The sequence below is a fragment of the Xanthomarina sp. F1114 genome (assembly GCF_026410255.1).
GTDB lineage: Bacteria > Bacteroidota > Bacteroidia > Flavobacteriales > Flavobacteriaceae > Xanthomarina.
On record NZ_JAPMLL010000015.1, the window covers coordinates 1 to 57,671 of the forward strand.

Below are 57,671 nucleotides of genomic sequence, written 5' to 3' on the forward strand. Positions count from 1 at the left end.
CTGAAACTTCTCTGAAAGCCTAAACTTAATAATTAAAGGTTTTTTTATTTTAAATTTTGGACAATATAGAATAAGATAACTACAGTGGTTCGAAAAGATAAATTAACACCTCTCCGAAAATTTAAGTATAACATCAGCTACCAGGATTCTCCGATAACTTTAATTGAAGCCACACTAGAAAAAGAATTACTACTATTTTATTTTAGTATAAACATTTTGTTAACCTTATCTATGTTTTTGCATTAAAAGCTAAAATATATAACTATGAAAATTTTTAAATTTATTTTATTCAGTTTTCTAATTATTGCTAATGTATCGTGCTCTTCGGACGATGATAATATTGAGTTAGAGTCCAATAATCTAATTGGTACATGGACCTTAACTGAAGGCCACATTCCGGCAGGTTCTGCAGATATTAATTTAGGTGGAATGACTGTACCTATAGAATATGAAGGCAGTTTTGTGAACATTGAAGAAAGTAATAGACTTAATTTTATGCAAGACAATACCTTTACTTCTGTTACCGGAAATATTTCTTTAGAAATGCAAATGACGGTTATGGGCACACCTCAAAATCAAAGTTTTGAAGGAAGTGATTTATTTGGACAAGGCACTTGGGAAGTAAACGGGAATGAGTTACTAATACATAACGAAAATGGAACAACTATTAAGTATTATATTGACCAAATAGATGGTAATGTACTAAAGCTAAGTGCCAATTTAAAAGATATGAATACGGGTACACCAAACCCGATGTTAGAAAGTATGGACATCATTATTAAAATGACATTAGAAAGAGTTTAAAATATTACTAATAAATCACATTAAAACATCCAAAGTTGTTTTAAATAAAATGAACCTTTTAAACTAAAATTATAAAAGGTTCATTTTATTTAAAGTTCTCATTTTTAATTATTCCTATTAATTGGATTTATTTGTTCCAATTTATCCTTAATTCTCTCCTTTTCTTTCGGAAAAAAGCCTTGTACCAATAATAAAATACCAAATCCTAGAATGACTAAAGAAACAATTTTTTTTGTTTTAAAAATACGTCTTGGGGTTAGTTTACTTTTAAGAGTTTTTGCTGCAACTATTTTTAATAAATCTACTAAAAAATAGACTATTAAAATAGTTCCTAAAAACACATAAAGTTCTTGTTCTGAATTTGTTAAAGAACTTCCAATAACTATAAAGCCTAACCATCCTAAAAGCACACCTACGTTTATAAAATTTAGGAGAAATCCTTTAATAAAAAGCATTCCGAAATTCTTTTTAATTTCTACTGTATGATATTCTCTAACTATGTCTCGAAAAGATTTAGAGGTTTTTATAAATGAAATAAACCCATAGACAGCAAGAAGAATTCCTCCAAAAATAAGGAAATTGGGATCGTCTTTTATTTTATGTAAAAGTTTACTTGTACTATAAAACGCAACTATAATAAATAAAATATCTGCAAGAATAACTCCTAAATCAAATATCAAAGCACTTTTAAACCCTTTTGTTGCGCTAGTTTCTAGAAGCACAAAAAATACAGGCCCAATAGTGAAGGACAAAAGAATACCAAAAGGAATTGCTGTAAGAATAGCATCTTGCATACAAAAAAGGTGTTTTCTACAAAACTACATATTTTTTTTAGCGATTTAAAGATAAAGTTGTTTGTAGGTGAATTCAACGCTTAAAAAAGCGATAAAAATACACTTACTAAGTTAGTTAAACTTTACTAATCTTTACGAATTAGTTTTCCTCCAAAAAGAATGTCTTCTTTTACTGTTTCTGGAGTTCCATAAATATAAGCTGTTCCTCCTGCTTTTACCTTAACATCTACTTCCTTTGTAGCTTTAACATGTGCTTCGCCAGCAGCTCTAATATTAATTTTTGCTGTTTCAGTTATTAGCTCTTTTCCTAAAAAAGAACCTCCAGTTGTTAAATCTATGTTTTGGCTTTTTGCCTGTCCCGAAATACGAATTACACCTCCGGTAATAGCTTTAGCTTCAACAAAAGTGACATCTTCAACCATAAGCTTTATACTTCCACCTTCTTGAGCTCGAGTATCTATTTCAAATTGCTTAATAACATCGTTAGAACTAACAAAAGCCCCTTCGTTTACATCAATTACATCAATAGTTTTGTAATATAATTGTACGGTAGTATTATCTCCATCGAAGCTTTTTTTAAGAGACATTTTAATTTTTAAACTTCCATTTTTATTAACTAAAACTACATCTGCCGTATTACTTCCTTTAATAACTACTTTATTTTCTTCAGCTTTTATAAGCTCTACTTCAATTCTATCGTATACTTTAAGCTCTTTAAAATCTCCTAAGTTTTTTTCTACTTGTGCGTTTATAGCAGTTGCTGCAAACAGTAAGCTTGCAAAAATAATCTGTTTTATCATGTTTTTTTATTTTAATTTAATAGGACCTACAAAAACTATTCCTCATGTTTTCCTATTAAGGTAAAATCTAAGTGTTTTTTAACTAAATCGGTATCTTTCACCTTTACAACAACTTCATCTCCAAGTTGGTACATGATTTTATTCTTTTTTCCAACTAAAGCATAATAATCTTCGTCAAAAACATAATGGTCGTCTCTCATATCGCGAACACTTACCATACCTTCGCATTTATTGGCTATAATTTCTACGTAAATTCCCCAATCTGTAACTCCAGAAATAACACCCACAAACTCCTCGTCTTTATGATCTTGCATAAATTTAATTTGCATGTATTTTATAGAATCTCTTTCTGCTTTTGTCGACAGGTTTTCCATATTACTAGAGTGGTTACATTTATCTTCGTAAACCTGTTCGTTTACAGATTTTCCACCGTCCAAATAATGTTGTAATAACCTATGTGCCATAATATCTGGATATCTTCTAATAGGCGAAGTAAAATGACTGTAATAATTAAAAGCTAAGCCGTAATGCCCAATATTATGTGTAGAATATTCGGCTTTACTCATAGTTCTAATGGTTAAAGTATCTACTAAATTTTGTTCTTTTTTTCCTTCAACACTTTTTAATAAGTTATTTAAAGATGAAGAAATACTTTTAGTATCCTTGAAATCTAGTTTATAACCAAAACGACTTACTACATTTTGTAAGGCATCTAATTTACTTTCGTCTGGCTCGTCATGAATTCTATAAATAAAAGTCTTTTTAGGAGATTGTTTTCCAATAAATTCAGCTACTTTTCTGTTGGCTAATAACATGAATTCTTCAATCAATTTATTAGCATCTTTACTTGTTTTAAAGAAAACGCCAATAGGATTTGAATTTTCATCCAGATTAAATTTTACTTCTACTTTATCGAACGAAATTGCTCCGGAACGCATGCGTTTAGAACGCATAATTTTTGAAAGTTCGTTTAATTTTAGCGTAGCAAATGCTATTTCTGGAGTTGTTTTATATGCTTTTCCAGAAATGGAAACTTCTGCTGGAATATGAATATCAATTTTGTTTAACTGAGAAATATCTGGGGAAGTTAAATTTGGATTATTTTCAATAATTGCTTGTGCTTCTTCGTAAGCAAATCTGGCATCGCTATACGTGACAGTTCTACCAAACCATTCGTTTTTCACTTCACCTTTATCATTCATTTGAAACACTGCAGAAAATGTGTATTTCTCTTCGTTTGGCCTTAAAGAACAAGCATTATTTGATAACACTTCCGGTAACATTGGTACCACCCGATCTACTAAATAAACTGAAGTTGCACGTTCGTAAGCTTCGTCGTCTAAAATGGTATCTGGTTGCACATAATGAGAAACATCTGCAATATGAATTCCTACTTCAAATAAACCATTATCCAAGACTCTAAATGACAAGGCATCGTCAAAGTCTTTAGCGTCTTTGGGATCTATAGTATAAGTTAAAACATCGCGCATATCGCGACGTTTAGCAATTTCTTCTTTGGTAATTGAAGTATCTAATGTGTTTGCATATTCTTCTACTTCATACGGAAAATCGTAAGGCAAACCATATTCTGCTAAAATGGCGTGTATTTCTGTATTATGCTCTCCAGGTTTTCCTAAAACTTTAATAATTTTACCATTAGGCGAATCGGCTTTTTCTGGCCAATCTTCTAAAGAAACAAGGACTTTATCTCCATCTTCAGCGTTGTTTATTTTGTTGATAGGAACAAAAATATCTGTGTACATTTTATTACCATCTACCACTACAAAAGCATAATTTTTATGAAGTTGAATTACCCCAACATATTCACTTTTAGCACGTTTTATAATATTGGTAATTTCGCCCTCCCGTTTGCCTCGCTTTAAGCGTTTGTAGGCATAAAATTCTACTTCATCTCCATGAAGCGCTTTGTTTATATTATTTGAAGCAATAAAAATATCGTCTTCAAAATCGTCGCTAATAATATATCCAGAACCTTTGGATGCCATATCTACTATACCAGTGTGATACTCGGTATTTACAATGGCTTTGTATTTACCACGGTCAACTTCTTCTATTTCTTGTTTAGCCTGAAGTTGCTTTAATTTTTTTATTATTTGATTTCTACTACTAGCGTCGTTAACACCAATTTTAGAAGCTATTTGTTTATAATTAAAGGAATTGTTTCTATCTTTTTTTAAAATACTTAGAATGGTATTTGTAAGGTTGGAAATCTTATTATTAGAAGGTTTCCTGTGTTTCTTTTTTGTCATGTATTAAATGTAATCATTTTATTCCTATTTATCCCAATAGCTATCGGGAAGGAATCTTATTGTTATTTACCTTAATTCTTAGAGCGAAGAGTTACATGTATTCACTTCTAATAAACTAAGTGAACGCAATAACAAGATATTAAGTTTATACAAAGCTACGGTTTTAATATTAAATAAATATTTCTTTAATATTAAGTTAACGTAAAAAGGCTTACAAATTAATGTAAGCCTTCTATTTTGTAATAAAATTTAGTTAATTATTTTATAACAAGTTGTTTTGTTGCTTTTCCTTGATTGGTTTCTATTTCTACTAAATACAAACCGGAGGCTAGTTGTGAAGTATTTATAATAGTTTTTTTAGAAGTTAATACCTGTTGACCCAAGATATTGAAAATAGAAACCTTCTTTAATTCTGATGCGTTTTCTAATTGAATTGTAAATTGATTTATTGTTGGGTTTGGATAAAGCTTGAAGTTTGACACATCATGTTCTTCAACTGAAAGTATAGCGGATAAATCGAAAACTCTTACATGGCCTGAATTACTTCCATTTCCATCATTTAAATGAGCCCCAATAGCCACAACACTTCCGTCTGCAGAAAGACTTACGGCCACTCCAAAATGATCGCCAGCAGCTTCACTAAGAATATCATTTCCTACTTGAGTCCAATTTCCAGATATATATTTATATATTTTTACTCTTCCAGAATAATCGTCTGTATTCGAATAAGTAGCAGATCCAATAGCCATAATAGTTCCTGTTTCTGACATACTAAAACTACTGCTAAAGCTTTCAGCTTCACTATCGCCAATTAAATCATTTCCTATTTGAGTCCAAATATTGGACTGATTTTCATAGACTCTTACCATCCCTAAATTAAACGAATCATTATTTGGTGTAAATCTAACCGCTACAATATTACCATCTCCAGATAAATTTATAATTGAACCAGCTCCATCATAAGCCTGACCATTTATTTCATTTCCTAATTGATTCCATATCCCATTTTGATTTTCGAAAACACGAACTTGCCCAGAACTAATACCATTAACAGGGTTTCTACTGGCACCAATAGCCACTAAATTTCCATCTGAAGACAAACTAACCGAAACGCCAAAATATCCGCCAGCAAATTCGCCTTCCAGATCAGAACCAATTTGAACCCAATTATCAGATTGATTTTCAAAAATTTTAACACGCCCTGAAGCCGTTCCATTAGTTTCATTAAAATAAGCACCAATAGCAATAATATTTCCATTGGCCGAAATGCTTATTGAATTACCAAAATTATCATAAGTTTCACCATAAATACCATTGCCAATCTGTACCCAACTATCATTTTCATTTCTAAATATACGTACTTTACCTGCACCAGATCCATTGGTACTATTTGTAGGCGAACTAATAGCCACGATGCTGCCATCTGCAGATAAAGCTACAGGAGATCCCGAACGATCAAATTCAAATTCGCCATCAATATCATTACCTATTTGAATCCAGGCATTAGATTCAAATCTAAAAACTCGTACATGTCCTGCATGTGATGCTACATCAGAATTTCTTGGCGAACCGATAGCAACAATAGTTCCATCTGCAGATAGACTAATGGAACGTCCAGAGCCATCAAATTCGTTTTCTCCATCAATATCTTCACCCAATTGAACTTGACTATAACCTAAAAATCCAATACATAAACCTAAAAAAAGTAGAATGTGTTTCATAACTAAAGTATTTTGTATCTATATCGAGATTATAATTAAATGTGAGCATACTTATCCCTTTAGAATAAAAATCTTATTGTCATTAAACGTAATTTCTAGAGCTGTTTACTTAACTATAAATTTTTTAGATATTTTTCCATTGGTTGTTTCTATTTGTGCAATATAAATACCTTTAGAATAATTCGAAACATCAATTTTAGTTGTTTTCTCTTCAGACACTAATTGCCCTAAACTATTATAGATTAATGTTGTTTTTAAATCTGACACATGGTCTAATTTAATAATTAAAAAATTTGAAGTTGGATTTGGATGTAACCTAATGGTTTTAGCTACTTCAAAATCTGTTATAGTTAGAATAAACGAACCAAAATCTTGCCAAACAGCTGCTGCTTGATAATCTGGAATGGTTCCCACTGGTACGGTTAAGGGAATGGTATTTATTGGAACACTAGCAAAAACTGTTGCATCAATTGCTAGTGGAGTATTCCAGTTTACGGTAACATTGGTAAGATTATCACATAATTGAAAAGCGCCCTCATCTATAGTTGTAACACTCTCGGGAATATGAATTTCATTAAGATTTGTATTAAAAAATGATTGTTCACCGATACTGGTTAAAGTATTTGGAAAATTTATAGTGGTTAAACTAGTGCACCCAAAAAAAGCTCTATCCCAAATTACATCTAAATTAGCTGGTAAATTAACAGATATTAAACTTGTACAACCATAAAATACGAAAGACGAAATACTGGTAATACTATCAGGAATTGAAACATTTATTAGACTGGAACAACCATAAAATACAGCAGTATTAATATTTGTCATGCTATTAGATAAAGACACATCTGTTAAACTAGTACATCCTTTGAATGCCTCGAAACCAACAAAATTTACACTGTTAGGTAAATTAACATTTGTTAAACTCGTACAATCTTCAAACGCTCTTCGTTTTAAACTTGTTAAACCCACAGGAAAGGTAACATTTGTTAAACTGCTACAACCAGAAAAACCTTGATTTTCTATACTGATAAGATTAGCAGGCATATTAATACTTGTTAAACCTGAAGAATTTCTAAATGCAGCAGTATTAATTATGCTTATACTATCGGGTAACGAAACATTAGTTAAATTAGGACATGCATTAAATGCAAATTCGGCTATTTCTATTACAGTATATACAATACTATTATCAGTAACGGTTTCTGGAATAACTAAACTGCCTGTAGGACAAATATTATTATAACTTGTTACCGATACGTAATTATTTGTCACATCGGTTACGGTATACTCTAAAGTGCCATCGTTAAAGGTTTGACTCTGTATAAAATTGATACTAAATAAAAATAAAAGTAAATATTGTTTCATAATTTAATATTTAAAGATTAGACATCTTTTTATGTCTAAAATGGTCTTAGGTTAACACTTTCTCTAATTATTATTTTTAATGGGATTGGATTGGTATTTATAAAAAAGAGATTAAAAAATCAGTTATCAACATATATATACATAATCAACTTTTTCTTTTAAAATTTAAAAAAATATTAATGATGATTATAGGGTGTTAATAGCAGGTATAACTTTATTAAGTTTTATTTTGAAATGTGCTTATTGACGTTCTATTAATATGTAATTAACAATAGATTTACATTTAAAAGCTTCATTTATAGGTTAATTTTGAAAGCTGTTAACAACTGTTGATAACTGTTTTTGTATCTTAACTGGTTATAAGTATTCCAAAAATATGTGTTTATAAAGCTAAATTTATAGCTGAAAAGTTGTCCAAAAATAGCTGAGTTATATTTAGGTTATTTCAAGTGGGTTTTTGATTGGAAAATTTTTTGGATAAACCATGTTTTAGTTTTAAATAATTATAAACAGTTATTAACAGGTTGTTAGTTTTATTTAATGAAGCTATTAACAATCTATCCCTTTATTAACAAGGCTTCATAGAAATACAACTAATAGCTATGATTATGAATTACTTAGCTTATTATAGTTATTTATAAAGACTATTTATTCTAAGAATTAATTTTTGAATGTATCTTAATTCTAAAATTTTATATAAAAATAGCTCTTCAAATTGAATAAATAATTTAAAAAGAATCTGTTTATAGATATACTGAATAAATAAATGTCATTTTAAAATTTAGTAACTTTATAGTCTTAAAAGAAATAATTTTTCCGAGCTGTCGGGAATAAATTAAAAAATAAGTTTATGAAAATTTCTATTGGTAACGATCATGCTGGAACAGAATACAAATTTGCAGTAATTAAACATTTAGAAGCTAAAGGTTTTACAGTTACAAATTATGGAACAGATTCTAATGAGAGTGTGGATTATCCAGATTATGTACATCCAGTTGCTCAAGATGTAGAAACTAAAAAAGCCGATTTAGGTATCATTATCTGTGGGAGTGGAAATGGGGCAAATATGACTGCTAATAAACACCAAGGCGTACGTTCTGCTTTATGCTGGACCAAAGAAATTGGGGCACTTGCAAGACAGCACAATAATGCCAATATATTAAGTATTCCTGCGCGTTTTACTGCTTTGCAACAGGTTCTTGAAATGGTGGATACTTTTTTAGAAACTGAATTTGAAGGAGGACGACATGAAAATCGGGTTAATAAAATTCCTGTGTCCTGTTAAATGAGTCAGACACATCAACATCATGTACAGTCTTATAAAGATGTGAAGGATAGAAAGCTATTGTTAGCTATTTTCTTAAACATTTTAATTACTGCTGTTCAAATTGTTGGTGGAATTGTCTCTGGAAGTTTAGCACTACTAAGTGATGCTTTACATAATTTTAGCGATGTTATTTCTTTAGTTGTTAGTTTTATAGCTTCTAAATTATCTAAACAAAAAGCGTCTATAAATAGAACTTTTGGTTATAAACGTGCCGAAATTTTAGCCGCTTTTGTAAATGCTGCTACTTTAATAATTATAGCTATTTTACTAATTATTGAAGCTATAAAACGTTTTCAAAATCCGTACGAGATTGAATCTAACCTTGTTATATGGCTAGCTTTAATAGCAATTTTTGCTAATGGAATTAGCGTGCTATTATTAAAAAAAGAATCTAAAAATAATATTAATATTCGTTCTGCATATCTCCATTTATTTACAGATATGTTAGCTAGTGTAGCTGTTCTTATAGGAGGTTTACTCATGAAATATTACCAAATATTCTGGGTAGATAGTTTATTAACTTTTTTAATAGCTTTATACTTAATTTATGTTGGTTTAGATTTATTAAAAACTTCCACAAAAATGCTCATGTTGTTTACGCCAGATCATATAAATATTAAAGATGTGGTTAGGCTTGTTAATAAGTTACCAAAAGTTAAAAAACTACATCATATACATATTTGGAACTTAAGTGATGACGAGCTGCATCTAGAAGCACATTTAGATTTAGAAGAAAATATTAGCACTAAAGAGTTTAATATATTGTTACATAAAATAGAACAAGTCTTGCATGACGAATTTAACATCAATCATGTAACCATTCAACCAGAATATAAGAAAGAAGACCCAAAAGAGGTTATTGTTCAAGATTAATATTTAATTATGAAGTTTAAAGGATTCTTATTTTTAGCCGTATTATTAACTATTTCTTGTTCTGAGTTAACTAATAATATCATAGAAAATAACATTCCAGAGTCAAAAAAACTAGAAGTAGGAATTAAAAACAATACCAATTACAGATTTATTAGAACTGAAATAATTGCTGATAATACCACCTTTGTATATCAAGTTTTAGAGCCTGGCGAGTTTTCTGAATTTTTAGAAATGCTTCATATTTATTCTGAAGCCGAGATTAGAATTGAAACAGCAGATGCTTATTTTTCTTTTTCACCTTCTTTTTTTAATGAAGATACCAAAGTAACAAATGGCTTGTATTATTTTGAAGTAAATATTTCTAATAACCAAACGGTTTCTATAACCAGAAAAACTTTTTAAAATGCTTGATATTACAACTAAAACTTTTGAAGAATTAAGCAAAGAAGAGGTTTACCAGATGCTTCAATTACGAGCAGAAGTGTTTGTAGTTGAACAGGAATGTGCTTATCAAGATGTAGATGGAAAGGATGATAAAGCGCTTCATGTTCTTGGTTATAAAGACCATAATTTAGTGGCTTATACACGTATTTTTAAACCTGGATTTTATTTTAAGGAAGCCAGTATTGGAAGAGTAGTTGTGGCAAAAAATGAAAGGGAAAATAAATATGGTTATGATATTATGGAAGCATCTATAGCTGCTATTAAAGATATTTTTAATGAAAATACAATTAAAATATCAGCCCAATGTTACTTAAAAAGCTTTTATAATAATTTAGGTTTTATTGAAACCGGAGAGGAATATCTGGAAGATGGAATTCCGCATATGGCCATGATAAAAAACTAGTTTTTCTGATTAGATTGGCCCACATAAGTAATTAAAATTTCTACTCGTCTGTCATATTTTGCTTCGCCACCTAGAGGAAATTTTCTACGCATTCCAACGTATTTCATTCGTCTTTTATCCACGCCTTTTTTTGCTAAATAATCATAAATATATTTTGCTCGGGCTAAAGATAGGTTTCGCTGTTTGGTCTTTCTATCAATGGCATCTCTACTGTATTGCGTGCAACATACATGTCCTTGAATAGTAAAGTAAATATCTTCTCTTTCAACTAACACATCGGCCATTTCTTCCAATGTTTTTTTAGATTCTGGAAGTAAGACGCTATATCCTGTTTTAAACAAAATATTTTCTAATCGAATTTTATCACCAGCTTTTAAATCTTCGTTTAATAAAGATTCGGTAATATCCTTTTTTTCTGGTTGTTTAATTTCTCTTGGAGGATTATAAGGCTGAACAATAATTTCAACTTTTCGGTTTAAACCTCTAATTTTATTAAGATCTTCTTCTTTAATAAGTTTAACTAAAATCTTTCCCTTTCCGTCCACATTTGTAATAATGCTTTCATCAAACTCATTGTTTGAGAAAATGGTTTTGATAGCGTTTGCTCTATCTTGCGAAAGAACTAAATTATAAGAATCACTTCCTCTATCGTCTGTAAAACCGTAAATGGATATTTTTTCTATATCTAAAGCTTCAATTTTAGAAAGGAAAATAAGTAGCCTGTTATGTTCTGTTGGAGGTACTTCAAATTCATCAGTTTCAAAATAGACCTCATGTGTTAACTCTGTTTGGGCAGATACACTAAAACCAATAAAGAATAATATTAATATTAAAAATGTTTTCATAAGAGGCACATGAAATTTGTAAGTAAATATAAGTATTTACATTTAATATTTCAATCTATGCCAAATTACCTAAGGTAATCTTTGTATTTTATAGGGTTTGAAAGAATATTTGTTGCTTTTTTAATTTCCGGATTATGAGTTTTATAATAGTCGTATAATCCTTCACGGTAAACATAACGTTTTACTATTTCGTCTGTTAATAAAGATAAAATTTGCTCTTTATTTTCGTTAATAGCCAGCTCTTTAGAATTTTTTAAATTCTTTAATAAGGCGTTATAATCTGATTTAATATTATCGTCTAAATCTTCTTTTTTAGCATTTTCAAAAACAACATTTAAAGATTTTTCTGTTTCCGTTATAAAGGAGAAATTATTGGTGTTTAAATAGTTTTTAAAGTTTTTAAAATCGGAATCTTTTAGCTCGAAATTACTCATATCACTTAAGTCTGTATGCTTATAATAGTAATCTGTAGCATAATCGAATAGTAAAAAATCGTTTATTATAGCATCGGTAATTGCTGTATTATTTGAAATTTCTAGAGTTTCATCTGGAAGCACTCCTCCTCCATCAAATACCGGACGACCGTTTTTGGTTTTAAATTCGTGATATTCTTTACTATCTATTCTTACAGCATTTCCTTTGGCGTCTCTATTGGCATAGTCTAAAGCTTGAATACAACGGCCAGAAGGCGTATAATATCTAGAAATAGTTATTTTTATTTGTGTTCCATATGTCAATGGTTTAGGACGTTGAACCAAACCTTTTCCAAAACTTCTAGAGCCTAAAATTACAGCTCGATCTAAATCTTGTAAAGAACCTGAAACAATTTCGCTGGCAGAAGCACTACTTCCATTAATTAAGACCACTAAAGGAATTTCGGTATCAATGGCATCTTTTTGTGTGTAATATGTTCTGTTATATTTCTTTACTTTAGATTTTGTAGTTACTACCAATTGCCCTTTTGGCACAAATAAATTTACCACATTTACAGCCTCGTGAAGTAAGCCACCTGGATTATTACGCAAATCTAAAATTATACGCTCTGCACCTTGAGCTTTTAAATCTTTTAGTGCATAACCAGTTTGAGAAGAGGCTTTATTATTAAAAGTACTTAACACAATATAGCCTGTTTTATCGTCTATCATAGAAAAGTGAGGCACAGCATCAATTTCTATTTCAGATCGCTTTATAGTAGCTTTATGTTCTTTTCCTTGACGTAAATAGGTTACCTCCACTTCAGAGTTTGGTGTGCCTTTTAATAAATCGCCCGCATCATCTTTATAACTAGAAATAACAATCTCTCCTATTTTAATAATTTCGTCTCCAGCTTTTAATCCTGCCTTATCTGCCGGATATTCTTTATAAGGTTCTACAATAACCAACCTATCTTTTAGGGTTCTTACTTTAGCTCCAATACCGGTATAATCTCCTGTACGTCTAATACGCTCTGCTTCTACATCTTGTTCGTTATAAAAATTAGTGTATGGATCCAAATCTTTTAGCATGCTTTTAATGGCTGTATCCATTAAATCTGCCGGATTGGTTTCGTCCACATAATTCATATTTATTTCTTTGAATAAAGTGGTGAAAATTTCAATTTGTTTAGCTATTTCAAAAAAATCGTTTTGAAAAGCAGATCCTGTAAAAAATATGGTTAGGGCCAAAACAGGAACTATAATCAGTCTCTTTAATTTATTTTTCACGTGTTTATTTTTTTATTTGTTAGCTGAAACATCCATATTATTACCTTCTAATTCACCAAAAAATTAGAGTTGCTGCTACATTAGAAATTTATTCTTTAATACTTTTATCTACAAATTTCTGAAGCAATTTTTTCATTTTAGTATCAACTTCTACAAAAGTCGGTTTTTCTTTCCCAATGTACAAAATCATAAACGCATATGGTGTTGTTAAGTTGTTAAAAAAAGTTGCTTTATTTATTCTGTAAGCTTCACGTAACAAACGTTTTATCCGAATTCTATCTACTGCTCTTTTAAAATTTCGTTTAGAAACTGAAACGCCAGCTTTTACTAATGTATCCTCGTCGAAGGTAGTTTTTAGATAGACCATTCTTAAAGGATAAGCCGAAACCGATTTACCTTCTAGGAATAGTTTAGCAATTAACTTTTCGCTTTTAAGCTTTTCTTTTTTTGGATAAGATGCGTTCATAAATATTAACAAGGTAACAAATGTAATAAATACGAATAAGCTTTAAGCCTCCTTTTTATATATGATATTGGTCATGTTTTATTTTATTGATTTCCTGTAACTTATAGTCTTATAACAAAAACTAATTATCAATGGGAAATTTACATGTAACAAAACTTGAAAACAAAAAGGAACACGCCAATTATATACACCATTTAATGAACGATCTTGAAGCTTTAGATTTAATGCTGAAAGAAGATTTAATTGAAAAAGAACCCATAAGAATTGGCGCAGAGCAAGAGTTTTTTATTGTTGATAAAGCATTTTTTCCTAGTGGTAATGCACTTAAAATTTTGGAAGACATTAACGACGATCATTTTACTACCGAAATAGGAAATTTTAATTTGGAGATAAATTTAGATCCTTTAGAACTAAAAACAGATTGTTTTTCAAAGTTAGAACATCAATTAACTACTTTATTAGAAAAAGCTAAAGAAGTTGCTAAAAAGCACCATTCTAAAATTGTTCTTACAGGTATTTTACCAACCTTATCTCTAAAACATATTACTATTGAAAACATGACACCTATTAAGCGTTATTTTGTTTTAAATGAAGCTGTAAAGGAATCGAGAAATCAAGATTTTCACATTCATATTAAAGGAGTGGATGAGCTGAGTTTAATCCATGATTCGGTAATGCTAGAAGGCTGTAATAATAGTTTTCAAATGCATTTACAGATTCATCCAGATCAATTTATAGAAAATTATAATTGGGCACAGGCTATATCGGGACCTGTTTTGAGTATTTGTACCAATTCGCCTATGCTTTTTGGAAAAGAACTTTGGGCAGAAACTAGAATTGCTCTATTTACGCAAAGTGTGGACACCAGAGCCAATTCTTTTTTATTAAATGAAAACCAATCACGAGTTAGTTTTGGAAATAATTGGGAAACAGGCACAGTTACAGATATTTTTAGAGACAATATTTCTAGGTTTAGAAGCATGGTAACATCAGAATACATTACAGATAGTGTAGACATGATTGAACGTGGAGAAATACCAAAACTAAAAGCTTTAAACCTTCATAATGGCACAGTTTATAGATGGAATAGGGTCTGTTATGGTGTTGGTGAAGGAAAACCTCATTTAAGAATTGAGAATAGATATATTCCATCTGGACCTACAACTACAGATGAAATTGCGAATATGATGTTTTGGGTTGGACTTATGCTTGGAAAACCTTCAGAATACAATGATATTCATGAAAAATGGGATTTTAAAGATGTAAAATCAAACTTTTTTAGTGCTGCCAGATATGGCATGGGAACCCAAATGTTTTGGGATGGAGAATATATATCAACCCATCAGTTAATCTTAGATAAATTATTGCCAATGGCTTATAGAGGTTTGTATAAGGCAGATGTTAATCCAAAGGATGTTGAAAAATACTTAACAATTATTGAAAATCGTGTAAAATCTTATAATGGATCGCAATGGCTTATAAAAAACTTTAGACAGCAATCTAAAACTAAAACTAAATACGCAGCTGCTCAAATTTTAACATCTCAGTTATACGAAAAACAAGAACTTAATTATCCTGTTGGCTCCTGGAACCTTATTAAAGAAAATGAGGTTGAGGTAGATACAAGCACTTATTTTGTAAAACATGCTATGAGTACAGATATTTTTTCTGTTCATAAAGACGATAGTCTAAAGCTTGTAAAGAAAATGATGACATGGAAAAATATAAGACATATGCCAGTTATAGACGAAGGCAAAAAGCTTATCGGACTTATTACCAATACTGATATTAAAGGCTTTTCAAAATTATCTATTGATAAAGGGGTTTCGGTAGAAGAAGTTATGATTAAAGATTTACTTACAATTTCTCAATACGAAAGTCTAGAAACTGCCAAAGAATTGATGTTAAACAATATGATAAATTGTCTTCCAGTTGTGGAAGATGGAAAATTGATTGGTTTGATAACTTCAAAAGATTTTTTTAATTAATGATTATTACTAGAAGTAAAGCTTTAGAAAAAGAAGTAGAGCTAGAAAGATTAATTGCTAAAATATCTGGTTCGCAAAACGGACCAACTCTTGTTTTTTTTGCAGGGATTCATGGTAATGAAACAGCAGGAATTTATGCTTTAACCCATGCTTTAAAAAATTTTTCAAAAACAGATTTAAAAGGAACAATTTATGCCATTGCTGGGAATTTAAATGCTCTTTCTAAAAATAAGCGATACATAGAACAGGATTTAAATAGAATGTGGACCCAAGAAGAATTGGATACTTTAATTTCTAAAGAAAAATTAAATTCTGAAGAAAAAGAACAACTTGAAATTTATAAGCTATTACAAGATATAAAAGACACACATTCTGGACCTATTTATTTTATAGATTTCCATACTACATCAAGTAAAACATTGCCTTTTATTACAATTAACGATGCTCTAATTAATAGAAAGTTTTCTCAGCTCTTTCCAGTTCCTGTGGTTTTAGGAATAGAAGAATTTTTAAAAGGTCCTTTACTTAGTTATATCAATCAATTAGGTTATGTTTCTCTAGGATTTGAATCTGGCCAGCACGACGAATTAGATGCTGTTTTAAATTGCGAATCTTTTATTTATTTGAGTTTGGTTTATACCCAAGCTATGGATAAAGAAAAGCTTTTAGATTTTGACATGCATTATAACCAACTTAGAAAACAGTCTGATATTATTTCTGATATTTTTGAAGTGTCTTATTTATATAGAATTAAACCCGACGAAAATTTTAAAATGAAACCAGGATTTAAAAGTTTTCAGATTATTTCTAAAGGAACTCTTCTTGCTGAAAGTAATTCGCAAGCTGTTTTATCTGCTTATAATGCTAGAATATTTATGCCTTTATATCAAAAACAAGGCTCTGATGGCTTTTTTATTATAAAGAGTATTCCTCCTATTTTCTTAAAAATTTCTGAATTATTACGTAAATATAATCTAGATAACTTATTAGTCTTCCTTCCAGGAATATCTTGGTTTAATAAAGACCAAGGCATCTTGTCTGTTAATTTAAAAGTGACCAGATTTTTGGCAAAGCAAATTTTTCATCTTTTTGGTTTTCGAAGTCAGCAATTAGATAAATCAAAGATATTATTATACAATAGAGAACGTGTTTCTAAGTTTGATTTATATAAGAGAGAAGCTTGGTTTAAAAAGTGATAACTATATGTAATTGTTTAATTTATACTAGCTTGATAATTTATAAAATAAAAAAACCTGCAAGACTTTTATAGCTTGCAGGTTTTTGTATAAATATTAAGATCTTAATAATTTACTTTTCTAACTTGTTATTTACTTTATTAATATCTGCCATTTTTTCTTTAGGATCTATTTGAACCGATTTTACGGGTTTAGATGCCAAGAAACTATAGGTTGGGTAGGCCCAAGCCCAATCAGATAAAGGTGTAGCAGTAGTTGGTTTTCTACCTTGCATCATTCTAAGGGGAATATAATAATCTTCGGTTGTACCATCTGTATAAGTAATAGTTATATCTAATGGCATAGGCATAATTCCAATACGCTCTAATATAACCGTATTTCCAGATATAGCTTGTACTCCATAATCGATAACGTTTGTAGTTTGAGTAAAATCTGTTAAGTACCAGCCTAATTCTAAATTAGAAACTTTTTCGGCAGTACGAATAAAATCATTTGGTGTTGGATGTGTAAATTTAAAATCGTTATAGTACTTTTTAAGTGTTTCTTTTAAATTATCTTCTCCAATAACATAAGCTAATTGCTCTAAAAACACAGCTCCTTTGCTGTAGGCAGAAATACCATAAGCTTGATTGTATTCAAATCTATCAGCATGAGTGGATAAAGGTTGTTCTTTTCCAGAAGTAGCTAAATAGATATAATTTTTGTAAGAGCGATCAACTGGATTTCCTTCGTTATTTCCCATTACAGCATCCATTGCATAATCGCTAATATAACTTGTAAAACCTTCGTCCATCCAATAGTATTTAAGCTCGTTAGTAGCTAATAAGAACTGGAACCATGTATGAGCTAATTCGTGAGCTGTAACTCCAACTAAACTACCTAATTTACGTTCTCCTGTAATTAAAGTACACATAGCATATTCCATTCCTCCATCTCCACCTTGCAATATAGTGTATTGCTCGTATGGGTACTCTCCAATATGTTCGGTAAAAAACTCCATTAACTCAACGGTTTTTGGTTGTAGTTTTTTCCAATTTTCTAAATAATTATCTGCTAATGTCTTTTTATAAAAGAAGTGAAGCATTGGTCCGTCTGGTATTTGCAAGGTATCGTGAACAAAGTCTGGATCTGCAGCCCAAGAAAAATCATGAACTTTAGGGGCTTTAAAATGCCAAGAAAGCATATTTCCAATAGGAGCACTTACCTCTTCGGTTTCGTAACCATGTCCAATTTCATTAGGATTTTGTAAATATCCAGTTCCACCAATTACGTAGTTTTTATCTATGTTGATAGTTACGTCAAAATCTCCCCAAACTCCATGAAACTCTCTTCCAATGTATGGGTCTGCATGCCAACCTTCAAAATCGTATTCAGCTAATTTTGGATACCATTGTGTCATGGAAAGTGCTACACCTTCCGAGCTATCTCTTCCAGAACGACGAATTTGTAAAGGAACTTGTCCGTTAAAAATCATATCGAAAGTTACCTTTTCCCCTGGTTGAATAGGTTTGTGTAACTGTACTTTTAAAACGGTTCCTACTACATCATAATTTAAAATAATGCCATCTTGTTTTAAAGAACTTACGTTTATATAACCAATTTCGTCTGGTTGTAATTTTCCAATTCTATCTCCAACACGGCTATCTGGATCTGCAATAGTTTGAGATCTAATATCCATTTCACTTCCTGGTTGAAAGGCATTAAAATACAAATGATAATATACTTTATTTAATACATCTGGAGAGTTATTGGTATAAACCAATTGTTGGGTTCCTGTGTATTGAAAAGAATTGACATCCATAGTAATATCCATCTTATAATCGACGTGTTGTTGCCAATATCCTGGATTGTTAGATTCAAATTCTAGTGGTTTGCTTGGAGTATTGGCTGTTGTTAACAGCATACTTAAACAAAAAAGTAGTACAAAGGATTTTTTCATTTTTAATAAATTAAAAAGCCTCATCTTTAACGGGTGAGGCTTTAGGTTTGTTAATTGTTTATTTAGAAAGCTGATCTGCCATAATTAGTGCGTTATACGCATTCATTATTTTTCCAGATTTAGATAACTCTCCAATAGGTTTAATATTATCAGTATCTCCAGCAACAACTACTTTAGTTGTTAAAGCTAAACCAGAATCCATAAGGATTTGTTTTACTTGAGCTCCTGATAATTTTGGATAATAAGAACGAATTAATGCAGCAACACCCGCTACTGCTGGAGCAGCCATAGATGTTCCACCCATTGTTTTATATTCATTTTCTGGAGTTGTAGAGTATATTTTAGCACCTGGTGCAAAAACGTCTACATTTATTTTTCCGTAGTTAGAAAAACCAGCAACCATATTAGCTCCGTATTTAGGCTCTAAAGCTCCAACAGTAATAAAAGTATCTGATACTTCAGGACCATTATCTACTTGATCGTTTGGATAACAAGCTATTTGATCTAAATCGTCTCCATCGTTTCCAGCTGCGTTTACAAAAATAACATCGTGTTTACCAGCATAAGTAATAGCATCTCTTACCCATTGACTGTGTGGTGAGTAATATTTACCAAAACTACCGTTAATTATTTGTGCACCATTATCTACTGCATATCTAATGGCTAAAGCAATATCTTTATCGTATTCATCGCCATTTGGAACAGCTCTTAAGCTCATAATTTGAACGTTGTTTGCAACCCCATCAACTCCTTTTCCATTACCACGTTGTGCAGCAATAATACCAGATACGTGTGTTCCATGACTTTCACTTTTAACCGAAGGCATAACATTTCCATTACCGTAACCAACATCTGTAATGTCATTTGGATTGTCGCCAGTAGTTCTTCCGTTAAAATCTTTATTTAAGTTGTAGTTTAATTTATCATTAAAATAATCAACTCCTTCTTTAATAGAAGTTAAAGCTTTTTGAGAATCATCAAATCCATTTCCATACATAAAGCTTAACATGCTTGCTGCTTTTGTTAAACTTTCGTCTTCAGTTTCTAATGCTTCTACTTCTTCGCTTGTATAATCTTCTTTTCCAAAATGTTTAGAAACAGCTTCATGTGCGTCTTTTAGTTGTTGGTAAATTTGATCGTATTGAGCTTTTCTTTCTTGAGTTTCTTTGTATTCTTTTTCGTATTCTGCTTCTGCTCTTTCCCAATCAGGACTAGATGTGTCTCCACTTGCAAGAATTCTTACAAATTCTAATTGCTCGTTATAAGCATCACCTAAGAAGTTCCATCCATAAACATCGTCAACAAAACCATTGTTATCGTCGTCGATACCATTTCCAGGAATTTCACCTTTATTAGTCCATAAAACGCCATTTAGGTCTTCGTGTTCGATATCAATTCCAGAATCGATTACTGCCACAATTACCACTTCTCCCTTTTTGTTTTTAATAAGCTCTGTATAAGCTTTTTCAACACTCATTCCAGGAATGGTATCTGCAACAAGGTCTAAATGTCCCCAAGTGTGTTTCTCTAATTCTGTTAATTCCGATACCTTTAAAGGCACTGAATCAATATTTTCAACAGGAGTTGATACAATTTCTGCACCTCCACCACAACTAGATAGAGTGACTGCTAGTAGTCCTGAAAATAAAAAGGGTTTCAATAATTTCATTTTAATATTAAGTATTAGTTAAAAATTTCATTACTAGTATAAACATTATTTAGTCGCACGCCTTTATCAGTATGTTTTACCGTAATAATTTCGTTATGTGCATCGTGCTCCAAAAATAAGTAATAATTATTATCTGCTGCTAAATTCAAGAATTTTTCTTTTTCATCTAAAGTTAGCAAAGGTCTTGTGTCGTAACCCATTACAAAGGGTAGAGGCAAATGCCCAGCTGTAGGTAATAAGTCTGCAACAAAACAAATGGTTTTTCCTTTGTAATTTATCATTGGAATCATTTGCTTATCTGTATGTCCGTTAGCGAAGAATATATCGAAACCTAAGGCACTATTTTTTAGAATATCTGTTTCTGGAAGCGATGTAAACTTTAATTGACCACTTTCTTCCATTGGTAAAATGTTTTCCTTTAAAAAAGAGGCCTTCTCTCTGTTATTTGGCTGTGTAGCCCATTGCCAATGATCTTTATTACTCCAGAAATGTGCATTTTTAAAAGCAGGTTCATATCCTGTTCTATCTTTATTCCATTGAATAGATCCTCCACAATGATCAAAATGAAGATGGGTCATAAACACATCCGTAATATCATCTCTATGAAAACCAAATTGTTTTAAAGACTTATCAATGCTATTGTCGCCCCAAAGAAAGTAATAACCAAAAAATTTATCGCTTTGTTTATTACCCATGCCTGTATCGACCAAGATTAGCTTGTTGCCGTCTTCTATAAGCATGCAACGAGCAGAAATATCAATCATGTTGTTATTATCTGCTGGATTGGTTCTTTGCCATAAAGATTTTGGAACAACCCCAAACATGGCACCACCATCCAATTTAAAATTTCCGGATTCTATAGGATATAAATTCATATGGACTGCAAATTACTAAAAGACTTAGTATAAGTGAAAATTATGTGATGATATTAGTTGTTTTTTAACATTTATAAAAGGAATACTAGTCTAGATTTAATTTGTTGCTATGGAAATTAATTATAATTTTATAAAAAACATAGAATGAAAAATTTAACTCCGAGTCCACTTAAGATTAGAAAAATGAAATTACTTCGTTTTGGTCGTGATTTTAAACCAGACGATGAGGTTATTTTAAGAGATTATTTGGCAATAGAACGCACGCGTTTAGCCAATGAGCGAACGTTGTTATCTTATATCAGATCGTCTTTGTATCTATTGCTTGGAGGAATTGCTTTTTTTCAACTTAAGGATTTTCCAAATTTTAAATTCTTGGGTTTACTTTCCTTAATTTTTTCAGTCCTTTTTTTTGTCATTGGCGTGTACAGGTTTATCTTACTTAAAAAGAGCTTAAAACGGTTGTATTATACATCTGAAGCTAAAAATGAAGACTAAATCTAGTTGATTTTATATTTTCATTCTTTTTAACGTATTAATAGCATTAAATATATAGCTGTAAAATAAAAAAACATTATTTTGCCATTGTTTTTTTATTAAAATAACCATCTCTACTTAGATTATTTTAAAAAACTTAAGCTGTTATTCCAATAGGATTATTTTAGTTTTTAAATCTAAGAGATGATACTTTAGAACATATATATGGTTGAATTAGCGGGCATTATTATACTTGGAATCTTAGCACAATGGGTAGCGTGGAAATTAAAAATTCCAGCTATTTTACCTTTAATTCTTATTGGTTTATTGGTTGGGCCTATTGCAGCAGAGTTTTTAAGTGATGATGGAACAAAGTGGATAGAACCTAGATGGAATGGAGAAGAAGGACTTTTTCCTGGGGGGAGTTTATTTTACTTTGTGTCTTTAGCTATTAGTATTATTTTATTTGAAGGTGGTTTAACCCTGAGAAAAGGGGAAATAAAAAATGTAGGACCTGTTATTACAAAACTAATTACAATTGGCTCTATAGTAACCTTTTTTGGAGCTGCTGTAGCGGCTCATTATATCTTCTATTTAAGTTGGGAAATTTCTTTTCTATTCTCCGCTTTGATTATTGTTACTGGACCCACAGTAATTACACCTATTTTACGAAACATTCCTCTTAAAAAAGATGTTTCTGCCGTTTTAAAGTGGGAGGGAATCTTAATAGATCCAATTGGTGCTTTGGTTGCCGTATTGGTATTCGAATTTATTAGTGTAGACGCTGGAGGAGAGTTTACCAAAACAGCCTTTGTGGAATTTGGGAAAATTGTCCTGTTTGGAACAACCTTCGGATTTACCTTTGCCCACGGACTTAATTTAATAATTAACAAACAATGGGTGCCACATTATTTAATGAATGTCTTCTCTTTAGCAGCCGTATTAGGAGTGTTTATTTTGGCCGATGAGTTTGCACACGAATCTGGATTATTGGCTGTAGTTGTTATGGGAATGGTGTTAGGTAACTCTAAATCGCCTTATTTAAAGGAACTTTTATATTTTAAAGAATCTTTAAGTGTTTTATTAATATCCATTCTGTTTATTCTTTTGGCAGCAGATATTAATTTTGAAGATTTAATGTTAATTTACAATTGGAACACAGTTATCTTATTTGCTGTAGTAGTATTTGTTTTAAGACCAATAGGTGTATTTTTAAGTACGGAAGGTTCTAATTTGGAGCTTAAAGAGAAGCTATTTATTAGTTGGGTAGGACCAAGAGGAATTGTTGCTGCCGGTATTGCATCTTTATTTGGATTAAAACTAGCTGAAGATGGTGTTCCAGGAGCCGAATATATTACACCTTTAGTATTTATGATTGTGTTGGGAACTGTAATTCTTAATGCCACTACCGCCAGAATGTTTGCAAAAATAGTTGGTGTGTTTTTAACAAAATCTGAAGGAATTTTAATTGTTGGAGCCTCTAAACTTCCACGATTATTAGCTCATTACTTAGAGAAAAATGGACGACATGTTGTATTGATAGATAGCAACCAAAACAATATTGCCAAAGCTAACGAGCTAGGCTTAGAAGCCATGAGTACCAATATTTATTCCGATAAATTGTTAGACAATATAGAACTTAACGATATGGGCTTTTTAATGGCCTTAACTGGAAACACCGATATTAATAAATATGCCATTAACCAGTTTGGTGAAAAATTTGGTGAAAATGGATCTTACAGACTATTAACATCTACCGAAATGCTTGAGAATAAAGACCTTCCAACAGAAGGTATTTTTTCTTATTCAGACGATTTTAACTCCTTAACTAATGTTATTAATAAATATCCGTCCATTCAAGAAATTGAATTGAAAGATAAAGAACATTATTACGATTTAATAGACATTACAACAAAAGACAACAATATTATTCCTTTGTTTATTAAAGATCATGAAAACGATTTGTTTGTTGTAAAAGCAGATAAAGAAGAAACACTTGAGAATTTAGAACCTGGTTGGAAATTAGTTTATATTGGAAAACCTTTTGATGTAGAGGTTGTTAAGAAAGAAACCAATGGTGTGAAAAAACGAGAAAATAAGTAGAGAGTTCTATTAAAAAAAGAGAAGCATTAAAATTATAATACAATTAATATTGTTTAGTAATTTTAATGCTTCTTTATTTAAAGTGCCAGCCATAAAAGATTGCTGCACTAATATAGTTTTGTTTTAATCGATTTTGATAACCTGGGTTAAAAGTATAATCTAGTCATTCAATTTTAAAACAGCCATAAATGCCTCTTGTGGAATTTCCACATTCCCAACCTGACGCATACGCTTTTTACCTTTCTTTTGCTTTTCAAGAAGTTTACGTTTTCTTGAAATATCTCCACCATAACATTTTGCTGTTACGTCTTTACGAAGTGCTTTTGTTGTTTCACGAGCAATAATTTTTGCTCCAATAGCAGCCTGAATAGGAATATCGAACTGTTGACGTGGGATTAATTCTTTAAGCTTTTCACACATCTTTTTTCCAATATTGTGTGCGTTATCAGCATGAATTAGAGCAGAAAGCGCATCTACTGGTTGTGCGTTTAATAAAATATCTACACGCACTAATTTAGATGTTCTCATTCCAATTGGATGATAATCGAAAGAAGCATATCCTTTAGAAACTGTTTTCAATCTATCATAGAAATCAAATACAATTTCCGCCAAAGGCATATCGAAATTAAGTTCTACACGTTCTGGAGTTAAGTAGGTTTGATGGGTAATCATGCCTCGTTTTTCTATACATAAAGACATCACGTTTCCTACAAAATCTGACTTGGTAATTATAGTCGCTTTTATAAACGGTTCTTCTACTCGGTCTAATCCAGAAGGATCTGGTAAATCGGTAGGGTTATTAACAATTATAGGTTCGTCTGGATGCTTTCTAGTATATGCAAAATAGCTTACGTTTGGTACAGTTGTAATAACTGTCATATCAAATTCACGTTCCAAACGTTCTTGGATAATTTCCATATGAAGCATTCCTAAGAATCCACAACGAAAACCAAAACCTAAAGCAGCCGAACTTTCTGGTAAAAACACCAAAGAAGCATCGTTTAACTGCAATTTTTCCATAGAAGCTCTAAGCTCTTCGTAATCCTCGGTATCTACAGGGTAAATACCAGCAAAAACCATAGGTTTTACATCTTCAAAACCAGCAATAGCATTAGTTGTTGGGTTTTTGGCATCGGTAATAGTATCTCCAACTTTTACCTCTTTAGCTTCTTTTATTCCAGTAATTACATAACCAACATCTCCTGCTTTAATTTCTTGTTTTGGATATTGTTTTAATTTAAGAGTTCCAATTTCGTCTGCAAAGTAGTTTTTATCGGTAGCAATAAATTTTATGTTCTGTCCTTTTTTAATACTACCATTTATAACTCTAAAATATGTTTCTACGCCTCTAAAAGGATTGTATACAGAGTCAAAAATTAAGGCTTGAAGAGGCTCGTCCACATTTCCTACTGGTGGTGGAATTCTATCAATAATAGCATCTAAAATATCTTCAACACCAAAACCAGTTTTTCCACTAGCATGTATTATATCTTCAGGTTTACAGCCCAATAACTCTACAATATCATCAGTTACTTCCTCAGGATTTGCACTAGGTAAATCTACTTTATTAAGAACAGGTATAATTTCCAAGTCGTTTTCTAAAGCAAGATAAAGGTTAGAAATGGTTTGAGCTTGAATACTTTGTGCGGCATCAACAATTAGTAAAGCACCTTCGCAAGCAGCAATAGATCGAGATACTTCGTAGCTAAAATCTACGTGACCAGGAGTATCAATTAAATTAAGAATATAATCTTCTCCATTGTGCTTATACTCCATTTGTACGGCGTGAGATTTGATAGTAATACCACGTTCACGCTCTAAGTCCATACTGTCTAGCAGTTGTTCTTTTTTCTCTCGTACTGTAACAGTACCAGTATAGTCCAACAATCTATCTGCCAAAGTACTTTTACCGTGGTCAATATGTGCTATAATACAGAAGTTTCTAATTTTTTTCATAAAATGTATTCTCTCCAAAGAACTAATCTGCAAATATAATTGTTTTCATGTTGCTTTAATTATTAATGAGTAACTAATTAGAAAATATTTATTTACGGGAAACCCGTAAAATTTATTGGAAAACAATTTTTATATTGTGGTCCCAAGTAAGCTTATGGATTATTTAAAATATTTTACGTACTTTTTTCTAACTGTATTTTTACCTTTTTCTTCCTTTTCTCAAGATATAACTATCTCAGGAGTAGTTAAAGATGCAGATAAGAACCCTATTTATTTTGCAAATGCTGTGCTATTATCAGCCTCAGATTCTACTGCTGTAAAAGGAACCTCTACCGATGGAGATGGTTATTTTGAACTAAATAACATAAAAGAAAACCAATATTTATTAAAAATTAGTTTTATTGGCTATAAAGAGGTTATAAAACCTGTTGAGGTTTCGTTGGCAGATATTAAACTTGATGATATTATTTTATCGGAAAACAGTGAGGCTTTAGATGAAGTGAGCATAATAGTAAATAAACCGACCATTAAGAAGGAAGCCGATAAATTAGTTTTTGAAGTTGAAAATACAGCACTTTCTGAAGGAAGTTTACTTCAAGTAGTAAGAAGTACACCTGGAGTTTTAGTTTTAGATGGTCAAATTAGTGTAAAAGGCTCAGAACCAACCGTGTATATTAATAATAGGAAAGTGCAATTATCCTCTGACGAATTACTACAACTTTTAGAAGGTTCTCCTGCAAATGCCATAAAATCTATTGAGGTTATTACTAATCCTTCCGCTAGTTATGATGCCGAAAGCGGGGTAGTTTTAAATATTATTATGAGTAAAAATTTGGTAACAGGATACAGAGGAAGTGTTTTTGCCAATTATACTCAAGGTGTTTTTCCTAGATATAATTTAGGAATAAGCAATTTTTTTAAAACTGATAAAATTAATTTATCCGCTAATTACAGCTATACAGACGATAAAATTAATAGAGATAATAACGATGGAGTTTACTATTACGATACAAACAAGCAAATAGATAATATTTGGAAATCTTCAATTAATAGAAATACTTGGTCTAAGTCTCATAATTTTAACTTTAATATCGATTTTCTTTTAGACGAAAAAAATACCATTACGATATCTTCTAACATGTTATGGACACCTTATTTTAAATACAAAATTAATAACCATACTAATGTTTACGATGCTAATAATGTGTTTGAATCTAGATTTGAATCAGATAACCTATCTAAAGACGATAAGTATAATTTAGGGTTTGATGTGGATTATGTACATCAATTTGCAACAAGTAGTTTAGCTTTTAATACGCATTATACCATTTACGATTATAATAGATTCCAGGAAACTTCAAGTAAGTATTTTGATCAAAACAATATCTTTATTGAGCCAACAGCATATAATACAGATGCCAATCAGAAAACCCAAATTTTCACGGCTCAATTAGATTATAAGCTTCCAATTAACGAAAGTTCAAATTTTGATACGGGTACTAAGTTTTCTAGTATTACTACTAATAGTGATGTTGTACGTTATGATTACGATTTTGATACCAATCAAGAAATTTTAAATACGGCAAACTCTAGTGCTTTCGATTATACAGAAAATGTTTTTGCAGTATATGCAAATTACAATAAAGAATGGGAAAAATGGAGTTTAAATGCAGGCTTACGTTTAGAACAAACAGATGTAAAAGGCCATTCTATAACCACTAATCAAACAGATAAACAAAGTTATTTAGATTGGTTTCCAACGGCAAGTATTAAATATCAAGCTGGAGATATACTTAACTTTTACACCAATTATAAAAGAAGTATAGAAAGACCAAGCTACAAAGATTTAAATCCGTTTACATTTTTCTTAAACGATAATACGTTAGTAGTTGGAAACCCAAAACTAACTCCAACTTATAACGATCATTATGTTATAGGTTCGTCTCTTACTTCCTTTTTAACTTTTGAAGCATATTATATTAACAAAAAGGACAATATTGTAGAGCTTGCACTTCAGGATAATTCAACCAACCAAATAATTTATGCTCCAGTTAATATGGATAAAACTGTGGAGTATGGTTTCGATTTCATCTCTTATTTTAGTGTTTCAGATGCTTGGTTTATGTATGTAGTTACTTCATTTTATAATATACAAGAGGAAACTAATACTCAAAATGGATTTATTAAAAAAGATAAATGGTCTAATTATAGTATTTTAAGTAACGACTTTACTTTTTTGGAAGATCGTAGTTTAACGGCTAATCTTACGTTAATATATATGTCGGCTAACTTACATGCTTTAATGGATGTAGGAGGGAGGCTAGAGTCGGAATTATCTATTTCAAAAACTATTTTAAATAAAAAAGCTGTCATTACTTTGAGTGCAGCCGATTTGTTTAATTTGGGAGATTTCGATACTACCACAGAATATTTAAATCAGCGTAATTACTACAATACAAATCTAGATAACAGATATATAAAACTTGGTTTTAGATATAAATTTGGTAATACCATCTTAAAAACAAACGAACGCCAATTAGATATCAAAGAGCGTGACCGTATTAAAGAGCGAAATTAGTCCTGCCATTCGGCAATAAACAGATTTGTATCATGTCCGCCACCATTGTTTCTATTGGAGGAGAAAATAAGTTTCTTTCCATCGTTAGAAAATACAGGAAAGGCATCGAAAGTATCGCTGTGTGTAATACGTTTTAGGTTTTTTCCATCTAAATCAATCATATATAAATTAAAAGGGAAACCTCTTTCAGACTCAAAATTAGAAGAGAATAAGATTTTTTCTCCAGAAGGATGGAAAAATGGACTCCAATTAGCATTTCCTAAGTTTGTTAACTGACGTAAATCGCTTCCATCCGCGTTACATATATACAATTCCATTTCGGTAGGTTGTACCAAACCTTCAGCTAATAAATCTTTGTATTCTTTAATTTCTTCTTCAGTTTTAGGTCTGGATGAACGGAAAACAATTTTTGTCCCATCTGGCGAAAAGAATGCGCCACCATCATAACCTAATTCGAAGGTTATTTGTTTTACATCGCTTCCATCTAAATTCATGGTATATAACTCAATATCTCCACTTCTATCCGAAGTAAATACAATCTTATCACCTTGTGGAGAAACCGTTGCTTCTGCATCATAGCCAGGCTCATTAGTTAGTTGTTTAATGATATTTCCTTTTAAATCTGCCACAAAAATGTCGTAACTATCATAAATTGGCCAGATATATTTTCCGTTTTTTCGCAATGGAGCTTCAGGACAATCAGCATTATCCAAATGCGTGGAAGCATAAACAATATGTTTGTTGTCCGGTAAGAAATAAGCACAAGTAGTTCTACCTCTTCCCGTACTAACCATTGGAGGTATTTTGTCTTTAAAAGTTTCGTCTGCATCCATTAAAAACATTTGGTCGCAGTTTACATTCCAGCCTTTATAATTGGATTGAAATACCAATTGTTTATCGTCGAAACTCCAATAAGCTTCTGCGTTATCACCACCAAAGGTTATTTGTTTTAGAGATTTAAAATGAGTTTCATCTGAATAAATTAGAGTATCAACCCATTTTGTTGCACCAGACTTAGCATCTGTCACTTCTTTTTTATCGTTTTTGCAAGACACTATCAAGCTAAAAAGTAATAAGCTATAAAAAATTCTTAAATACATAGACATTGATTAAAGTTTAAATAAATGGCAACTATTTCATAATTTTGTGTAAAATTAATATTTTTCATTATGAAATACGGCATTATTAGCACGAAATATAGCATTATAATCATTTTTTTACTTCTTTTAAATTCTTGTAAAAAGGAAACCTCTATTCCAGAGATATCTATTCAGGAAGATGTAGCATTTTTGGCAGATGATGCTTTAGAAGGTAGACAAACAGGTACAGTAGGCGAGCAAAAAGCAGCAAAATATATTGCAAAACGGTTTGAAGATTTAGGATTACAAGCAAAAGGAACCGATGGGTATTTTCAAACTTTCACCTTTAAACCCAAAACAGATCCACATCAAGAAGTTAATTATACGGTAAAAGATGGTGACAGTACAATTACAGGAACTAATGTTGTTGCTTACTTAGATAACAAAGTAGAAAATACTATAATTATTGGAGCGCATTACGATCATTTAGGTTATGGTGCAGAAGGATCCTTATATAAAGGTGAAAAATCTATACATAATGGGGCAGACGACAATGCTAGCGGCGTTGCAGTTTTGCTAAACTTGGCAAAAAACTTAATAAATACAAACACGAATAATAACTACTTATTCATTACTTTTTCTGGAGAAGAAATGGGCTTATTAGGCTCAAATTATTTTGTAAAAAATCCAACTATAGATCTCAAAACCGTAAACTATATGATTAATATGGATATGGTTGGGCGTTTAAAAGAAGATAAAACTCTAGCTGTTTATGGTGTTGGTACATCGCCTCGTTGGAAACAAACTTTGTCTGCAACTAATCCTGGCTTAAAACTTATTGAAAAAGAATCGGGGGTTGGACCATCAGATCATACATCTTTTTATAATGCAGACATTCCTGTGTTACATTTCTTTACTGGACAACATGAGGATTACCATAAACCAACGGACGATTTTGACAAATTGAATTTTGAAGGTATGACCACCATTTCCAATTATATTTTTGATGTTATTACAGAATTAGATAAAAGCGGGAAACAAGCCTTTAGAAAAACTAAAAATGAAAGTGATGAAACACCTCGATTTAAAGTTGGTTTAGGTGTTGTTCCAGATTATTTATATGATGGCGAAGGCATGAGAATAGATGGTATAAGCGAAGATAAACCAGCACAAAAAGCAGGTTTACAAAAAGGAGATATTGTAGTAAAACTTGGCGATAGCTCTATTGTGGATATGATGAGTTATATGAGAGCTTTATCTGTTTTTAATGCTGGAGATAGCACAAAAGTTATTGTTAAAAGAAACGGAGAACCTATAGAATTCAATTTGAGCTTTTAGACTTAGCAAAATTATAAAAAACACCTTGATAACTATAAAAAGACGTAATTTTGCCTAAAACATTATACAAGTGGTAAAAATAGGTAACATAGAACTTCCAAATTTCCCATTGCTTTTAGCTCCAATGGAAGATGTTAGCGACCCGCCTTTCCGTGCTTTATGTAAGGAACAAGGTGCAGACGTTGTTTACACCGAATTTATTTCTAGCGAAGGTTTAATTCGTGATGCAGCAAAGAGCGTTATGAAATTAGATATCTATGAAAAAGAACGCCCTGTTGGGATTCAGATTTTTGGTGCCAATCTAGATAGTATGCTGCAAACCATAGATATTGTAGAAAAATCGAATCCAGATATTATCGATATTAATTTTGGTTGTCCTGTTAAAAAAGTAGTAAGTAAAGGTGCAGGAGCAGGTATTTTAAAAGATGTCTGCCTGATGGAACAGCTAACTGCCGAAATGGTAAAGCGTACTAATATTCCAATTACGGTTAAAACCAGATTAGGTTGGGACCATGATTCCATTAGAATTGTAGAGGTAGCCGAAAGACTTCAGGATGTTGGTTGTAAAGCTATTGCCATTCACGGGAGAACGCGAGCGCAAATGTATAAAGGTAATGCCGATTGGAAACCAATTGCAGAGGTAAAAAACAACCCAAGAATGCATATTCCAGTGTTTGGAAATGGCGATGTGAATACGCCAGAACTCGCAATGGAAATGAGAGATGTTTACGGTTTAGATGGGTGCATGATTGGTCGTGCAAGTATTGGAAATCCTTGGTTTTTTAAGCAAGTAAAACACTTCTTTAATACTGGGGAACACTTAGGTCCGGTAACCTTAGAAGAGCGTGTACAAGCTGCCAGACGTCATTTACAAATGGCTATAGATTGGAAAGGGGAGAAGCTTGGCGTTTTTGAAACAAGAAGACATTATACCAATTACTTTAAAGGAATTCCTAATTTTAAGGAATACAGAACTAAAATGGTTACCAGCGACCAATCTAAAGATGTATTTCTAGCTTTTGATGAGGTATTAGATGTATTTGCAGATTATCAGTTTGCTTAATTTTCTACTAGTTTTTTAGATATTCTTACCGAAGCTATTTTTGAAGCAATAATCCCTAAAATAGAAATAGTAATAAATACTATTAGGATATTTTCGGCTTTTAATGTAACAGGATAAGCTAAGCTTTGTGTAATCATAATTAGCGAAAAGGTCTTTTGCATCCAAACAATTAAACACCCTATAATTAAACCAATTAATCCTCCAACAATACTCATTAAACTACCTTGAAGAAAGAAGATATTCCGAATATTTGAAATTGTAGCTCCAAGGCTAAATAAAGTCTTTAAAGTGTTCTTTTTATCCAAGATCATCATAATTATAGAACCAATTACATTAAAAAGCGCAATAATTAGTACTAAAGTAAAAATTAAATACACAGCTAAATTTTCAGTATTTAGCATTTTATAAAGAGCATCGTTTAATTGAGCACTGTTTTTTAAAAGTATTTTATCTCCTAAAACCGAAGTGATTTCTTTTCTAGCTTGTTCTTCAGTAATATTATCTTTTAGTTTAAACTCAAGAGCAGTAACTTCATTTTCTTTGAAGTTAAGTAGAGCTCTGGCCATTTCAATAGGAGCATAAATGTATTTATCGTTTAAGGTTTCGTTCACATCAAACACACCAACATTTACGGCATCAAAGGTATTGAAAGCTTGATTTACAGATGTAATTTGTCCTTTTCCAGGTTTAGGAACATAAAGGTTAATCCGTTTTCCATAATTTAAAACTCCAAAAGATAAGGTGTTTGCAACGCCCCAACCGGAGACTATTTGATTGGTATTTTGAGTAAGCCAACTTCCTAAAACAACTACAGAATCTATGGCATTTACCTTTTCAAACTTCTCATCAACCCCTTTAATATAAGCGTTTGGATAGCTTTTGTCTTCAAAAGTTATAAAAACACGTTCCTCTATTATTTTGGAATATAAGGCTACACTTTCTAAGTTGTTTAACTTAGAAAATTGGTCTTCAGAAATTAAAAACGATTTCCCAACCGAGGCTTCAGCTTTTAAATCTGGATCGATTATAGAGGTAAATTGAAGTGTAAAATCTTTTAAACCGGCAAAGCCAGAAAGCACAATAAAAAGAGATGCCGAACCTAGAATAACACCAATGGCGGCAATAATTGTAATAAAATTAATAGCATTGTTAGAGCTTTTAGAAAGCAGATAACGTTTAGCTATATAGAGTGAGAAATTCATAAATTACAACAGCTAAAACAGATTTTACTAACAACAGACTTTCATTATCAGTGATTTTAAAACCGATTAAGATTTCTTGCGTTTATCTAAAAGATCTGTTTTTTTAATGGGGTTATCTTCTCCTTTTAAAGACTTGTCAATTTTTTCTATATACTCAAGAGAGTCGTCTAAATAAAACTGAAGTGCAGGCATACGTCTTAATTGATTTTTAGTACGTTGTGCCAATTCGTGCTTAATTCTAGGAGCATTAGATTTAATACCTTCTATAAGTTCTTTTCCTTTTTCGCTTGGAAAAATACTTAAATATACTTTTGCAACAGATAAATCTACAGTCACTTTTACTTTAGAAACTGAAATTAAAATTCCCTGCATTCCTCCTTGAGTAGCTGCTTTTTGAAGCACATCTACTAAATCGCGTTGTAATACAGATCCTATTTTTTTTTGTCTTTGACTTTCTTCCATAGGGCAAAAATACGCATATTTAAAGATTATTGTATTTTTGAAGACACTAAAATAGTATTAATTAATAGAGATTCCCGATTTCACGCCAAATGAATATGAATAAAATTGAACATATAGGTATTGCAGTTAAAAACTTAAAAGAATCGAACGAGATATTTTCTAAGTTGTTTGGGAAACCCCATTATAAAACTGAAGAAGTTGAAAGTGAAGGTGTAAACACTTCGTTTTTTCAAGTAGGTGAAAATAAAATTGAATTACTTGAAGCTACTAAAGCGCATAGCCCTATAGCTAAGTTTATAGAAAAAAAAGGAGAAGGTATTCATCATATTGCGTTTGATGTGACTGATATTAAAGCTGAAATAGCCAGATTGAAAGGGGAAGGGTTTATTGTTTTAAATGAAATCCCAAAAAAAGGAGCAGACAATAAATTAGTGGCATTTTTACATCCAAAATCTACAAATGGCGTATTAATTGAGTTATGTCAAGAGATAAACGAATAAAATACTTTGAGAGTATTAAAATATGTAGTAATATTGCACTCTCTTTATAAAAAGAAGAGTGTCGAATTAGCTTAAATGCTAATGGGTCCTATAACTCAGCTGGTTAGAGTATCTGACTCATAATCAGAAAGTCCCTGGTTCGAGCCCAGGTGGGACCACTAGTAAAATCAAGCCTTTACAGAAATGTAGAGGCTTTTTTTTATGTTTTCTATACTAATGTTTGGAAGCCTTTTTTAAAATAGAAACTAATTCAATTGTTTGTATATATGTGTTCCTATACCAAAAATTGAGATTTTAAAACAGCAATTAATTTCATACAATTTTCGATAAATAGTATGTTTTCTAATGACTAAAAATATATCGAAATAGATGTTCAAAGCGTCAAATTTATCTATATACAGGACTTCATCATTGGTTTTTAAAGTATTAATATAATGTTGCTCGGTAGCAATCGAGATTTTTTTTTAGAAAATGTTGACATTTATCGTTTTTTCTTCACTAAGGGTAAACGGCTGTAAATCAATTTATAACGAAAAAACTAAAAATCATGAAAATACAACAACTAAAAAGCAGGCAATACATAATTTTTATGGCTATCCTTTCTATTGTCATAAATTCTTATTCCCAACCAACATTACTCAAAGACATTAATGTAGGTTCGGCATCTTCTATGGAGAATGCTCAATTTATTAAAATTGGAGACCGTTTATTGTTTAGTGCAGATGACGGCATACATGGCGTAGAAAGTTGGTTAACAGATGGCACTAGTTCTGGAACAATACGTTTAGCGGACAATACAACTACTTTAATAGACACGACATATACACCTAATGGGAATGGTTTATTTAAAACAAATGGAACAGGTATAGAATACGTATTTGCTAATATGGGCTTTACTCTTGTAAATCGAGTTACAAAAGTTAATGACATATGGTTTTTTGTGGCAAATATTGATAGTCAAAATAAAGAGGAGTTATGGAAGTCTGACGGAACTGAAGCCGGTACAGTCTTAGTAAAAAAATTTAGGCCTAATTCTTACGATTATGCTTATACTAAAAACTTAATTGCGGCATCCAACGGAACAGATCTTTATTTTACAGCAAATGATGGAACCGGTATGGCTTTATGGAAATCTGATGGAACAACAAATGGAACGACAATAATTAAGTACTTTGTTAATACACCACAGTATGAAATAGGTAATTTTATTAATTTTAATAATTACACCTATTTTTGGGCTTATAGCGAAGATGAATTCAGTTCACTATGGAAAACTAATGGTACAGAAGCAGGAACAGTAATGGTTCAAGAAAAAATTGAAACTAATCTTGCTCCTGGACGTATTTTAGTCTATAACAACAAAATTTATTTTCATGGACAAAGACAGGTAGCCACAACTAATTATGGCTGGGAATTATGGGTTTCAGATGGTACCAGTGCTGGAACACGTATGTTTTATGATATTAATCCAGACGTTCCAGACGACGTAATTTTAGGCGGTAATCCTTCTAATTTTCACATAGTTAATAATCTACTACTGTTTAAAGCAAATACCGTATTAAATGGTAAAGAACTATGGGTAACAAATGGCACGGAAAGCGGAACATTTATGTTAAACGATGTTTATCCCGGACCTAATTCGGGATTTCTTAATGGTACACCTATAAATGGATTAAATAAACTATTCTTTACAGGGAATGACGGTAACCAACGGATGCTATGGGAAACTGATGGTACTACCGCAGGAACCGTTCCCTTATACGATATTTCTGAGTCAGATTTGCCAATGCAAACGTATTCAGGATACATAAATGACAAACTTTTATTTTTAAAAGAAACTGTAGCTCATGGTAAAGAATTGTGGAGTTTTAACCCTACACTTTCTGTGGAAGATTTTGATAATGGAAAAAAAACGCATATTTATCCAAATCCAGTAGCTCATAATTTAACCATTGAAAACCCGAGCACAGACAGTTTTAATTTGAAGGTGTTAAATCAATTAGGGCAAATGGTATTAATTCAAAATCAAAATACAGCTTCAACTACTGTAGATGTTTCAACCTTATCAAAAGGTCTCTATTTTATACATATTACTTCTGAAAACGGAAATACAGAAACTATTAAATTCATAAAAAAATAAAACGAGACTAACCGATTCTTCAAATAGTTGTTAGAACAGAGAAATTACATCATAAAAAGAAACCTTTCGAGAAATCGGGAGGTTTTTTACTTTTATGTTTTAAGGTAAATTCTACCTTTTTATTATTTAATAATCATTAAAACTTCATTCATTTTTTATTTTTCAGAAGATATATCAACATATCATAAAAGGCACTTTTTATTCAAGACAAGTGTAAACCCTAAGCATTCTCTAATATAATCAAATTTTAAGATTTATAATTCATCCTAAAAAACACAAATGTTGATAACAATGTGGAAAACGATTAAGAGATTTCAAATAAACATAAGAATAAAAGTAGACCTTTATGGTCGCGAAATTTCTAAACCCTCAAAACCACAATATATATGAAAATCATTTCGGTTTTAAAAAGAGACTTCCTAACGGAACCCTTTGATTTAAACAAGATTACAAATGCTATTTTAAAAGCAATGACGGCCGTTCAACATGGGCAATTAGCCGATGCAGAACGAATTTCTAACATGGTTTTTGACTCGTTGTTAGAGCGAAAAAAATTGGATCCAGATTATATTCCTACTGTCGAAGAAGTTCAAGACTTTGTAGAAACAAAACTTATGGAAACTGGGTTTTTTGATGTTGCTAAAGCATATATTTTATATCGAAATGAACAGTCTAAAAAACGTAAATCCAATATTTTTGAAAAACGTATAAATTTAAAGCCATACGAGTATCCAGAATTATACGAATATGTGCCAGCCATTAGACATTCGTATTGGATTCATACTGAGTTCAATTTTACAAGCGATATTCAGGATTTTAAAACATTACTTACAAGTCAAGAACGTACGGCTATAAAAAATACCATGCTTGCTATTTCTCAAATTGAAGTAGCAGTAAAAAATTTCTGGGGCGAAATTTACCATAGAATGCCTAAACCAGAAATAGGTTCTGTAGGTGCTACATTTGCCGAAAGTGAAGTGCGCCATCACGATGCTTACTCACATTTACTTGAAATTTTAGGATTAAACGAAGAGTTTAAAAATCTTAAAAAGAAACCTGTAATCATGAAGCGTGTACAGTATTTAGAAACTGCTTTAAAAAACGCAAAAAGTGAAGACAACAAAGAATATGCAGAATCCGTTTTGCTTTTCTCTCTTTTTATTGAACATGTGTCTCTGTTTTCTCAGTTTTTAATCATTATGGCATTTAATAAGCATAAAAATATGCTAAAAGGAATCTCCAATGTGGTGGAAGCAACTTCTAAAGAAGAGCAAATTCATGGAGATTTTGGAATTGATGTTATTAAAATTATCAAAGCTGAAAATCCGGAGTGGTTTGATGAAGATTATAAAGTAATGATTCAAAACATGTGTCGTGAAGCCTTTGATGCAGAAAGCAAAATTATAGATTGGATTTTTGAAGACGGCGAATTAGATTTCTTACCAATTAATGTGGTTAACGAATTTATAAAACACCGATTTAACGCTTCTCTTGAAAGCATAGGAATTGATAAAATATTTGACATCGATGAAAAACTTCTGGCAGAAACAGAATGGTTTGACGATGAAATAATAGGCACCAAACATGGCGATTTTTTCGTAAAACGCTCAATCAACTATAGTAAAAGAACACAAAGTATAACCAGTGACGACCTTTTTTAATATGAACAACGAGAAACTTACCACAAATACAGTAAACAAAGAAGTTAAAACCTCAAACGACAAGGACCTACTTGTACAATCAAGAAGAGAAGCGCTTAAAAATAATCAACAACAGAGCAATCAAGGTTTTGAATGGTTAACAGAACACAGTAGAAACTTTCTGTCTATGGGCTATATTTCTAATGGAATGACTGCCGAACAACGCATTCGTGAAATTGCAGATCGCGCCGAAGAAATTCTACAAATTCCAGGATATTCAGACAAGTTTTATGGCTATATGTCTGACGGGTTTTACTCGTTAGCATCTCCGGTTTGGTCTAATTTTGGAAAGAAAAGAGGACTTCCTATCAGCTGTTTTGGATCTCATGTCTCAGACGATATGGGGAATATTTTATATACCCAATCAGAAGTAGGAATGATGTCTAAATTAGGTGGAGGAACATCTGGTTACTTTGGTAAAATCCGTCATCGTGGCGCCGAAGTAAAAAATAATGGTCAAGCCTCAGGAGCTGTTCATATCATGCAACTTTTTGAGTCTATGGTAGATGTTGTAAGCCAAGGTTCTGTAAGACGTGGTCGTTTTTCACCATATTTACCTGTGGAGCATCCAGATATTATGGAATTCTTAGAAATTGGTACAGAAGGAAACCCAATTCAGGAATTAACACATGGAGTTACTGTAACCAATCAATGGATGCAAGAAATGGTTGATGGAGATAACGAAAAGAGAACCATTTGGGCAAAAGTTTTACAGAGAAGAGGAGAAATGGGATATCCATATATTTTCTTTAAAGACAATGCAAACAATGCTGCAGCTGATGTATATAGAAATGAAAAACATACCATTTATGCAAGTAACTTATGTACAGAAATTATGTTACCATCAAGCGACGACTGGTCTTTTGTTTGCGTACTTTCTTCTGTAAATGTATTGCATTACGATAAATGGAAAGATACGGATGCAGTAGAAACTATGGTATATTTTCTAGATGCTGTAATTACCGAATTTATCGATAAATTAGAAGTTTATAGAGATTCTGAAGATAGAGAAGACCGTCAAACCTTCCTATTTATGGAACGTGCTTATAATTTTGCCAAAGAAAATAGATCTTTAGGTTTAGGTGTTTTAGGGTGGCATTCCTTATTACAATCTAAAATGTTGCCATTTAACAGCCAAGAAGCCTATAATTTAAACAGCGATATTTTTAAACTTATTAAAGAGAAATCCTATGCAGCTTCAGCAGAATTAGCTGAAATATTTGGTGAGCCAAAAGTTCTTAAAGGATATGGCAGACGTAATGCCACTTTAAATGCTATTGCGCCAACAACCTCATCGGCCTTTATTCTTGGACAAGTATCTCAAGGAATTGAGCCAATCTGGTCGAATATTTATGTGAAAGATATTGCTAAAATTAAAACAACAATAAAAAACTCATATTTAGAAGATTTATTAGAAGAAAAAGGACAAAATACACCAGAAGTATGGCGTAGTATTAGAGACTTTGATGGTTCTGTACAACATTTAGATTTCTTAACAGATTTAGAAAAAGACGTATTTAAAACGTATTCTGAAATCGACCAGATGGATATTATTTATCAGGCTGCAAATCGTCAGAATCATATAGACCAAGGTCAATCGGTAAATATTATTGTACATCCAGATATGCCTGTTAAAGAGATTAATAAAATTCATGTTACAGCTTGGAAATTAGGTTTAAAATCTTTGTATTACCAGCATAGTATGAATGCTGCTCAAAAATTTAAACAGAAAAAAGAATGTACAAGTTGTGAAGCATAATTGCTAAATATTTATTTTTAAGTTTAATTAAAAAAACCTGTCTTTATAGATGGGTTTTTTGTTTAGTTGATATTCTTATAAAAGAGTGATAATTATTGTTTTTAGGTTTTGTTAGTTTGATTTTTAAACGAATAAAAGTAAAAATAAAAAATAAGTGCTATCCATAAAGTATAAGATGCTTACCGTTATTTAAAAGATATAGGCCTTTATAAACAAAGTTAAAAAGGATAATTACTTATTGGAATAATAGATTTATTTTTTTAGAATTTTAACTATCTTTGATATGAAGTTTTATTTAAAGTTTATTGAAAACTATGGTTCACTCTATGTGGCTTTCTATCTTCTTATTTAGAGTTTTATAACATAACAAAATACAAAATGGGAAAAGTGAATTTGGTATTTTGGAGACCTTATTTTTTTCTTAAAAATATTGAATTTAAGTGTGGTCATTGTATAATTATAGCTAATAATGTCTAATAGCCAAACAGAAAAAAAAGTAATACCTAAACATTCTAAAAAGGAGGTTTTAAGAGAATTGGACTCTATTTTATCTAGTGATATGTTTTCTCGATCTTCAGTTTTATCCAATTTTCTAAAATTTATTGTAGAAGAAACCTTGGAAGGCAACACAGAAGGGCTTAAAGAGTACACTATTGCGGTAAATGCTTTAGGTAAACCAGAAGACTTTAACCCCCAAATAGATGCTATTGTTAGAATTCATGCTGGTAGACTTAGAAGATTGTTAAATGAGTACTACACGAAGCCCGAAACTATAAGCACTATAAAAATTGAAGTGATTAAAGGCACGTATGTTCCGGTGTTTAGAACGTATCCAATTAGTAAACCAAAAACAGAAATAAAAACTGTTAGAAACACCAAGGTATTTACTCGTTCAAAACTTACTCTTGCAGTTATTCCTTTTAGAAATTTATGTCCCGATAACGACTATAAGTTTTTTGTTGATGGTTTTGGAGAAGAACTTACAAGACTATTTAGCACCTTTGAAGATATTGCTGTAATTGCACATCATTCAACTCGAAAGTATGCTACTAATCCTGAAGATATTCGAGTTATTGGTTCAGATTTAGGAGTGCATTATATTATATCTGGATCGGTTAAACGTTCATCTGAAAAAATTTGGGTAAATGTAGAACTTTTGAAAACCATGAATGGCATGCAAGTTTGGTCCAAAACATACAATTATCCTTTAAATATTGATAACCTAATAAACATTCAGGATCAGATTGTGGAAAATGTTTGCTCGGTATTGGGTGGATACTATGGATTCATTATTCATGAAAACTCTAGATTTATTGAGCCACTTGCTTCTAATTTAAACTCTTTCGATGCTGCTTTTTGGAATTACTACTTCCACATGAACTATTCAGAAGATACTTATCTAAAAACTCGAAAGGCTTTAGAAAATGCTATAAGTCACGACCCAAATTATGCAACAGGATTAGCTATGTTGGCCGAGCTATATGTGCTTGCTCATTCTTTAGGTTACCCAACTGTAGAAGACCCAGTTCAAACATCTTTTAAACTTACCAAAAAAGCATTAAAAATAGATCCTAGATGTCAACATGCCAATCATGAATATGGATGGCTTCAAGTTTATTTACAAAATAAAGAAGAAGCCGTTAAAGCCTTAGAATATACTTTAACGCTAAATCCTTATTCAGTTTCGTTAATGGGAGGTGTTGGGTTTAATTTGGCTTGTGCAGGAGAGTTTGCAAGAGCTGAAGTATTACTTACACAATCTTTAACGCTTAATCCCCATTGTCCTTGGTGGTTTTATTTTGGTTTTTTCTTAGTGTATTATCAAAAAGGAAATTACCAAAAAGCACTTGAATACGCTAATAAAATAGAAACTGTAGATGTGTTTGTCAAACCTTTAACAAACGCATCCGCAAAGGCCCAATTAGGCTTAATTAAAGAGGCACAAGAGGATGTTAAAATATTAAATGAAGAGTTTTCAGAAACCATGAAAAATCTTTACCCAACTTTAGATGCATTTCTTCTAGATAAATCTTTAGTTAAAAATATTATTCAGGGAGCTAAAAAGGCTGGAGTTAATTTGGATTAGACTTTTTTCTCATTCACCGTTTTTAAAATATATAACTCCTTGTATTCGTACTTTATACCAACCCAACTACATCTGAGGTATACAATTATTATTATTCATATTTAACCGTTAAGTAACCGTATAACACTTACAATTGGTGCTGACCTGATTTATATTTACAGTATTAATAAAAATTAGGTTAATTTCTCATGAACAAAAAAATGATTCCTATTGTTCAATTATTTCCAGATTTTGAGGAAAAAATTGACTTTCTGTTTCAAACGGATGAAAATTTTCGGGACCTGTGTTCAGATTATATATTATGTGTCGCTATCGTACAAAAAATGAAAAAGGAGTCTCATTTAGATATTCAGAGCCGCAGGGAATATAAAGAATTGCAAGAAAGTTTAGAAGAGGAAATTCTACAAAATATTATGAGCGACAAAAAAAACCTTGAGAATAATTAATCCTTAAATCAATAAACAAACACTTAAAACTCCAGTTATTATGAAGAAATTAATTTTTACTCTTAGTCTCGTCTTAGTTTCCATGTCGTCATCTTTATTTGCGCAAAGCAATACAGAGGAGATAGATATGGTGCAATCTATTTTTGGCATGGAAAAGAAGGCTCTTGTAGCTGAAGTTATTCAACCTGAAACAGCTAAGAGTGATGCTTTTTGGGCTTTATACGATGAATATGAAGTGAAACGTAAAGACCTTGGAAAGCGTCGTATTGTATTATTAAATTCTTATGCTGACAGCTACGATACTTTAGACGAGGCGACCATTGATAAAATCCTCAAAGAGATGATGAGTCTACAAGTCACTACGGACAAGCTCATTGGTAATTATGCAAAAAAAATCAAGAAATCAGTAGATGTGAAAACGGCTGCGCAATTTTATCAAATTGAAGGCTACTTGTTGAGTAAGATCAGAACCACTATTTTGGAGAATATCCCAGTGATAGGAGAGCTTGATAAATAATCCTAAAAGAAACGTTATTCCATAACATTGCAAATTTGAATGAATTATTTAAACTATACTATAAATACTGTTACATTTTAAAAATAAGTATCATGAATTTAAAACAAAAATCAGCATTTGTCCTCATTGGAATTTCTTCAGTGATGATAATGAACGGACAAAACACCCAAGACCAAGAAACTGCAAAGTCAATCAAGGAAATCAAGGCAAAATTCAACACAGATGTCCCTGAGAATATTTTGACGCCAAGTGTGGTAGAAACACGCATTGGGACCTTGAATTTCTTTGACGGTTTGCCCTCAGAAGAAACAGTAACAAAAGTTTATGACAACCTTGACTTTATTAGAGGAGTCGAAACTTTTTTGAATGGAATTCCTGCCACTTCAATTGAAGGTCTTCGTCTTGGATTCCATAGTGTAGGATCCACCGATTTTAACAAAGTAGCCATCTTTGATGATCTGCTGGACTCAAACCCATTGTTTTTAACGGGAAATACGAGTACCGTATATGCTTCCGCTTTTCTAAATCTTGAAGAGCATGGCCCCATGGTGATGGAAGTGCCTGCTGGCTCTGGCCCTGGAACAGTTAACGATGCCTATTTTAGGTTTGTGATAGACATGGGAGGTCCCGGCCCGGATAGAGGCAAAGGAGGTAAATATTTAATTCTTCCTCCAGATTATAAAGGCGAAACCCCTGAAGGTTATTTTGTAGCAAAATCAACCAGTTATGTAAACTGGCTAATTTTAAGAGGCTTTTTGGTTGATGGTAAAACTGATGCTTCCAAAAAAATGTATCGTGATGGCTTAAAAATATATCCTTTAAAGGATAAGGATAATCAGCCAGCAATGGAGTTTATTAATGTTTCAACCAAGGAATTTAATACCATCCATGCCAACAACTATGATTTCTATCATGAATTAAATGAAGTGATTCAACGGGAGCCAGTTTCGTTAATTGACCCTGAGTTAAGAGGACTGTTCGCAGCTATTGGGATTGAAAAGGGACAACCCTTTAATCCGGATGATAGAATGAAGGGAATATTGACCGATGCCGTAGCGGTAGGCAATGCCACCGCGCGAGCCTTGCTTTTTAGATCTCGCGAAAAAGAAGCCGCCATTTTCAAGACCGGCCATTGGGAAGCCGCTTTTATGGGAGGAAATTATCAATGGCTAAAAGATGATGGCAACGGAGGCCGTTTTCTAGATGCAAGAACGAGATATTTCTACGGAGCTACGGTAAACACACCGGCGATGGTTTTAAAAATGGTTGGTCTAGGTTCTCAATATGCATATGCAATGGTTGATTCCAAAGGAGATTATTTGGATGGAAATAAAAACTATACGCTCAACATCCCGGCCAATGCGCCAGCAAAAGAGTTTTGGTCGATTGTTATGTACGATCCACAAACGCGTTCTATGTTGCAGACAGACAAGCCTTTTCCGAGTATAAGCAGTCAAAGAACGCCACTTGTAAAGAATGCAGATGGATCAATAACTCTTTATGTAGGGCCAAAAAACAATGCGCCCAAAGGCAAAGAAGCCAACTGGCTACAATCTAAAGCTGGGAAAGGATTTTTTGTGGCCTTTAGATTATACGGCCCACTTGAGCCTTGGTTTGACCAAACTTGGATTCCGGGAGATTTTGAGCTGCAAAAATAAGTAATCAATTGGGATTGAATTTGTGTTGGAGCTCAGAGATTATATAAAACTCCAACATATAAAAAAGTCTCAAGTATTATTTATTTGAAATCAAATTTAAGAAATAAGAATAAAATTCAACAATTATGAAATCAACAAATCCAATACTTTTAATAACGGTGCTGGCACTATTTTTGACCCTGTCCTGTAATGAGAAAAAAGATAAAAAAGAAGCCGTAGCAACTACTGAGTTGTCTTTGGATTCTATAACTGCCATCACTAAGAAAGCCTATATTTACGGCTATCCAATAGTTGACAACTACCGTATTCAGTACGATTATTTTGAAGACAGTACCAATTCCGAATTTAAAGCACCATGGAATCATGTGGCAAATATCGCCCGTGTTTATACACCTAAGGATGTCGCTGTACAAACACCAAATTCGGATACGCCGTATTCATTTGTGGGTTTTGATTTACGCGCAGAGCCCATTGTGCTAACTGTTCCAGATATTGAAGCCAATCGTTATTTCATGATCCAATTTATTGATGCCTATACCTTTAATTTCGATTATGTTGGTTCCCGTACCACAGGGAACAAAGGCGCTAAATTTATGGTTGCTGGACCTAATTGGAAGGGCGAGACTCCAGAAGGCATAGACAAAGTTATAACATCTGAAACCCAATTTGTAATGGCCTTCTACAGAACCCAACTTTTTAATCCGGGTGATATCGATAATATAAAGAAAATACAAGCGCAGTTTAAAGCGGAGCCTCTATCCTCTTATTTGGGAACAGAACCAGTGAAGGTTGAAAAAATTGATTTCTTTAAACCTATTCCTCAGGCAGAGCAAAAAACTTCTCTTGAATTCTTTAAGGAGATGAATTTTGCTTTGCAATTTATGCCACCCAATAACACTGAAACAGAACTGATGTCCCGTTTTGCAAAAATTGGAGTTGGTGCAGGAAAAGATTTTGACGTTCAAAAGCTTTCTCCAGAAGTAAAAGCTGCTATGGAAAAGGGAATACAGGAAGCTTGGACGGTGGATTTTGCAGCGCTAAAGAAAAAATTTGAAACAGGAGAGGTGACTTCTGGAGACATATTTGGAACCCGTGAGTTTCTAAAAAACAATTACCTCTATAGAATGTCTGGGGCTGTGATTGGCATCTTTGGGAACTCGAAAGAGGAAGCGATGTATCCTTTTTACGGCGTAGATTCGGACGGTAATCCATTGGATGGCACTACAAATAAGTACACCCTACATTTTGTCGAAGGAGAGTTGCCACCGGTCAATGCTTTTTGGTCTTTGACGATGTATAAAATGCCACAAAGTTTATTGGTAGATAATCCCATCAATAGATATTTATTGAACTCAACTATGATTCCAGATTTTGTAAGAGATAAGGATGGTGGCATTACGCTCTATCTTCAAAGTGAGTCTCCAGGAAAAGCGAAGGAAGCCAATTGGTTACCAGCACCAAAAGGACCATTTGTGACGATTATGAGGTTGTATTGGCCAAAAGAAGCAGCGTTGGACGGATCTTGGAAAAATCCTCCGTTGGAATTGGTGAAATGAACGTTAATAACTTCAATTAATTAATAATATTTGCAAACCTAATAAAATGAAAAAACTCAATCTCTTAATAATAGCATTGCTCCTAAGTAGCGGATACGCTATTAGCCAAGAAAAAGAACAAGAACCAGAAGCGGGAGGTGATCTGGAAGCTAAAATCCAAAACCCGATTGCTAATCTTATAAGTGTTCCTTTTCAGAATAATACGGATTTTGGGATTGGTCCAGATGATCGTACAAAAAACACTTTGAATATTCAACCTGTAATTCCATTTTCTTTAGGAGAAAGTCTCAATTTAATTACTAGAACTATTATTCCAATTATCTCGCAACCCACTTTCCCCGGTGAAAGAGAATTTGGATTGGGCGATATTAGTTTAAGCTTGTTTCTCACGCCAGCAAAACCCGGAAAACTTATTTATGGTGGAGGGGTAGCCTTAGGGCTTCCTACAGCGACCGATTCCTATTTAGGAGCAGAAAAATGGACTGCTGGTCCGTCGGTTGTCTTGTTGATACAACCAAAAGGATGGACTGTTGGAACCTTAATTCAAAACACCTGGTCTTATGCAGGATCTGATGATCGTGGGGATGTGAATTTTTTTTACTCTCAAATATTTGTGACTAAAAATTTACAGAAAGGATGGTACGTAAATACGGCGCCTATTATAACTTCAAACTGGGAAGCCCCTTCGGGCGAACAATGGACCGTACCTTTAGGAGCTGGAGTTGGCAAGTTATTCCATTTGGGAAAATTACCTATCAACGCACAAGCAGGATATTATGTTAACGTAGAAAAACCTACGGGTGGTCCAGATTCACAATTGAGAGTACAGGCTACTTTATTGTTTCCGAAATAAAACATTCCTTATAAAAGTCTTAGTAGGCAAAAATAATTACAAACTATATAATTAAACAATTCAAATATGTAAAACAAGTTCCTGCCAATTGTTTTTTGTATCTTCCCTATATTCGTATAAAATGGTTTTATGAAATTACCTATTACGTTAGTTTTTATTGTATGCGTTGCATTTCAATGTTCAGCTCAAAAAGTATTCTCAGTGCAATATGCCAATCAAGCAGATGTAAAAGTATTTGTTGTGGATTATGAGAATCAGGCAGACTTAAAGGTTTATAAAGTGAAGTACGCCAATCAAGCTGGAAAAAATGATGGAAAATGGTTTTTTACAGATTATGAGAATCAGGCTAAAAAGACCATCTATTATGTAGATTATCAAAATCAAGCCGATTTAAAAATATTTTTTGTCGAATATGAAAATCAAGCTGGTTGGAAAAATAAATCAAAACAGCATTTGATGTATTGAGAAATTTAGGCATTATTTAAATTTTATAAAAAAAAAGACTCTTGGAAAAATCTAATACTATTGGACTTGTTTTATCGGGTGGTGGCTATAGAGGCCTCGCTCATATAGGTGTTTTAAAAGCTATGGAAGAATTAGGGATAAAACCTAATTATATTTCTGGAACTAGCGCAGGAGCTATTGTAGGATCATTATATGCAGCTGGTTATTCATGGCAAGATATTTTCGATTTTTTTACTAAAACCGAACTTTTTTCCCTGAGTAACTACACCATATTAAAGCCCGGATTAATTGATGGAACTAAGTTTGAAAATACGCTAAAAACATATTTGGAAGCCGACAGTTTTGAGAGCTTAAAAATCCCAATGTATATTGCTACTACAGACTTATTGGATGGTAAAACACATTTTTTTCATAAAGGAAACATCATAAAACCTATTATTGCTTCCTCTTCAGTACCTGGTGTTTTTGCACCTGTTTCTTATAAAGAACTCTTTCTATGCGATGGCGGGGTTACCAACAACTTTCCAATTGAACCCCTACAAGTTTATTGCGATAAAATAATTGGAGTCTATTTAAATTCACTTGTAGAAACTTCAACAGAAGGTTTAAAAAGCACCAAATCTGTGTTAGAACGTGCATACCGAATTTCTCGGGTAAATGCTTCTGAAGGAAAATTTAAAGATTGCCATGTATTTATTGCCCCTAAAGATTTAGGAAATTATGAAGTATTTTCTAAAAAACATATCCAAGAAATTTTTGAAATGGGCTATCAAGAAGCTAAGTTAAAACTAAAGGAAGAATTTTAAAATCAGTTGCTAAAATAATAAGAATTAACTCTCTTTCGACTTTTTAATTATGGCTTTTAGTTTCTCCTTTCTCAGAGCTTCTTCTGCTTTTTTCTTATTAATTTTTCTATTAAGAAGCTTTGTGTGTTTCGCCTTGTTTTTTGTGTTTTTCTGACCTTTAGGTTTTGGCATGAGTTTTTATTTTTATTCAACCTCTGTTTTAGTTAAAAAACTTAATTTTTAAGCAAAAGAAATCAATATAGTGCTAAAAATTGGAAATTTAGTTAAATTTAAGCGTAGCAATTCTGTTTTAGAGCTATTAATATCTGTTATAAAGTACGTATACAGTTATTAAAATAATAAATTTGTAACTCAGAAAAAATTGCTTGGAAGAGACCAAAAATAAAGACATAGAACAACCAGTTCTAGCCAAAAAGAAACGGTTTAGATTCTTAAAAATAATTGGAAGAATTATTTTAGGCATCCTCCTACTTTTATTTTTGCTCATTCTATTTGTTAGAAGTCCTTGGGGACAAAATATAATTGTCACTAAAGCAGTTTCTTTTTTGTCAGATAAAACCAAGACTAAAGTTGAGGTTGAAAAGCTGTTTATTACGTTTGATGGAGATATTCAGTTAAACGGTTTATATCTGGAAGATACCAAAGGTGATACCTTAATTTATTCCAAACAATTGGAAGCAAATGTCCCTTTGTGGGCTTTAATACAAGGCAATGGCATTGGTGTTGATGGCCTAGAATGGGAAGGTGTTCGTGCCAATATTACCCGAAAAGATTCTATAGAAGGTTTTAATTTTCAGTTTATTATTGATGCTTTTGCCACCCAAGACACAACAACTGTTGCCGTAGACACTACCTCGGCACCAATAAACCTTATTTTAGGAAATCTGAATTTCAAAAATTTTGACGTCGTTTATAAAGATGCTGTTACAGGTATAGACAGTCGTTATAAATTTGGTAAACTCCATGCAAACATGGATAAAACCGATTTAGAAACCATGACTTTTAAAGCCTCTAGCTTAGAATTAGAGGACAGCCATATTAAATTTTTACAAACCCCTGTTCCACCTACACAAGATTCAGAAGAGAGTACCATGCCTCTTTTTAGCGTTGAAGAATTTACGCTTACAAACGTTTTTGCCAATTATCAAAGTAAAGCAGATAGACTTGCTACAACATTAGACATTAAAGAACTGTATGCTGAGATTCCGAATATAGATATAGCCAATCAACTTTTTGAAGTGGATGAATTTAGCCTTAAAAATTCTTCTATTTCTCTTAAAACAGAAACAGAAAAAAATGTTGTTACTGAGAAAGTCGATGAGGTTTCAGAAAATATAGAACAAGATATCCAAACCTTCGAATGGCCAACCATCCAATTAGTTATAGGCGAAATAGATTTAGAAAATAATAATTTTAGTTATTCTGCTAATAACGAAAAAAGTAAAAAAGGTACTTTTAATGCAAATGCTATCGAGCTAACAAACATTCATTTTCAAGCTGAAGATATCAAGCTAAAGGATAAAATAGCCCAGTTGCATTTAGAGAATGCTTCCCTAAAAGAATTTTCCGGTATCAACCTAAATAACCTGAAATTCAAATTAAACGCAACAGATAAGCAGCTAAAACTTTCCAATGTAAAAGCAGCTCTAAATAATAATTCGCTTCAAGGTAACTTCCAATTAGATTATCTAAGTTTAGCTAAATTAATTAGTGTTCCAGATCAATCTAAAGTAGCTGTAAATATGCCTTCTTTTAAGGTGTCGCTTAACGATTTATTTTTATTTCAACCAGATTTAAAGGAGAACGAATATCTAAATATTTTAAGTAAAAACCGCATTACAGGTAATATAAAAGCTACTGGTTATTTGTCTGATATTAATCTGTCTAAAATGATTATTAATTGGAGTGACACTAAAATTTCGGCAAATGGAAACATTCAGAATATAACCCAAATAGATTCTTTAGTCTTTAATATTCCAGCTTTTTCTGCTGTTACAAAACGTTCAGATATGGTTCAATTTGTAAAGGAAGAAGAGCTTGGTGTAAGTCTGCCGGAAGATGTAGAGTTGGTGGGAAATGCTTCAGGAAATCTCAATAATATTCTAGCCAATGCAACTCTAACAACATCTCAAGGACTTGCTACAATTGAAGGGAATTTTAAAAATTCAGAAACTTTAGAATTTAATGCAGACCTTGCTGTAGAAGATTATAAACTAAACGAACTTCTAAAAAATGAACAATTAGGCACTTTAAATTTAAAATTAGATGCTCAGGGAAAAGGCGATCATATTAATAATTTAGACGCTACCTTAAATGCAACTGTTTCCAGTTTTAAATACAATAATTACAATGTAAACGATCTGAAATTAATTGGAGATATTAAAAATGGCTCGGGAACCATTAGCTCTAATTATAAAGATAAAAACTTAAATATGAATTTAGATGCCCAAGTGGTTTTAGATTCTATTTCTCCAGAAGCTTTTGTTGATTTAGATATTATTGGTGCCGATTTGCAAGCCCTTGGCCTCATGCAACGTGATATTAAAACACGCATGAAAATGGCGATTAATTTTAAAGGGAACAGCCAAAATTTTGATGCCAATCTGGAAGTAGAGGATGGTGTTTTTGTGTACGATAATAAGTCTTATCTATTAGGTAAAATTAAAGCCATGGCACATATTAAACCAGATACCACCTCCGTGTCCTTTAATAATAAAATGCTCGATTTGGTTTTACAATCCAATTCAGATCCTCAAACTTGGACAGCTTCTTTAAGACATCATGCCTTGAGATATTTTTACCGAGACGAAACAGCTCACGATAGCACATTTCAAGGTGTTAACTTAAAATTTAGAGGAAATATAAGTGAAGGTTCTATTTTAAAAGATGTGTTTCTTGTAAATTTAAAAGATTTAGATACTGTTAATATTGCCGTAGATTTTAATGAAAAAGAACGCAAACTAACTGCCAGAATAAATGCGCCCCATATAAATTATAATGACTTTGTGGTGGATAGTTTGGCGTTTTCTATGGATACAGATCAGGAAAAATTTAATTTTAATTTAGGCTTTAATCAAATTAAAGCAGCACCTTTTCATATTCAAAAAACCATTATAGAAGGGGATCAGGTAGATAACGAACTTTCTTTAAAATTACTAGCTTATCATAAAGAAGAGAAACTAATTCAAGCTTTAAGTAAAATTACTGGAACGAGCGAAGAATTGCGTTTTCACGTGTTACCCGAGGGTTTGATTTTAAACAAAACCTCTTGGAATGTTCCCGATTCTAACGAGGTTCTTATCTATGATAAGAAATTAGTTTTTAACGATTTTCATTTTAGTAAAAACGAACAATCTATAGAGATAACAGATAAACTGCCAGAAGTATCAAAAGAACATATAGCCATAGACTTTAAAAATTTTAAATTAAATGAATTCTTAAGCTATTTAAATCCAGATGAAAGTTTGGCTTCAGGAAATCTGAATGGAAATTTTATCCTTGAAGAACCATTTAGAGAGACAGGAATTGTAGCTAAAATGGATATTTCCGAATTAGAAGTTATGGATGTAAATCTTGGAACTTTAGATGTTAATGCGAAGTCTTTGGGAGGAGATACGTACGATTTTAATGCGCAATTGTCTGGCGGTGAAGTAGATTTAGATTTAATTGGAGACTATGTTGCAAGAGAAACTGGAGCTAATATCGATTTAGACTTAAATATTCATAAATTTAATATGTCGGCTTTAACTGGTTTTTCTCAAGGTGAAATAACAGAAACTTCTGGAAATTTCTCAGGAAATTTTAAGTTAAACGGTACCACAAAAGAACCTAAGTATTCTGGACAAATTCTGTTTAATAATGCCAATTTTAAAGTAGCAATGTTTAATTCGGCTTTCACCTTAAAAGATGAAACATTAAGCATAGATAATACGGCTATTACTATGTCTAATTTCACCATTAGAGACGAAGACTTAAACACTTTTGTTATGTCTGGTAAAATAGGAACCCAATCTTTTATAAATCCAACCTTCGACTTAAACATAAATGCCGAAAATTTTCAAGTATTAAATGCTACCAAAGACGATAACGATTTTCTTTATGGGAAAGCAAGTTTTAACGGTACTGCAAAAATTACTGGCGACTTGCAAGTCCCAAAAATAGACATGGATATGAAGGTTAATTCAGATACAGATCTTACCTATATATTACCATCGGCAACTGTAAATATGGAAGCTCGGGACGGAATTGTAACTTTTGTTAATAGAGAGAATCCAGATGCTATTTTAACTAGAACTAAAGAAAAAACGGCTAGAATAACAGGTTTCGATATTAAAGCCCTTTTAAAAATAGGAAAAGAAGCAGCTGTTACCATTATTATAGACGAAGAGACAGGAGATAATTTTAAAGTCTCTGGAGCAGGAGATTTTAATGTTACCATGAATCCAAATGGTGTTCTAAGACTTTCTGGAGTGTACGAAGTAACTTCTGGACATTACGAGCTTAATTTATACAAAATAGTTAATAGAAAATTTAACTTGGTTCCGGGAAGTAAAGTTACTTGGTCTGGAGATCCATTCGATGCCAAATTAGACGTTAAAGCAGTGTACGAAGTAGAAGCATCCACATCTTCTTTAATGGCACCTATGTATTCTGGAAGCGATCCAGCTGTAAAAGGAAAATTCCGTGAAGTATTGCCTTTCTATGTGTTTTTAAATATAGATGGAGAACTAATGGAACCAAAAATATCTTTTAATTTAGATATGCCAGAAGACGAACAAGGTGCTGTTGGCGGACAAGTTTACGGACGCATACAACAATTAAATAACCAAGAAGATGAATTAAACAGACAGGTATTTTCACTATTGGTTTTAAATAGATTTTATCCAGACGCTGGAAGCGATGGAAGTCAAGGTGGTGTAGCCTCTATTGCCAGAGATAATTTAAACGATGCCGTTGCGGACCAACTTAATATGTTTACCGATAAAATATTAGGTAATACAGGCTTCGAACTAGATTTTGGTTTAAATAGTTTTACAGATTATCAAGGAAATTCGCCACAACAAAGAACGCAACTGGAAGTAGAAGCCCAACAAAAATTGTTTAACGATCGGGTTATAGTTAGAGTTGGAAGCGAAGTAGATATTGAAGGAAGTAATTCTAATGGCGAAGAAACACCAATTATTGGAAATGTAAGTATAGAATATTTATTAACAGAAAGTGGTCGCTACCGTTTAAAAGGATTTAGTAAAAACGAATTTGATAATGTTATTGATGGCCAAACTGTGGTAAGTGGTATAGCTTTAATATTTACTCAAGAATTTAATAAATATAGCGAACTTTGGGATGCCTTATTTAAAGCACAAACAGAAGAAGAAAAGAAAATAAAGGCTGAAAAGGAAGCCGAGAAAGAAGCAGCCAAAGAAAAACAAAAAGAAAAAGAAGAACGTACCGAAAAAAGTATTGAGAAAAAGAAAAGCTAATTAGCTAAAGCATTTTTTTTGTTAATAAATTAGAAAACAATAGTTATAAAATTATCGAATAATTTGAAATACAACTTAAAAAACATAAGTATTTATTTGTTCCTAATAGGAAGTCTTTACTCATGTGGTATTACCAAATATATTCCTGAAGACGAACGCTTATATACCGGAGCCACTTTAAAAATTGAAACAGATACACTTATAAAAAATGAGTCGGGTTTAAAAGCAGACTTAGAAACAGTACTACGTCCAGAGCCAAATTCTAAATTTTTAGGCATGCATCTTGGACTTTACTATTACTATAAAAATCAAAAAGAAAAACCAGGATTCATCAATCGTTGGTTTTATAAGCAATTTGGGCAAGACCCGGTATACCAATCGGATGTGGAAACTTATGCTGTTGAAGATTTATTATTAAACCGATTAGAAAATAGAGGGTTTTTCTATAGTAGCGCATCTTCAGTAGTTGAAGAAAAAGAGAAAGAAGCTTCTGTACAATATACGGTTAAAGTGCCAAAACCGTATAGAATGACTAGCTATCAACTGGATTCTTTTCCTGTTAGTATGAAAGAAACCATGAAGCAAATAATAACAAAATCTCCTTTTAAAGAAAATATGCGTTTCGATTTAAATAATATGAAAAAGGAACGAAATCGGATTGATAAAGAATTAAAGAAAAAAGGATATTATAACTTTAACAATAACTTCTTAATTTTTGAGGCAGACACCAATAGATACGATAATCGGAAATTTGATTTATTTTTAAAATTAAAAAATGAAGTACCTAAAAAAGGTTTGATTCCTTATAAAGTTTCAAAAATTAATATTTATCCAAATTACGAGGTTTCAGATTCTACAATTATTGAACCCGTAGTATATAATGACAAAGATTATATTCAAAAAGAGGAGTTCTTTAAGCCAAAATATTTAGATCCATTTATTGTATTAAAAAAAGGACAATATTACAACCCTGAGGACTCCAGAAACACTGCCAGAAGGCTATCTACCATAGGTTCTTATAAGTATGTAAACATTCAATATAAAGAGGTAGATACAGCTTCAATAGACGATTTAGGATATTTAGAAGCTAATATTTTTCTTTCGCCATTAAATAAGCGTGCGCTTAGGGCGGAACTACAAGTGGTAACCAAATCTAATAATTTTGCAGGACCAGCTTTAGAACTAACCTTAAGTAATAGGAACTTATTTGGAGGAGGAGAAATTTTTAATATAAGTACCAAAGTCGGGTACGAAAAACAAGTAGGGGGAGACTCAAGTGCAGGTAATAGTAGTTTGGAATTAGGCCTCACCAACGAGCTTATTTTTCCAAGAGTATTATTTCCGTTTAAAATTGATAATAACTTTTTTAAATATTCCATTCCTAAAACTAAAACCTCTTTAAGTTTCGATTATTTAAACAGGACAGACCTATATGCGCTACTTTCCGGAACAGCTTTGTTTGGTTATATATGGGATGCCAACCGGTTTGTAACACACGAATTAAACCCCATTTCTATAAACTATACCGAATTGTTTAAAACCACTCCAGAATTTGAGGAAATTTTAGATAACGATCCCTTTTTAAGACAAAGTTTTGAGCAGCAATTTATAGCAGGTTTAACTTATTCCTTTACATATAATGAAATGGTAGATACAAGAAAAAAACATCAGTTTTATCTTAACTTTACCTTTGATATTGCTGGAAATCTTATCAGTCTTTTTGGTAAAGATCAAGGAGCGGAGCAGCCTAAAACAGTTTTTGGTTTTGAATACGCACAATATGCGAAAGCAGATATAGACTTACATTATCATTTTAATTTTGCAAAAGAACAGGTTATTGCTGCACGTATATTTGGAGGCTATGGAAAAGCCTATGGAAACTCGAGTGTTGTACCTTTTGTAAAACAATACTATTCTGGTGGTCCATATAGTGTTAGAGCTTTTAATATTCGCTCTTTAGGACCAGGAACTTATAACCCCGAAACAGATGGTGTAGATAGTGATTATTTTGATAAAACAGGAAATATTAGACTGGAAGCAAATCTAGAATATCGTTTTCCTATTGTTTCTTTTTTAAAAGGAGCTTTATTTGTAGATGCTGGAAATATTTGGAACTCTATAGAAAACCCAATTTATAATGGAAAAGATAAGTTTACAAGCGATTTTATAAACGAATTAGGTATGGGAGCTGGTGTAGGATTAAGAGTAGATATACAAAGTTTTGTTATCCGTTTCGATTTTGCAACACCATTTCATAACCCATCCTTACCAAAAGGAGAACGCTATAAGTTTGAACCAGATGGTACAGTTTTAAATTTTGCTATTGGTTATCCGTTTTAATAATAGACCTAATAAATCAACATAAAAAAAAGCTCTTACAATACACAAGAGCTTCTAGGCTAAAAGAGCCCTAATTCTATAATAAAGGGTTTTTTAAAAACCTTTCTAGATATCGTCAAAATCTATCTTAACTGTTGGAGTTGTTGGATGCGCCTGACAGGTTAAAGTTAAACCTTCGGCAATCTCGCCATCTGTTAAAATATTATTTTGTCTCATAGTTACCTCGCCTTCAATTACTCTGGCCAAACAACTACTACAAATTCCACCTTGGCAAGAGTATGGAGCGTCTAAATCTTCATCTAAAGAAGCTTCTAATACAGACTGTTTTTGAGACATTTCAAAGGTGGTTTCCTCATCGTCTAAAATAACCGTAATCTTTGTTTTTCCACTGGCTACCTGGTCTTCATCCACTTCGGCAGGTTTAGCGGCTTTAAAAAGCTCGTAAAATACATTCTCTTGTGGAATGTTATGTTCGGTTAATACATCTTTTACCGTATGTATCATGGCCTCTGGACCACATAAATAGAAAGCATCAACAACTACATTTTTATGGGTGTTTTTCATTACAAAATTAACAGTGCTTTTTTCAATACGTCCAAAAATTGCATCGCCTTCATCTGCCTGGCTAAATACAAATTGAATAGAAAAACGTTCTTTATATTGATGTTGTAAGTCTAAAAGCTCTTGCAAAAACATAGTATCCTCGGGTGTTTTATTCCCATATACAAGAATTACTTTACTATAAACCTCTTCTTCTAAAGCAGATTTAATGATACTTAATATAGGAGTAATTCCACTTCCTGCAGCAAAAGCAGCAATGTTCTTTGTCTTAGAATCGTTTGGTGTAAAAATAAAGCGACCTTTGGGTGGTGCAACTTCTATACTATCTCCAATTTGTAAAGTGTTGTTGGCATAGGCGGAAAAAGTTCCATCTGTAACTTCTTTTACAGCAACTTTTAAAGTGCCACTTTTAGGAGACGAACACAAAGAATAATCTCTGCGAATTTCGTTACCATTAATAGTGGTTTTTAATGTGATATATTGACCTGCAACAAAAGTATAAGTATCTTTTAAATTTTCAGGAACCTCGAAACTTAAAACAACGGATTTATCAGTTACTCGTAGAATATCCTTTATAGTAAGTTTATGAAAATGTGACATAATTAATATTTTTCACAAAAATAAGAAATACTGTTAGCATTTATGTTTTTGATTGTAACAAAATGTAGGTTATTATTACTAATAAAAATATAGAGGATCTATTTAATGAATAAAAAGGAGTTTAATAAATTAAGTTTAAGAAAGCAAACTTTACTTAAATGTTTGATTCTAAATAAACTACTTGTTATTTTGTAACCAATTATACTAACTACATGAAATTAAAACATTTTATAAGCCTGGAGTGGAAGCAATATTTTAGATCAGCTTATTGGCAAAAAAGTATGGCTTTAAATATTCTATTAGTTTTTTTAGCCCTGTATTTTGTAGTATCCTTTTTGTTTTTAGGAGTAGCCTTATATCCAATTTTAAAAGAGACTTTTCCAGATCAAGACCCCTTAGTAATTGTAAATAGTTACTTGTTTTATTGGTTTCTAACAGATATAGTCATGCGCTTTTTCTTTCAAAAA

Annotated in this window: 44 protein-coding genes and 1 tRNA gene (1 of these 45 running past the window's edge); 28 read left to right on the forward strand and 17 right to left on the reverse strand. The window is 32.0% G+C overall.

The genetic code is table 11. The features are described 5' to 3' along the window. The first annotated feature begins 264 nt into the window (after nucleotides 1–264). The gene (locus OS188_RS12460; RefSeq protein WP_267149181.1) at nucleotides 265–804 is read left to right on the forward strand and encodes a lipocalin family protein; all 540 of its coding nucleotides are present in this window, start codon (nucleotides 265–267) and stop codon (nucleotides 802–804) included. A gap of 104 nt (nucleotides 805–908) precedes the next feature. Here OS188_RS12460 and OS188_RS12465 read toward each other — a convergent pair whose 3' ends face one another. The 5 genes from OS188_RS12465 to OS188_RS12485 all read right to left on the reverse strand — a co-directional run bounded on the left by OS188_RS12465 (nucleotide 909) and on the right by OS188_RS12485 (nucleotide 7,754). Next, nucleotides 909–1,598 (reverse strand): LysE family translocator, encoded by a 690-nt coding sequence (locus OS188_RS12465; RefSeq protein ID WP_267149182.1) that lies wholly within the window; start codon nucleotides 1,596–1,598, stop codon nucleotides 909–911. Nucleotides 1,599–1,723: 125 nt separating this feature from the next. Further along, a complete protein-coding gene (locus tag OS188_RS12470) occupies nucleotides 1,724–2,398 on the reverse strand; it encodes a head GIN domain-containing protein (protein WP_267149183.1) in 675 nt (224 codons plus the stop codon). Between the two features lie 35 nt (nucleotides 2,399–2,433). Continuing rightward, on the reverse strand, nucleotides 2,434–4,668 hold the full coding sequence (locus tag OS188_RS12475) for a ribonuclease R family protein (RefSeq protein ID WP_267149184.1): 2,235 nt from the start codon (nucleotides 4,666–4,668) through the stop codon (nucleotides 2,434–2,436). Between the two features lie 257 nt (nucleotides 4,669–4,925). Further along, a complete protein-coding gene (locus tag OS188_RS12480; protein ID WP_267149185.1) occupies nucleotides 4,926–6,389 on the reverse strand; it encodes a T9SS type A sorting domain-containing protein in 1,464 nt (487 codons plus the stop codon). 105 nt (nucleotides 6,390–6,494) lie between these two features. Beyond that, nucleotides 6,495–7,754 (reverse strand): leucine-rich repeat domain-containing protein, encoded by a 1,260-nt coding sequence (locus tag OS188_RS12485; RefSeq protein ID WP_267149186.1) that lies wholly within the window; start codon nucleotides 7,752–7,754, stop codon nucleotides 6,495–6,497. 850 nt (nucleotides 7,755–8,604) lie between these two features. Between OS188_RS12485 and rpiB the strand changes: the two genes are divergently transcribed. From rpiB to OS188_RS12505, 4 genes are read left to right on the forward strand one after another with little or no spacing between them, the layout of a single operon-like run. Beyond that, the gene (gene rpiB, locus OS188_RS12490) at nucleotides 8,605–9,039 is read left to right on the forward strand and encodes a ribose 5-phosphate isomerase B (RefSeq protein ID WP_267149187.1); all 435 of its coding nucleotides are present in this window, start codon (nucleotides 8,605–8,607) and stop codon (nucleotides 9,037–9,039) included. Beyond that, nucleotides 9,040–9,954, forward strand: a complete 915-nt coding sequence (locus OS188_RS12495) for a cation diffusion facilitator family transporter (RefSeq protein ID WP_267149188.1) — start codon at nucleotides 9,040–9,042, stop codon at nucleotides 9,952–9,954. A gap of 9 nt (nucleotides 9,955–9,963) precedes the next feature. Next, nucleotides 9,964–10,356 (forward strand): hypothetical protein, encoded by a 393-nt coding sequence (locus OS188_RS12500; RefSeq protein ID WP_267149189.1) that lies wholly within the window; start codon nucleotides 9,964–9,966, stop codon nucleotides 10,354–10,356. A 1-nt stretch (nucleotide 10,357) separates the two neighbouring features. Then, a complete protein-coding gene (locus tag OS188_RS12505; protein WP_267149190.1) occupies nucleotides 10,358–10,801 on the forward strand; it encodes a GNAT family N-acetyltransferase in 444 nt (147 codons plus the stop codon). On the opposite strand, the gene OS188_RS12510 is transcribed toward OS188_RS12505, so the two are convergent. From OS188_RS12510 to rnpA, 3 genes are all read right to left on the reverse strand, one after another. After that, nucleotides 10,798–11,646 carry an OmpA family protein gene (locus OS188_RS12510; protein WP_267149191.1) on the reverse strand — a complete coding sequence of 283 codons (849 nt, stop codon included), beginning with the start codon at nucleotides 11,644–11,646 and terminating at the stop codon, nucleotides 10,798–10,800. The genes OS188_RS12505 and OS188_RS12510 overlap by 4 nt on opposite strands. Nucleotides 11,647–11,711: 65 nt before the next feature. Beyond that, the gene (locus tag OS188_RS12515) at nucleotides 11,712–13,349 is read right to left on the reverse strand and encodes a S41 family peptidase (RefSeq protein ID WP_267149192.1); all 1,638 of its coding nucleotides are present in this window, start codon (nucleotides 13,347–13,349) and stop codon (nucleotides 11,712–11,714) included. Between the two features lie 88 nt (nucleotides 13,350–13,437). After that, a complete protein-coding gene (rnpA, locus tag OS188_RS12520) occupies nucleotides 13,438–13,815 on the reverse strand; it encodes a ribonuclease P protein component (protein WP_267149193.1) in 378 nt (125 codons plus the stop codon). A gap of 131 nt (nucleotides 13,816–13,946) precedes the next feature. On the opposite strand from rnpA, the gene OS188_RS12525 reads away from it, so the two are divergent. Then, complete coding sequence (locus tag OS188_RS12525; protein ID WP_267149194.1) at nucleotides 13,947–15,803, forward strand: CBS domain-containing protein; 1,857 nt, start codon at nucleotides 13,947–13,949, stop codon at nucleotides 15,801–15,803. Further along, the gene (locus tag OS188_RS12530) at nucleotides 15,803–16,999 is read left to right on the forward strand and encodes a succinylglutamate desuccinylase/aspartoacylase family protein (protein WP_267149195.1); all 1,197 of its coding nucleotides are present in this window, start codon (nucleotides 15,803–15,805) and stop codon (nucleotides 16,997–16,999) included. The genes OS188_RS12525 and OS188_RS12530 overlap by 1 nt, the downstream gene beginning before the upstream one ends. Nucleotides 17,000–17,111: 112 nt before the next feature. On the opposite strand, the gene OS188_RS12535 is transcribed toward OS188_RS12530, so the two are convergent. Genes OS188_RS12535 through OS188_RS12545 form a run of 3 tightly spaced genes read right to left on the reverse strand, consistent with a single transcriptional unit; the run spans nucleotide 17,112 to nucleotide 21,482 of the window. After that, complete coding sequence (locus OS188_RS12535; RefSeq protein WP_267149196.1) at nucleotides 17,112–18,938, reverse strand: M1 family metallopeptidase; 1,827 nt, start codon at nucleotides 18,936–18,938, stop codon at nucleotides 17,112–17,114. A gap of 58 nt (nucleotides 18,939–18,996) precedes the next feature. After that, the gene (locus OS188_RS12540; protein ID WP_267149197.1) at nucleotides 18,997–20,607 is read right to left on the reverse strand and encodes a S8 family peptidase; all 1,611 of its coding nucleotides are present in this window, start codon (nucleotides 20,605–20,607) and stop codon (nucleotides 18,997–18,999) included. 14 nt (nucleotides 20,608–20,621) lie between these two features. After that, the gene (locus OS188_RS12545; protein WP_267149198.1) at nucleotides 20,622–21,482 is read right to left on the reverse strand and encodes an MBL fold metallo-hydrolase; all 861 of its coding nucleotides are present in this window, start codon (nucleotides 21,480–21,482) and stop codon (nucleotides 20,622–20,624) included. Nucleotides 21,483–21,626: 144 nt separating this feature from the next. Here OS188_RS12545 and OS188_RS12550 point away from each other — a divergent pair, with 144 nt between their 5' ends. Both OS188_RS12550 and OS188_RS12555 read left to right on the forward strand, forming a co-directional pair. After that, the gene (locus OS188_RS12550) at nucleotides 21,627–21,977 is read left to right on the forward strand and encodes a DUF202 domain-containing protein (RefSeq protein ID WP_323370456.1); all 351 of its coding nucleotides are present in this window, start codon (nucleotides 21,627–21,629) and stop codon (nucleotides 21,975–21,977) included. Nucleotides 21,978–22,181: 204 nt separating this feature from the next. After that, nucleotides 22,182–24,059 (forward strand): cation:proton antiporter, encoded by a 1,878-nt coding sequence (locus OS188_RS12555; RefSeq protein ID WP_267149199.1) that lies wholly within the window; start codon nucleotides 22,182–22,184, stop codon nucleotides 24,057–24,059. Between the two features lie 159 nt (nucleotides 24,060–24,218). Here OS188_RS12555 and lepA read toward each other — a convergent pair whose 3' ends face one another. Next, nucleotides 24,219–26,015 carry a translation elongation factor 4 gene (lepA, locus tag OS188_RS12560; protein WP_267149200.1) on the reverse strand — a complete coding sequence of 599 codons (1,797 nt, stop codon included), beginning with the start codon at nucleotides 26,013–26,015 and terminating at the stop codon, nucleotides 24,219–24,221. Between the two features lie 154 nt (nucleotides 26,016–26,169). On the opposite strand from lepA, the gene OS188_RS12565 reads away from it, so the two are divergent. After that, a complete protein-coding gene (locus OS188_RS12565; RefSeq protein WP_267149201.1) occupies nucleotides 26,170–28,593 on the forward strand; it encodes a TonB-dependent receptor domain-containing protein in 2,424 nt (807 codons plus the stop codon). On the opposite strand, the gene OS188_RS12570 is transcribed toward OS188_RS12565, so the two are convergent. Further along, a complete protein-coding gene (locus OS188_RS12570) occupies nucleotides 28,590–29,699 on the reverse strand; it encodes a TolB family protein (RefSeq protein WP_267149202.1) in 1,110 nt (369 codons plus the stop codon). The two genes, OS188_RS12565 and OS188_RS12570, sit on opposite strands and share 4 nt — an antisense overlap. 63 nt (nucleotides 29,700–29,762) lie before the next feature. Between OS188_RS12570 and OS188_RS12575 the strand changes: the two genes are divergently transcribed. Together OS188_RS12575 and dusB are read left to right on the forward strand one after the other, a co-directional pair. Beyond that, on the forward strand, nucleotides 29,763–31,010 hold the full coding sequence (locus OS188_RS12575) for a M28 family peptidase (RefSeq protein WP_267149203.1): 1,248 nt from the start codon (nucleotides 29,763–29,765) through the stop codon (nucleotides 31,008–31,010). 70 nt (nucleotides 31,011–31,080) lie between these two features. Then, entirely contained in the window at nucleotides 31,081–32,073 is a 993-nt protein-coding gene (gene dusB / locus OS188_RS12580; protein ID WP_267149204.1) for a tRNA dihydrouridine synthase DusB, read from the forward strand. Here the strand turns inward: dusB and OS188_RS12585 are convergent. Both OS188_RS12585 and rbfA read right to left on the reverse strand, forming a co-directional pair. After that, nucleotides 32,070–33,275: an ABC transporter permease gene (locus tag OS188_RS12585; protein ID WP_267149205.1), complete on the reverse strand. Its 1,206-nt coding sequence runs from the start codon at nucleotides 33,273–33,275 to the stop codon at nucleotides 32,070–32,072. The two genes, dusB and OS188_RS12585, sit on opposite strands and share 4 nt — an antisense overlap. Nucleotides 33,276–33,341: 66 nt before the next feature. Next, nucleotides 33,342–33,737 carry a 30S ribosome-binding factor RbfA gene (gene rbfA, locus OS188_RS12590; RefSeq protein WP_267149206.1) on the reverse strand — a complete coding sequence of 132 codons (396 nt, stop codon included), beginning with the start codon at nucleotides 33,735–33,737 and terminating at the stop codon, nucleotides 33,342–33,344. Between the two features lie 95 nt (nucleotides 33,738–33,832). Between rbfA and mce the strand changes: the two genes are divergently transcribed. The 13 genes from mce (at nucleotide 33,833) to OS188_RS12655 (ending at nucleotide 48,223) form a co-directional block, all read left to right on the forward strand. Continuing rightward, entirely contained in the window at nucleotides 33,833–34,237 is a 405-nt protein-coding gene (gene mce, locus OS188_RS12595) for a methylmalonyl-CoA epimerase (protein WP_267149207.1), read from the forward strand. Nucleotides 34,238–34,321: 84 nt separating this feature from the next. Next, nucleotides 34,322–34,395: transfer RNA gene (locus tag OS188_RS12600), tRNA-Ile, on the forward strand. A gap of 389 nt (nucleotides 34,396–34,784) precedes the next feature. Next, nucleotides 34,785–36,377 (forward strand): T9SS type A sorting domain-containing protein, encoded by a 1,593-nt coding sequence (locus OS188_RS12605; protein WP_267149208.1) that lies wholly within the window; start codon nucleotides 34,785–34,787, stop codon nucleotides 36,375–36,377. 386 nt (nucleotides 36,378–36,763) lie between these two features. After that, complete coding sequence (locus OS188_RS12610; RefSeq protein ID WP_267149209.1) at nucleotides 36,764–38,038, forward strand: ribonucleotide-diphosphate reductase subunit beta; 1,275 nt, start codon at nucleotides 36,764–36,766, stop codon at nucleotides 38,036–38,038. Between the two features lies 1 nt (nucleotide 38,039). After that, on the forward strand, nucleotides 38,040–39,836 hold the full coding sequence (locus OS188_RS12615) for a ribonucleoside-diphosphate reductase subunit alpha (protein ID WP_267149210.1): 1,797 nt from the start codon (nucleotides 38,040–38,042) through the stop codon (nucleotides 39,834–39,836). A 469-nt stretch (nucleotides 39,837–40,305) separates the two neighbouring features. Continuing rightward, nucleotides 40,306–41,922 carry a tetratricopeptide repeat protein gene (locus tag OS188_RS12620; RefSeq protein ID WP_267149211.1) on the forward strand — a complete coding sequence of 539 codons (1,617 nt, stop codon included), beginning with the start codon at nucleotides 40,306–40,308 and terminating at the stop codon, nucleotides 41,920–41,922. A gap of 200 nt (nucleotides 41,923–42,122) precedes the next feature. After that, a complete protein-coding gene (locus tag OS188_RS12625) occupies nucleotides 42,123–42,368 on the forward strand; it encodes a hypothetical protein (protein WP_267149212.1) in 246 nt (81 codons plus the stop codon). 40 nt (nucleotides 42,369–42,408) lie between these two features. Next, nucleotides 42,409–42,885, forward strand: coding sequence for a hypothetical protein (locus OS188_RS12630; protein WP_267149213.1), 477 nt, complete (start codon nucleotides 42,409–42,411; stop codon nucleotides 42,883–42,885). 92 nt (nucleotides 42,886–42,977) lie between these two features. Further along, entirely contained in the window at nucleotides 42,978–44,543 is a 1,566-nt protein-coding gene (locus tag OS188_RS12635; protein WP_267149214.1) for a DUF1254 domain-containing protein, read from the forward strand. A gap of 173 nt (nucleotides 44,544–44,716) precedes the next feature. Continuing rightward, nucleotides 44,717–46,099 carry a DUF1254 domain-containing protein gene (locus OS188_RS12640; protein WP_267149215.1) on the forward strand — a complete coding sequence of 461 codons (1,383 nt, stop codon included), beginning with the start codon at nucleotides 44,717–44,719 and terminating at the stop codon, nucleotides 46,097–46,099. A 46-nt stretch (nucleotides 46,100–46,145) separates the two neighbouring features. After that, on the forward strand, nucleotides 46,146–46,952 hold the full coding sequence (locus OS188_RS12645) for a neuromedin U (RefSeq protein WP_267149216.1): 807 nt from the start codon (nucleotides 46,146–46,148) through the stop codon (nucleotides 46,950–46,952). A gap of 129 nt (nucleotides 46,953–47,081) precedes the next feature. Beyond that, nucleotides 47,082–47,417 carry a 7(1) septoil knot domain-containing protein gene (locus OS188_RS12650; RefSeq protein WP_267149217.1) on the forward strand — a complete coding sequence of 112 codons (336 nt, stop codon included), beginning with the start codon at nucleotides 47,082–47,084 and terminating at the stop codon, nucleotides 47,415–47,417. A gap of 41 nt (nucleotides 47,418–47,458) precedes the next feature. Then, complete coding sequence (locus OS188_RS12655; RefSeq protein ID WP_267149218.1) at nucleotides 47,459–48,223, forward strand: patatin-like phospholipase family protein; 765 nt, start codon at nucleotides 47,459–47,461, stop codon at nucleotides 48,221–48,223. 24 nt (nucleotides 48,224–48,247) lie between these two features. Here the strand turns inward: OS188_RS12655 and OS188_RS12660 are convergent, their stop codons facing one another. Continuing rightward, nucleotides 48,248–48,394, reverse strand: coding sequence for a hypothetical protein (locus OS188_RS12660; RefSeq protein WP_267149219.1), 147 nt, complete (start codon nucleotides 48,392–48,394; stop codon nucleotides 48,248–48,250). A gap of 194 nt (nucleotides 48,395–48,588) precedes the next feature. On the opposite strand from OS188_RS12660, the gene OS188_RS12665 reads away from it, so the two are divergent. Beyond that, nucleotides 48,589–53,703, forward strand: coding sequence for a translocation/assembly module TamB domain-containing protein (locus OS188_RS12665; protein WP_267149220.1), 5,115 nt, complete (start codon nucleotides 48,589–48,591; stop codon nucleotides 53,701–53,703). 63 nt (nucleotides 53,704–53,766) lie between these two features. Continuing rightward, nucleotides 53,767–56,043: a translocation and assembly module lipoprotein TamL gene (tamL, locus tag OS188_RS12670; protein ID WP_267149221.1), complete on the forward strand. Its 2,277-nt coding sequence runs from the start codon at nucleotides 53,767–53,769 to the stop codon at nucleotides 56,041–56,043. Nucleotides 56,044–56,148: 105 nt separating this feature from the next. Here tamL and OS188_RS12675 read toward each other — a convergent pair whose 3' ends face one another. Beyond that, entirely contained in the window at nucleotides 56,149–57,204 is a 1,056-nt protein-coding gene (locus OS188_RS12675) for a ferredoxin--NADP reductase (RefSeq protein ID WP_267149222.1), read from the reverse strand. Between the two features lie 212 nt (nucleotides 57,205–57,416). On the opposite strand from OS188_RS12675, the gene OS188_RS12680 reads away from it, so the two are divergent. Next, a protein-coding gene (locus tag OS188_RS12680; protein ID WP_267149223.1) for a DUF5687 family protein crosses the window boundary here: on the forward strand, nucleotides 57,417–57,671 show its 5' end (the start). 1,227 nt of this gene lie beyond the right edge of the window; 255 of the gene's 1,482 nt are visible here — the first part of the coding sequence; it begins with the start codon at nucleotides 57,417–57,419; the stop codon falls past the right edge of the window.

Excerpts from the sequence above, each read along its gene's own strand:
- mce (WP_267149207.1), top strand. The coding sequence starts at position 33,833 with ATGAATAAAATTGAACATATAGGTATTGCAGTTAAAAACTTAAAAGAA.
- OS188_RS12500 (WP_267149189.1), top strand. The coding sequence starts at position 9,964 with ATGAAGTTTAAAGGATTCTTATTTTTAGCCGTATTATTAACTATTTCT.
- rbfA (WP_267149206.1), bottom strand. The coding sequence starts at position 33,737 with ATGGAAGAAAGTCAAAGACAAAAAAAAATAGGATCTGTATTACAACGC.
- OS188_RS12540 (WP_267149197.1), bottom strand. The coding sequence starts at position 20,607 with ATGAAATTATTGAAACCCTTTTTATTTTCAGGACTACTAGCAGTCACT.
- OS188_RS12645 (WP_267149216.1), top strand. The coding sequence starts at position 46,146 with ATGAAAAAACTCAATCTCTTAATAATAGCATTGCTCCTAAGTAGCGGA.
- OS188_RS12495 (WP_267149188.1), top strand. The coding sequence starts at position 9,040 with ATGAGTCAGACACATCAACATCATGTACAGTCTTATAAAGATGTGAAG.
- OS188_RS12545 (WP_267149198.1), bottom strand. The coding sequence starts at position 21,482 with ATGAATTTATATCCTATAGAATCCGGAAATTTTAAATTGGATGGTGGT.
- rpiB (WP_267149187.1), top strand. The coding sequence starts at position 8,605 with ATGAAAATTTCTATTGGTAACGATCATGCTGGAACAGAATACAAATTT.
- OS188_RS12460 (WP_267149181.1), top strand. The coding sequence starts at position 265 with ATGAAAATTTTTAAATTTATTTTATTCAGTTTTCTAATTATTGCTAAT.
- OS188_RS12635 (WP_267149214.1), top strand. The coding sequence starts at position 42,978 with ATGAATTTAAAACAAAAATCAGCATTTGTCCTCATTGGAATTTCTTCA.
- OS188_RS12570 (WP_267149202.1), bottom strand. The coding sequence starts at position 29,699 with ATGTCTATGTATTTAAGAATTTTTTATAGCTTATTACTTTTTAGCTTG.
- OS188_RS12535 (WP_267149196.1), bottom strand. The coding sequence starts at position 18,938 with ATGAAAAAATCCTTTGTACTACTTTTTTGTTTAAGTATGCTGTTAACA.
- OS188_RS12525 (WP_267149194.1), top strand. The coding sequence starts at position 13,947 with ATGGGAAATTTACATGTAACAAAACTTGAAAACAAAAAGGAACACGCC.
- OS188_RS12675 (WP_267149222.1), bottom strand. The coding sequence starts at position 57,204 with ATGTCACATTTTCATAAACTTACTATAAAGGATATTCTACGAGTAACT.
- OS188_RS12530 (WP_267149195.1), top strand. The coding sequence starts at position 15,803 with ATGATTATTACTAGAAGTAAAGCTTTAGAAAAAGAAGTAGAGCTAGAA.
- OS188_RS12575 (WP_267149203.1), top strand. The coding sequence starts at position 29,763 with ATGAAATACGGCATTATTAGCACGAAATATAGCATTATAATCATTTTT.
- OS188_RS12625 (WP_267149212.1), top strand. The coding sequence starts at position 42,123 with ATGATTCCTATTGTTCAATTATTTCCAGATTTTGAGGAAAAAATTGAC.
- OS188_RS12480 (WP_267149185.1), bottom strand. The coding sequence starts at position 6,389 with ATGAAACACATTCTACTTTTTTTAGGTTTATGTATTGGATTTTTAGGT.
- OS188_RS12610 (WP_267149209.1), top strand. The coding sequence starts at position 36,764 with ATGAAAATCATTTCGGTTTTAAAAAGAGACTTCCTAACGGAACCCTTT.
- OS188_RS12485 (WP_267149186.1), bottom strand. The coding sequence starts at position 7,754 with ATGAAACAATATTTACTTTTATTTTTATTTAGTATCAATTTTATACAG.
- OS188_RS12650 (WP_267149217.1), top strand. The coding sequence starts at position 47,082 with ATGAAATTACCTATTACGTTAGTTTTTATTGTATGCGTTGCATTTCAA.
- OS188_RS12475 (WP_267149184.1), bottom strand. The coding sequence starts at position 4,668 with ATGACAAAAAAGAAACACAGGAAACCTTCTAATAATAAGATTTCCAAC.
- OS188_RS12470 (WP_267149183.1), bottom strand. The coding sequence starts at position 2,398 with ATGATAAAACAGATTATTTTTGCAAGCTTACTGTTTGCAGCAACTGCT.
- OS188_RS12605 (WP_267149208.1), top strand. The coding sequence starts at position 34,785 with ATGAAAATACAACAACTAAAAAGCAGGCAATACATAATTTTTATGGCT.
- rnpA (WP_267149193.1), bottom strand. The coding sequence starts at position 13,815 with ATGAACGCATCTTATCCAAAAAAAGAAAAGCTTAAAAGCGAAAAGTTA.
- OS188_RS12510 (WP_267149191.1), bottom strand. The coding sequence starts at position 11,646 with ATGAAAACATTTTTAATATTAATATTATTCTTTATTGGTTTTAGTGTA.
- OS188_RS12505 (WP_267149190.1), top strand. The coding sequence starts at position 10,358 with ATGCTTGATATTACAACTAAAACTTTTGAAGAATTAAGCAAAGAAGAG.
- OS188_RS12620 (WP_267149211.1), top strand. The coding sequence starts at position 40,306 with ATGTCTAATAGCCAAACAGAAAAAAAAGTAATACCTAAACATTCTAAA.
- OS188_RS12465 (WP_267149182.1), bottom strand. The coding sequence starts at position 1,598 with ATGCAAGATGCTATTCTTACAGCAATTCCTTTTGGTATTCTTTTGTCC.
- OS188_RS12565 (WP_267149201.1), top strand. The coding sequence starts at position 26,170 with ATGGATTATTTAAAATATTTTACGTACTTTTTTCTAACTGTATTTTTA.
- OS188_RS12615 (WP_267149210.1), top strand. The coding sequence starts at position 38,040 with ATGAACAACGAGAAACTTACCACAAATACAGTAAACAAAGAAGTTAAA.
- lepA (WP_267149200.1), bottom strand. The coding sequence starts at position 26,015 with ATGAAAAAAATTAGAAACTTCTGTATTATAGCACATATTGACCACGGT.
- OS188_RS12585 (WP_267149205.1), bottom strand. The coding sequence starts at position 33,275 with ATGAATTTCTCACTCTATATAGCTAAACGTTATCTGCTTTCTAAAAGC.
- OS188_RS12660 (WP_267149219.1), bottom strand. The coding sequence starts at position 48,394 with ATGCCAAAACCTAAAGGTCAGAAAAACACAAAAAACAAGGCGAAACAC.
- OS188_RS12630 (WP_267149213.1), top strand. The coding sequence starts at position 42,409 with ATGAAGAAATTAATTTTTACTCTTAGTCTCGTCTTAGTTTCCATGTCG.
- OS188_RS12555 (WP_267149199.1), top strand. The coding sequence starts at position 22,182 with ATGGTTGAATTAGCGGGCATTATTATACTTGGAATCTTAGCACAATGG.
- OS188_RS12550 (WP_323370456.1), top strand. The coding sequence starts at position 21,627 with ATGAAAAATTTAACTCCGAGTCCACTTAAGATTAGAAAAATGAAATTA.